A 57,671-nucleotide genomic window follows, 5' to 3' on the forward strand; every position below is an offset into this window, starting at 1 on the left:
AAGGATAAAGCCTATGAGTGGGGAAATACCCGTAAAGGGTACTGGCGAGTTGCAGGAAGTCCAATTCTGCAACGTGCATTGAATAACCAATACTGGGAATCCATTGGATTAAAGAGCTTGTCGGACATTTACATCTCTTTACGGAATATTTCATGAACCGCCGTATACCGAACGGTACGTACGGTGGTGTGAGAGGTCGGGGGCTCGCCGCCCCCTCCTACTCGATTTCACCATTGTTAGATAAAGCTGCGCAGCGACGGCGACTTGCGGGCTTTGGAGTGTCTCTCGAACGCGTAAGCCAGCCGGATCAGCGTCGGCTCGGCGTAAGCCATGCCCGCAAACGTCACGCCGAAGGGCTCGCCGTCCGGAGTGTAACCGGCGGGCACGACAATCGACGGGTATCCCGCCCGGGCCATAATTCTTGAGCCGAAATCGGCGGGGAACAGCAGGGCGTCCAAGCGGTGCTCCCGCATGACGGCGTCGATGCCCTCTTCCTTGCACAGCTTGAGATCGGCCGCCCTGTCGCGGAGATACTGCGGCTCCGTCAAAGCGCCGGAGGTTCTGTACTCGGCGTCGAGCAGCGTCGATTGGCCGTAGCGCAGCGTTTCCATCGGATGGTCGTGGTTGAAAGCGATGATGTCTTTCAGCGTGCGCATGGGCGCGCCCGGACCGAGCTTCGCCAGGTAGGCGTTCAGCGAATTTTTGAACTCGTTAAGCAGAACCGTGGAATAGCGGACCTCACGCGCTGTCGGCACATTTGCGGGATCGACGATCACCGCCCCGTGGTCCTTCATCAGCTGGACGGCCGCCTCATACAGCGCAATCCGGTCTTCGCCCACTTCCTCGAAATAGTAATCGCGCGGAATACCGATTCTTGCGCCCTGAAGGCCGTTCCCGTCCAAAAATCCGGTGTAATCCCCGTGCGTTCTTCCGAGCGATGCGCCCATGGCGGCATCCGTTTCGTCCTCGCCAAGCATGGCACTCAGCAGCAGCACCGCGTCGCGAACTGTTCTTGCCATCGGTCCGGCCGTATCCTGCGAGTTCGACAGCGGCAGGATGCCGGAGCGGCTGAGCAGCCCGACCGTAGGCTTGATGCCGACTATGGAGCCGAGGCTGGCGGGGTTGAGGATCGAGCCGGCGGTTTCCGTTCCGACGGAGACCGTGCAGAAATTGCAGGCGACGGCCACGGCGGAGCCGGAGCTTGAGCCTCCCGTCGGCTTCGAAATATTGTACGGGTTCAACGTCTGCCCGCCGCGTGAGCTGTATCCGGACGGCATGCCCATGGTCATGAAGTTGGCGAACTCGGTCATGTTCGTCTTGCCAAGGATCACCGCTCCCGCTTTCCGCAGCCGGGACACAATAAAGGCGTCTTCCCCGGCAAAAGAGTCCGCAAGCGCAAGCGACCCGGCGCTCGTATGCATTTTATCCCCCGTGTTGATGTTATCCTTGAGCATGACGGGCACGCCATGCAGCGGCCCCCGCGCGCCGAGCATCGAGCGCTCTGTATCCATAGCGTCGGCGATAAACAGAGCGTCCGGACTAATCTCAATGACCGAGTTTACCGTCAGCCCGTTCTTGTCGTGATCCGCGATGCGTTCAAGGTACATCAGAACGAGCTGTCTGGATGTAATTTCGCCGGAGTCCAGCGCTGCCTGAATCTTCGTAATCGTCGTCTCCACAATTTCAAATGCCATCCTTCGCACGCTTCTTCCTGTCATGTAATCGCCTTCAAATTTAATATAAGCCAGTTTGGATTTGCTTCATAGTCTGACTTCGATTTTATTGCTAAGGAAGCAGCGCTCGGCAAAAAAATAAAGCGGAAGCGGCCTGGCTATATTCGAGACCAAGCTCGTTTCCGCTTTTTCAAAACGTAAAGCCCCGGACAAGAGAAGCTAATCTTGTATCTGCGAAAAGCCTTCTTCCGCCAAATATTCTCTCGCTTCTTCCGGCGTTTCAAAAGCCATTTCTAAACTCATGCCCGAATAGAGATACCACAGGTCGTCCTCGGCTTTAAGCGTAAGCTTCTCGCCTTTCCCGTTCACCCAGTTCGTCTCGGCCGCAAGCCGCTTGCGCTTCTTGGCTGACGGCGCCGCTTCGGGCAAAGGCTCGGAAAGCGAAGCGATGGAGGCGTCCAGCAGGCGCCGCAGTTCGTCCTCCGTGAAATCGCGGATGTTGACGAAGCCCTTGGGGTCGGTCTGGTAGCCTTTCAGCAGGCCTGCGAATACGTAGCCGTTGCCGTTCGGATGCAGATGAAACGCAACGGTCTTTTTGTCGTGCAGGCTTTCTTCATAATGGTAGTTGACCCTTCCTAAAGAAACGTCTTTGCGCTGAAGCTGCGGATAGGAGTCAAGAATCTCGATTTTTTGTTGAAAAGTAAGCATGTGGTTAGCCTCCGTTGATCGTATCGGTCCGGCCGGGACGCAGGAGTGTCGTTTTATCCCCGGCTTTCGCTATCTGATTATATCATGACGCCCGGCTCCACGCCGCTTTCGGACGGTTTATCCCCATATCCGTAGAGTAAAATGTGGATAGTGTGGAAAAATAGATCTAAATTATATTTTTGTGGATAAAAGATATATATCTAATGAAATAATCCACTGGATAATCACAGTATGCCGCGTTATATTCCATTTATAACATGTACGGAGGTGGCTTCATTGATTCAAGTGGCGGCGGCCATCATTTATAATGCGGAAGGGAAAGTGCTGATTGCGCGCCGCAGGGAAGGCAAGTCCCAGGCGGGACTGTGGGAATTTCCCGGCGGCAAAATCGAAGACGGCGAAGACGCCTGCGCCTGCCTGCGGCGGGAATTGATCGAGGAGATGGGTATCGACATCGTTCCTTATGAATATTTTGGCGTTAACGAGCACCGCTACGGCGGCGGCTTGCATATCCGGCTGATCGCCTGGAAAGCGGAATACCGGGGAGGAGATATCGTTCTGACGGATCATGACGACTGCCGCTGGGAGCGTCCGGGGGAGCTGGAACGTTTTCTTTTTGCGCCCGCCGATATTCCGTTTGTGCAGAAGCTGGACTCGGAAGCGGGCAGTCGATGAAAGCAAATCGCGAAAGAAGGGGCGGCGCTTCATACCGCTCTTTTTATCATATAATTTGCGGTTTGCAGACGTTATGATAGAGGAAAGAACGCTAATGAGGAGTGGGAACTTGCTGAAATTGGACTATAGACGAATGCTGCTCCACATCGCCATATATGCCGTTTTGTTTTTTGCGCTGCCTCTGTATTTGCGGAGCCACCCGGGCACAATGAGTGATCTGGGCGCGCTGGTCATGCTGCTGTTGATGATCTGCCCGGCAGCCATCTTTATTTTGTCGGGAGAGCTTGGTTTTCGGGCAGGCTTTCGTCCGCTGGCGGCGCTTCTGCCCATGCTTTTATTTGCGCTTTCGGTGCTTACGGTGTTTGAAGGCAGTGTAACCGGTTTTGTGTATTCGGCGGTTTACGGTTTGATTTCGCTGACGGGGAACGCGGCCGGTGCGCTTTTTCGGAAGAGGACAAGGAGATAATGGAGAAGAAGATTTGCAGGCGCCGGAGGTTCGATCATGTGATCTGTGCAATGCAGTGCTGCCGATCCGGACGAAGGCAAGGTAAAATCGGTTTGGGAGGGGAACTCAAGATGAATACGGACGAAAACAGCTTTAAACTCTTAGTCTTGTCGGAAGCGGGGCAGGAGCTCATCTTGAATGAAGACCCGAAGAAACTCCTGGATAATGTATTCAGTAAACTGTCCGCCCATTTGGATTTGGATGTTTATTTAAATTATATTTTTGACGAGGAGACTCAGCGGCTGCATTTGATGAATTACCACGGAATCAGCCTGCAAGAATATTGTGCTGTCGAGTGGCTCGGCTTTGATGATGCGATTTGCGGAGAAGCTGCAAGAAGGCGTTCCAGAATAATCGTCGAAGACGTTGAGAGTTCATGTGACCCGAGAGTCGGGCTTATTAAAGGCTTCGGTTTACAATCATATGTAAGCCATCCGCTGATCTCTTACGGGAAGTTTGTGGGTACGCTGTCATTCGGCTCACGAAAACGCTCATCTTTTTCCAGCTTGGAATTGGATATTATGCAGACGATTTGCAGTCAAGTGTCCATCGTGCTGGACCGCATTCTGCTTATTTCGGCGCTGAAAAGAAAGAACCGGGAGCTGGCCCAAAAAAATAAAGAGCTCAGACATTCGGAGAAGCAATTGGCCGCCATTTTCTCCGTCATTCCCAGTCCCGTGCTTGTCGTTTCCCTTGAGACTCAGCAAATTATTGAATGCAATGACGCTCTGTTATCTATGCTCGAAATCAGCCGGGAGGAGCTGTTCAACCAGTATTGGCCCGAGCGGCACAATGCGGATTCGTTGTTAAAGCCGATTTTGGAAGCTTCCTTGCAAGCTTTGTATAAAAGCAATATTGAAGTGTCTTTTCCCAACGCTTCCGGCCAACCGAAGATTTGTTTATGCCATGCCGTCTATGTAGACATCAATCAAACTCCAGGTATGCTGGCTGTCTTCAGCGACCTTACGGAGCATAAAGAGTACGAGAAGGAACTGATAAGGCTCGACCAGCTTCATCTTATCGGCGAGATGGCTGCGGGAATCGGTCATGAGGTGAGAAATCCGTTGACCACGGTACGGGGGTTTCTGCAGCTTATGAGCAAAACGGAAGACGGGAAACAGCGCTATCTGGAGGTGATGATCGAGGAACTGGACCGCGCGAACTCCATTATCTCCGAATTTCTCGGGCTGGCCAAGAATCAAAGAATCGACATGGAATATGATGTGCTGAATGTCCTCATAGAAAAAATCCTTCCTTTGATTCAAGCGGATGCGACGGTTTCGGGCAAAACGGTAACGACCGAGCTTGGCCCTATTCCGCCCATGCTTATGGACGAAAGGCTCATTCGCCAGCTCATATTGAATATGGTCCGAAACGGGCTGGAAGCCATGCCGTCGGAAGGTCATTTAATCATCAGAACCTATATGGAAGAGGACAGCATCGTATTGTCCGTCGAAGATAACGGCAAAGGAATCCCTTCCGACCAGATTGAGCATATATGGAAACCGTTCTATACGACCAAAGAAAGCGGCTCCGGCCTGGGATTGGCCGTATGCTTCAACGTTGCCGACAAGCATGGAGCCAAAATCGACGTCGTTACGGGTCCGGCCGGAACTACCTTTTCAGTCAAGTTTAAGAGATTGCCCGCTTAAATTCTCCTCTGCAAGACCCAAATTCCGAACTTTTCTTCAAAAATTCATAAATTTCCGCAGGTATCACAGAATTTCGATCGTCAAATAAAGTAGCTGCTTTTGTCCCTGCGCCTCTAATGCTCAATCTGACCGAAATCGGGGTCCCAGCGGTACTTGGCAGCTCGGATTTCCTCTGCACGGACATCGAGACCGTTCCAGGACTCGTGCGGATAGGCGGAGATTAATTGATGCAGCCGAAGGAAGCGGTCGCGGGGCAGCAAATCGGCGTAACGGCCGATAAAGCCGGAATAGAGCAGGGCGTAGCGCTTCATGCGCACCGCCGATCCGGCTACTGCGGCGAGCAGCGAGGAGCCGTCGTTCATTTCGAGAATTTGCGCTTCATACCGCTGTACATAACGCAGGGTACGGTCCTTGATCAGATCCCGCCGCAGTTTCGCAACCTCGCCGATATATTCCGCGAGCAGCGGCTCGAAATCTTTCAGCAGCAGCTGTTCCATCTCCAGATCCATGTCCTTGCGCAGCCGGAAGCCGTGCAGCAGGGCGACGCGCTGCCTCGCGATGCGGTCGCCTCGAAGCAGCACGGCGATTTCGCGCAGCTTCTCATAAGCGAGCGTATCGTTCTCCCGCAGCACGGACACGGCCTCCTGCCGGTTGATCTCAAGGCCCTGCTTAATCGCGCCGATATTCCGGCCAAGCAGCTCGTCGAGGGCGCGCAGGTTCTCAGCCGGCTGCGCCTTTCGCTGGGCGGCGAAGAGTGCCAGCAGCAGGGCAAGCCCGCCCGCTGCGCACAGCGCAAGCTGCGGGAAGTTCGCGGCAAAATAGGCCGCGGTCAACGTCAGGAGGACGACGGCAAGCAGGGCGGTCTTCATGCGGCGCCCGGCAAGCGAAGCCGCCCGGTGTTCCACGGATACCAGGGCGGCCCTTCCGCAGTGCTTGCAGCGTTCCCCGGGCAAAGCGGTGTACGTGCCGCAGCGTTTGCAGACGCGCAGCTTGTCGAAGGAATAACGCGGGGCTTTGAAGGGACGGAGGACGACCGGTTTTTTGTTAGCCACGGGTGCGGTCGCCTCCGTTCAGCGCGGCCAGGAGCCGCTCGTCGATCTCTTCCCGTTTAACAGGCCTGCGCCCCCGAAGGAAGTACCCGAGAATTCGGATAACGGTATAAAGAAACGAAATTCCAAGTATAACGTATGAAATCATGGAGCTGTCCTTTCCTGGAGAACGGCGTGCTCGAACAGTGTCCGAAAAGGCTTACGGACGCCGCCCGCTCCCGCCTGCTCAGCGTTCCTTAAGTTGAAGTTTACAGGGTTTAATTATATCATAATGGCAAGCTATTTACAGAATTTAGCTGCCCTTACCGTGTTTGCCGTTGTCTATCAAATCATAAGAGGAGTTATAGTCATGCTTCGTAAAGATGTTCGAAATAGAAGGGTTTTGTCGTTTTATGCTCGGTTTCTTCCCGCGCTGCTGCTGGCGCTCTGCCTTGCGGCCGGACCGTTTGCGGCGTTTCCGGTACTCGCGGCTCCGTCTTCTTCCTCTGGAGCCTCTTCGCAAATCGATGCCGTTCTGGTGCTCGATGTCAGCAATTCCATGAAGACAAGCGATAAAAACAACATCGCCGGCGAGGCGATGAAGATGTTCATAGATATGCTGTCCGCGAAGGGAGACAAGGTCGGCGTCGTCGCCTACACCGATGAGGTGCAGCGGGAGAAGGCGCTGCTGACGATTAACTCGGCCTCGGACAAGCAGGATTTGAAGGATTTTATCGGTGGCCTGGATAAAGGCGCCTACACGGATATCGCCGTCGGCGTCGATGAAGCGGTCAAGGTGCTGCAGAATGGCAGCGACCCTTCCCATGAGCCTATGATCGTGCTGCTTGCCGACGGCAACAACGATCTGAACGAAGCTTCCGGCCGGACGCAGAGCGAGTCGGACAAAATGCTCGGCGCGGCGGTAGAAACCGCCAAGAAGAAAGGATATCCGATTTACACGATCGGTCTGAATGCGGACGGCAAGCTGAACAAAGAAAGTCTTGCCAAGTTGTCCGACCAGACGGGCGGCAAGGCGTTCGCAACCGATACCGCAGACGATTTGCCCGAGATTTTGAGTGAGATTTTTGCCGACCATTTGAAGCTTAAGGTTGTTCCTGTGCAGTCGATTACGGCGAGCGGAAGCTATCAGGAGGTTACGGTGAACGTTCCGAACGCCAGCGTGCTGGAAGCCAACATTTCCATCATTTCCTCGAAGCCGGTAACAGCGAAGCTGACTGACCCGTCGGGGGCGAGCGTGGTGATTCCTTCGAATAATGTGCTGCTGTCCAAGTCATCGACTTACAGTCTGTTGAAGCTCCTGTCCCCGAAGGAAGGAGACTGGAAGCTTCAAATCAAGGGCGTTCCGAAGGATAAAATCGACATCAATCTGATTTTCAACTATGACCTTGAGCTTAAAATGGAAGCTCCGGCGTCCAAGACTTACAAGAAGGGCGACAAGATCAGCATCTCCGCCCGCCTGTTCACGGGCGGTACGCAGGTAAACGAAGCGGAGCTGTACAGGAACATGAAGGCCGTGCTGCTGGCGACGGATCTTGATACCGGAAAGACCGCGGAGCTCCCGCTGGATAATTCTAGCGGCGAGTTCAAGGGCAGCTTCGAGGTAAAGGACAGCCATAACTACGAATTGAAAGTCCGGGCCGAAGAGAGCAGCTTCTACCGCGAGAGCAACACCGTACAGATAAACGCGGGCGGTTCCGCTACTCAGGCCCCCGCAGCGGCCGGAAACGGGAATGAGACTCAGGACGGAGGCATGTCATGGACGCTTATTCTGGTTATTGCCGGAATCCTGCTGGTTCTGGCCGCGGCCTTCGTCATCTGGATGCTGTGGAAGAAAGCGAGCCAAGGTTTTGTTGGCCAGCTCGTGATCGAGGTGATTGACGGAAATACCGGCGAGAAGACGTATCCGCAGTACAAGAAGCTGACGGGCTTCAGAGGTAAATTCAACCTGCACCAGCTGCTGCAGCTTGCCCCGGAGCTTAAGGAAAGCGAGAAGCTGGTCTTCACGCCGGGAAGCAATGACCGGCTGCAGCTTCGCGGCGGCGACGGGATCGCGGTCGAGAAATCGGGCCGTGCGGTCGACGCCTCCCGGGGTCTGGAGCTGAAGAGCGGAGAACGGGTCTCGGTTCCGCTCCGAAGCGTGGACAAGACGATTATGCTGGAGTATTTGGTATAAAATCCGTAAAACTTAGCGTATGCTTTCGAAGCGAGTTTTGCGAAGCGCATTCCAAAGTTTAATCATGCAAAACTAAGCGTATGCTTTCGAAGCGAGTTTTACTGAAGTATATGCGAGGAAGTATATCATCGTAAAACTTTTAGGGGGATAAATATGAAACCGGTCGTAAGAGAACATATTCAGCAGCTTGACGTATCGCTTGGCGGAGGCATCGTCAGCGATAAGATCAGAGTCGACACGATCGACAATCCGATTCTTATAATCGGTCTCGGCGGTACGGGCATCGACGCTCTGCTCCGCCTGAAATACCAGATCAACCGCCGCTTTAAGCTGCCGGAGGACCCGATTTCCAAGAAAAAGCGGGATAAGCCGGACAACGTGGAGTTCCTCGCTTTCGAGACGAACGAACAGGACCGCGGCAAAAAGTACAAAGGCATTGGCCTCGACCCGCAGAACGAGTTTGTGCTGCTGGCCAACGCCGAAATCGGCGGGCTACTGCAGAACCGGAGCATTCTTGATCCCTACATTACGGAATGGCTGTCGCCCGAGCTCAGCATTACGGACGGTATGAACGGCGCCGCCGGGGTGCGCCAAGCGGGACGGCTGCTGCTGTTCACGAAGATTAATCAGGTCGTAGGAGCGATCGACAAGAAGATCAAGACTTTGTCGGTCGGCACGAACAAAAAGCTGATGGTCTTCCTGCTAACGGGTCTGTCCGGTGGAACGGGCAGCGGCGCTTTTCTGGACATCGCCTACATCGTCCGCGGCATCATCGAGCGCGATTACGGCTCCGCCGGAATCGACCGCGTCAATACACTCGGGTATCTGTTCACGCCGGACGTGAACCTGTCGAACAAGAGCCTCAGCGAGCATACCCGCGAATACATCCGCAAGAACGGATACGCGGCGCTCAAGGAGCTGGACTACTGGATGAACGTGGACAGCCGGGGCGAGCGGTTCCGCCAGCAGTACGGCAATATTTTGACCGTCAATTCGCCGCTTCCTCCGTTCAATCTGTGCCATCTCATTTCGGCGACGAACACAGAGGGCAAGCTGCTGGAGAATGCCTACGACTACTGCATGAACGTGACCGCGGAGAACATTACGAACTTCATGGCCAGCGAGGAGAAGCAGTCAGGTGAGGAATTCGCCATCCACGACTATATCAGCAACATCCGCACGAATATCGCGCAGATGCACAAGAGCTATCCGGCCAACTACGAATACAACATTATCGGGGCTTCGTCCGCCGTACTGCCGATTGAAGAAATGACGACCTACCTTGCTTACCGCCTGTTTGACAAAATGGATAAAATGTTCCACCAGGCTCCGGGCCAAGAGGACATCGAGAAGCTTGCCCGTAAGCTCGGAATCGATCTGGAAAGCATGATCAAGTCGTTCGAAGCCCGTGTACCGGAGCCCCTGCCCGGCTATGAGAACAGCGAGCGCCTGAGCCATTCCAACGTCATCAAGCATCAGGTCGTCGACATGGATACCGAGCTTGAGCAGAACTTCCTGTCCCGGGCAAGAGAAGAGTATATCAAGGTGAGAAAGCAGCTTCCCGGCGAAATCGTCGGACGGTTCGGCGAGGAAATGGAGCGGACGTTCCTGCATCCCGAGCAGGGGCCATTCTATGTGTCGCGGCTGATCTTTACGGAAAAAGGCTTTTGCATCCTCAAGCTGATCCAATCCTACATTGAAGCGCTGCGCGAGAATCTGCTGCGTCTGCCGCGCGATATCGAGACGGCCCGGGAATCGGCGGAGGACAAACTGGGCGATGCGCGGAGCGCTTTTGTCTCGAAGGAAAAGAAGAAGAATGCCTATATCGACGCGAAGATCAACGAATATTGGCTGCATGCTGATACGGAGCGCACCGAACGCATGATCGAGTTCTATGAAGACCTGTTCGAGCTGCTGAACGAGGAGAACAGCCGGATTTACGGCGTGTTTACGGAGATTTTGAACGCGCTGAGTTCGATCTTCTCCAAGAACGGGGATATTCTAACAAGCGGCGAAGAACAGACGGACCATAAAGGCAACAAGACGTATTACTGGAATATCGTAAGCGTGCCGGACATTTCGCAGACGATCTCGAAGATTATGGATCAAAAAGACGGCGACGATCTGATCCGCGACTTTTCCCGGGAAATGCTGCGGAATTCCAGCCGCTGGGTCAGAGAGCAGGAGATTGACATCGTCCGCTCCATTTCCGAGTTCCTCAGCGACAAGTTCGGTGATCTCATTACCCGGTCGATGGAGGATTTCCTCGTGATGAAATACGGCAGCGAGGAGCCGCTCGACAAGCTCGTGGAACGTACGATCGCCGGGAAGCTTGATGAGGAAGCTGTGCCGGTCTTCCACCTCAGCAACAGCTCGGGAAGCCTGCACTTCCCTTCGTGGGGCTTTGTGTCGGTGCCGGTGAAGGCGCCGGGCATCCTGAAGGGCATCCGCAATTACCAGGATAACGCGCTCGGCAAATCGCAGTTCACGGTCAAGGAGAGTGAAGTCAAGAACCGGATTTTCTGGCTGAATACGCGCAACGGGGTGCCGCTGTTCGTCTATACGCCGCTGCGGGTGTATGAAGAAAACTATGAGCGGACCATTCTCGATAAGGAAGGCATCGGACGCCATCTGGTGCAGACCGACAAGAACAACTGGACCTATCTGCCGTCGCCGATTCCGGAGCAGTCCTGGGGCGACACCTACAGCAACGCGCGGGTGCGCGAGTATAACGCAAGAGTTCGCGGAGATTTCGCCAAAGCGCTGGAAGCCGGAGTCATTGCCGAAAAAGGCCTGGACGAAAACACGAGCAGCCGCTATTCGGTCGTGTTCTCGAAACCGTTCGACATTGACGCGTTCCTGCGCGGATACGATCTTCAATTGGAATCGCCGCGACCGAATCTGGGCGAAGTGAAGAAAGCCGCCGACGAGCTGGGAAGGCTGCGGGAGAACGGACTGGAGCGCGAAGGCGTGAAGGATATCTTCGGAAGCATCAACCGGGAGCTGGCCCAGGAGAATCTGATCCGTTCGCCGCAGCTTACCGCAAGGGTGCGCGAGGAGCTGGCGAAGTACGAAGCGCTCGCGGCCAAATCGGAGGAACTGAACGCGGTGCTCCGCCGGTACCTGGACGAGGAAAAATGGTTGGACCAGTTCTTGGAGTCCCTGTACACCGATACCATCGTGAAGAAGGGCGCGCTGTTCGTGTACGACAAAGACGAGGAAGAGGATGGTTGGGAGCCGTTCGCCAACCTGATGAAGGAACGCAGCTATGTGGAATTCGCGGTCTACCGCCATTTCCGGGCGCTGGACGAGAAGAGCCGCAGCGTTCTGCTGCGCAAGGCGGCGCGGCGCGCTGCGGAAATGACCGCGGCCGAGGATGTAACCGCGCTGCTCTACAAGCTGGAGAACCTGTATGTAACCTTCCTGGAATCGCGGGACAGCCTTGAATACGAGCGGGTGGAGCATGCCGACGGCGACGAGATGTACGCTTTCTACAAAGGCATGACCGGAAAGCTTGGCGGCATCCGCAGAAAGTTGAAATAAGCCTATGATCAAATCGCTGGCAATGCGTTATGCGGCGGAATACGCCGCCCGGGAGGACCGGCTGCAGGATCAAGGGGACGGGCGCAGCAGCATCCATTACCCTGCCCTGTTTCTGTTCGTAGGTGAGAAGACGGCGCCTGCCATCGGGCCCGTGCTGGATAGCTGCCGCCGCAAATGGGACAATGCCGGCGGCGTCATGGCGATGCACGCCGTTCCCGAAGGCTGGAAGGCGGAGCAATCCGCCGTCCCGCAGAAGGAATCGTCGTCCGGGGGCTTTGCATCTGTGAGCCCCGCTTCCGGCATTTCCGCCCGGAGCGGGGCTTCGGCGCCCGTCTTGTCCGACTGGCCGTCCGACCATTTGAGAACGTTGATTCTTCCCCGGCCTACAGGCCGCGATCCCCGCACCGTCCGCCGGGACCTGTTCCGTGAATTTCAGGGGGAACAACGCTATCTTGCAGAGATGAACACCGCGCTGCGGCGCATGACGGGGTGCATAGCGGATTACGGCAGGCTGTACTCATCCTTCGACGTTATCCATCTCTCGATCATTACGCGGGTCGACGACCCGCTCAATGTGCTGCTGCCGGAAATCACGCTGCTGACCCGCGCCGTGCTCGGCCAGTCGTTCAAATCGGTGCAGACCGACCTGTTCGCGCTGATCAGCGAGCGGGACCAGGCCGAGAGCTTCGGCCTTTCCAGCTCGGCGGGAATGGCCTTCCTGCGCGAACTGGAAGGGATGCAGTCGCCGGATTACGAATTCACCGCTCCGCTGCTCGTTACGGAGGACGGACTGTCCATTCCGGTCAGCCACGGCCCGTCGCCGCTGTTCGACTTAGTCTACGTCCTGTCGGACAAGAATGAGCGCGGCAAGTCTCCGGCGGGCGGAATGGACGACAATTACGAAATTATTTCCCACATCAGCCTGCTGAAGAATGTGATGCGGCCCTCCGGCGGCATCGACCAGGAGCAGGTCAGCTACAACAATATGGCGTTCAAAAGCGGGATAAGGGGCAGCACGGGCCGGCAGGGGTACGCTTCCGCCGGCTTCTCCGGCGTCAAACGGCCGAACCGGCAGATCGCGCTGGCGGTGCTGTATCATACGTTCCGGCGGATCAGGGAGGAGATGTCCGGCGAGAGCCGTCTCAGCCCGCGCGAACGGCTGGAACTGCTGGGCTTAAGCCCTGACAGCCTGCGGGAGCGGGCCCGGCGGCTGCTTCCAGACAAGGAGGGCATTCTCGAAATGACAGGCCTGATGAGCCTTGGGCGTCCCTCCTACCATGAGCTCAAACGGCTGTCTCTCCGCGAAGCGGAGGATCTACTGTTTGGCGGCGGGGGCGAGGCTTACTTCCGCAGCAACTTCGCCTCGCCCGCGGCGAAGCGGCTGGAAGCCGCCGATCCTCTGCGGGAATGGACGCCGCTGCTCGCCGCTCAGGACGGGGCTAGTCCGGAAATCACGTTCTTCCAGTTGGCGGAATGGACCGCCGACCGGGACGATGCCGGCAGTGTGCTTCATGGGCTCCGCCAGCACATGGCCGGCCTCAGAGCCGCGATTGCCTTATCGCGGGAAGAGCTGGAGCTGTTGTACGGGGATAGTGTGGACCGACTGCCCTTCTCAAGGGTGCCGCTTATGGATAAGCGGACGGTGCGGAACTTCATCCATTATTTGTTCGCCGAAGGCTACGGCGCAAAGTATGAATTGCTGCTGCTGGAGAGCGAGCTTGCGCTGTGCGCCCGCCTTGAAGCCGGGCTGGAGTCGCTTCATTCGGCAAGCGTCAAGCGGGTGAAGGCGATGGAGCGGCTGGAGGAGGAGCTTAAAGCGGCGGCGCTGGACAGCATCGGCCGGGCCGGAAGTGACATTGGCCGGAACATTATGGAATACTATCGCGTCGTAACGGATGAAGTACTTGGCGAGATTAAGGCCCGTCGCGGGCCCGGCGCCCTGCTGGGCGAGCGGTATATGGGAAGTCTGCCGGGTCTTCTGGACCGGGGCATCGAGGCGCTGCTGGAACGGCTGATCGAGGTGTGCGGGCGGGAGATTCTGACGGCGGAGCCTTTTGCCCTTTCTTTCGAAGAGGAGCTTCTGCGGCGGGCAAATGTCGCGGCGGCGTACGACAACCGGGAGGTATTATCGAAAGAAGAGCTGTTCCGGCGGCTGTACCGCACACTGGAAGAGGAAGCGGCCATCAACGTCCGTCTCTTCGAATACACGCAGGAACACCGGCATGAGGAAAAATATTTCTTCGGCGATAGCGGCTCGGAATTTTTACGCTACGCGCTTTCCGCCGACGAGACGACGCGCATCTACCGGCTGGGCTTTGTGCATGAGCGGCGTCGAAGCGGCGTGGAGAAGCTGAATCTGATGGGCGGCTTCCATTTGGAGGACCTGCTCTACTACCGCAACGGCAGGATCTATTACGAGACGTATTTGAAGAACGGTTACGAGCTGCACGGCGTGGATGAAGAGTCGCTTCCCGCTCTGCGCTAGACGCTTTCCGAAAGGATGATGAATCAATGCAGCGCAAATTGAATCTGCTTCTTCTCTTGTTCAGTCTGATCGGCGGAGCGGTCGCTTTTGTTATCGGCGAGCTGCTGTTGGGCCGCCTGCTTGGAGACTGGCCGTCCATTTTGGTCGTCGGCCTTTATTTTGCCATTGTGGCGCTTGGCGTGGGACTCGGCTGCCTGCTGGCTGAGATGATTTCACCCCGGCTGAATGGCTGGTCGTGGCGCCGGCGGTACCTTGGCTTGTCGTGGAAGCTGCTCCCGTTGACCGTCGTCATGCTGCTGGGTGTTGGAGTATTGATGGAGTTCGTATATGAACTCAATTTCGGCGGCATGAAGCCGGTCAAGGATATCGTGATGGTCATCGACGACTCCGGTAGCATGCAGCAGAGCGACCCCGGCAACAGCCGCTATTCTGCAGCACGGGATCTTGTGATGCTGATGGACGGCGATAACAAGGTCGCCGTGCTGACGTTCAGTGACGAGGCGGCGGTCGTCCAGCCTTTGACTTCGCTTTCGAAGGCGGAGAACCGGGAGCAGGTAACGGCGGCGATTCAAACTCTGCAGACGACGCAGGGAGGAACGAATCTCAGAGAAGCGCTGACGGAGGCGATGAATGTCATTAACGGCGACAATGCCGCCGGCCGTGGAGCGATGGTTATTCTGCTGTCGGACGGGGTAAGCCAGCTTGATACCAGGGCGGAACTCCAAGAGTACGTGGACCGGGGCATCGCGGTCAACACGATCGGACTCAGCATCAGCGATCCTTCAGGCCCGGATCTGCTTAGGGACATCGCCGGGACAACCGGCGGGCAATATTACGATGTGGCCGATGCGAATCGTCTGGCCGACATCTTCCGCCAGATTTACGACCGTCTCGGCGACCGGACGCTGCTTACGGAGCGGACGGATAACACGCAGCACAGTCCTTATTACGCGACCCTGCGCATTCTGTCGCTCGTATTGATCGGGGCCGCGCTCGGACTCGGACTCGGCATTGTCTTCGACAACCGCCACCTGGCCAAAAGCTTCGGCCTGGGCGGCATCGTGTCCGGCCTTCTGGCCGGCTTGACGCTGGAATTCGGCCTCGGCGGACACGCCTTCCTGAATGCGATGGTGCGGCTGCTTGCCGTGCTGCTGCTGGCGGGCGTGCTCGCGCTGTTCACCGCGGTCGTTCCGGTGGGGGAAGGACGGCTGACCCGCCGCGGACGCGGAGCGGAGCAGCCGTCCGCACGTCCATCGCAGGGCTACTCGCCCCGCAGGAACCGGAGCAGCAAAGGCTTCTAGCAGCAAGGTAAAGATACTAGGAAAGGGGCTGTGCGGCGATGAGGTACATCGAGCTTTCACCGGACTTGCCGGTTATCACGGATATGACCTCACGCGTGGAAGACCGGCTATGCACACTCCGTTGGCGCTGGCCGGACGGCCTGCAGGCCGTCTATGTCCACAAGGGCCCCGAGGTCGGGACTTATCCGGAGGATGACAGCCATCTGCCCGGCGGTTTGAAGCTGTACACGCGTGAAGAATACAAGGCGAACGGCGGTTATCATGACCGGCTGGAAGACATCGGTCCGGTGGTCTACACCGTGTTCGCCCGTCTGACGGAGAATGGGGAGGCACTGCTGGTCCGGCAGAGGGACGGCTTCAACCGGGCTTCCGTCAGCGCGGGCAAGGCGCTGATCTATTACGCGATTAACACCAAGCGGGGCTTGTTCCGCAAGGAACAAACCGTACATATGACGATTACGGCAGAAGTTCCCGTTGGCAGAGATGTGCTGTGCTATGTCAAAAAGCACGGCGGTTATCCGGCAGCGAAAGAGGATGGCATCCTCTTTCCGTTTGTGCAGGATTTCGCGCCCGGACGCAACGCCCTTCCGCCGATCGAGATCGGCAAGGACGATCGCATTCGCATCTTTTTTACCGACGGGCCGAAGTACGGCCGCTACTACGAACTGGTGCCGGAATGAAACAGGGTGCCTGCGGCGGCGGTTCGTCCATGACGGCTCTGTGATGAACACAGGCGAAAGGTTGGCATGAAATCGCATGGCTGTGGGAATGCCGGATGTTTTAATGCAGACTTCAAAGCTGCCGCCGGATGTTTGAGGGTTGCTGTTAATAATAGGAATTCCTCCGTCTAATATTCAGTAAAAGGCATCTTGTCGTATCGTTAAAGGGAAAATTCCGGCTAAATAGAAGGTGCGCCGCATTCATGCCTCCGCGATCCTGCCGTTTTTGCCATATAAAACGACCGGTATTTTCCAATACACAAGCTGCGCCCTATTAAGTGTTCTGCTATTTTTATGAGAAACGTTTCCGTCCTTAAAAGGACGGCGCAGCCGTTTCTTCCTGAAATATAAGAAAGTATAAGTTGGGCGCTTATCGTTGGGTCTTATATTTTTACGAGAAACGCACCTGCGTCTTGACAAGACGCTGTCAGGCGTTTCTTCTTAGGAGGGTGAACCTATGTCTTTTTTCAGCCGCTTTTTGAAGAAAAACCAGCCGCAGCCGCGGCCGCTTTTTTACGATATCGTATGCCCGTACTGCTTCAGCAAATTCGCCCCTTCGGAAGTGGCCTTTCGGGCCATGCACAGCCGGGAGGACGACGAAGATTACGCGCTCGGCGAAGATGACGAGCTCAATAAATACCGCGAGCGGTTCGGGCTCGACTCGGTGGACGATCTTGAAGCGATTATTCGGCCGTCCGACATTCCGGAGGAGCATCATCATTACACGGATCATGTGCTGACTGGCCTTACCGACCGCTACGGGGTGCTTACGCGCAGACGGCTGTGCCCTTACTGCCACAATGAGCTGCCGGTAACGGCGGGCAAGGTGCCGAGTAATATCATCTCCATAATCGGCGCTTCCCAGGTCGGCAAATCGGTCTACATGACCTCGCTCATCCACACGCTCCAGCATACGACCGCCGGCCATTTCGACGCCGCCTGCATGCCGCTGAACGCTGAAATCAGCCGGAAATTCCGCACGCTGTACGAGGACCCGCTGTTCGAGCGCGGCGATCTGCTGTCTTCGACCCAGAAGGAGAAGATGCAGGAGCCGTTTATTTTTCAATTCGTATTCAAAAATGAGGAGAAGCCGCCGCTGACACTCGTCTTCTTCGATGTTGCGGGCGAGGGCATGGTCGATCAGGACTACCTCGGGCTGCACGGCCAGCATATCAAAAATTCGGCGGGTATCCTGTTCATGGTCGATCCGCTGCAAATCCGCTCCATCCGCGAAAAAATCCGCATCAATATCGGCGACCGCCCCGGCGAATGGGTGTCGCAGTACGATGAGCCGCGTGACGTGGTGCTGACACTGTTCGGCGATTTCATCGCCTATCAGGAGAAGAGCCGAACGGAGATTCCGACCGCCGTCGTGCTGGCCAAGAGCGACATGCTGCACTCGCTCAAGGACGAGGACGGAGATTACATCAAGGCGAACAGCAATGTGTTCAACAATTACGTTCACCGCGGGAAGCTGAATCTGGACGAAGTCGGCAATATCGACGGCGAAATCAGCCGTTTAATCGAGAAGGTGGACCGTCCGTTCAAGGATACGATGGATGTGTATTTCTCCAATACCGCCTACTTCGCGGTTTCGGCGCTTGGCAGCAATCCCGTCGATCAGAAAATCGAGGGCGTCGTCAGTCCCGTTCGGGTGGACGAGCCGTTCCTGTGGCTGCTGCACACGCTGAAGTTCATCGAGGGGAGCGATTAAACGGTGAGTATTCATTCGGAAGCCGGCGTCGCCCAGCAGATGTATACGCGTCAGCGGCGCGGCGTCTACCGCTCCACGGAGGGCTTTGACACGGTGGCGAAGTCGGAGAGCCTGGACAACAATTTCGTCAAAAAAATCCTGCACCCTTTCTGCCTGTACGACGCTCCGGCGGAGCTGGCGGCAAAAGGCGAGAAGAACGAGTCGCAGTATCCGCCCGCGCTGCATTTGTTCCATCTGGAAAGCGGGGAGACCGTGCTCGGACAAAGCGTCTTCCAGGCTGCGGATTTCACGGGTCTGCGCAGCGCTTTTTTCACCCATAACTATGTTCTTCCCGCCCTTCGCGCTGAAGAAATCGTTCGGGATTACGGCGGTTACCTGCATGCGGATTTTGCAAAAGGCTTCAGCGGAGAACCGGGCGAAGCCCTGCCGGAGCTGAGCGGCATCCCGGCTTCGCGCCGAAACCGTCCCCGCGCGGCGGACGTTCTGAAATCGCTCGGCATTGACAGGGAAATGTTCAAAAGCCTGCTTCAGGCGATCATGCAGTCGATGTCCGGCAAAAAGAAAATTTATATATCCCTGAATGTCCCCGTGAGTGAGCTGTCGGCGAGGGCAGCCGACCTGACCGAGGTGCTGCTCGGCTGCCTCCCCTTCGAATTCCGGCGCAGACTCGGCGTTATCACCTATGCGAAAGAGCCCCAAAGCCGCAAGTACATCCACCTGACATTCGTGGAAACTGGTTCGCTGCGTCCCGGAGACCGGGCAACCGAGAAGGACTTTATTTTTGATCTGGCAGCGGGACGGACGCTGGGCGCCGATTTCTCGGCCTCGCCCCAGCCGTTCCTTGAGCTCGCTTGGAAACTGCTGCTGCGCGGACTGGAGACTGCGGATGATTTTGCCGTGTTTGCCGACATGATGCTGGGAGGCGAGCCTGCGGAACGGAAGCTGTCGCTGGCGGCCTATAATGAGCTGGCCGTGTTTTACCGGATCGAGCAGGGGGACGAGGCTTTATACCGGGAGAACAAAAGCGCCGTGCTGAACGGGCTGCTGAGCTATCTTGGCGGAGAAGGGGCGCTGGAATCAAAAATCCGGCTGAACGACCTGTTTCTGGAGCGCTTCGACCGCGAATTCGACGCCGTCCGTCAGAAAGCCATACCGGAGCCGGCTGTTCTGGAAAGCTTCCGGGATTATTTTTCGCTGAAGGGCCATAATTACCGGGCGCGGATTGTCGATTACTTTATCAACGGGATGCTGAACGCGCAGAATGCGGGCCGGGGGGATTCTCTGGAGGAGGCTTTCGGAGTGGTCGAGAGCGGCGGGGAGCTGGCTGCCGCCTTTTTCCGCAAGCTGCTGACGACCCCGGTCTTTGGACGCCTTCTGTTCCAGCCTTATGTGGAATCCCGGCTGGCATCCGCCGCGAACGCTGCGGACCTGCTGGAATTCGTGGCGGACTGGGATCGTTTTATGCCCGAAGCGCTCCGTCAACCGGCCGTCCATGACGCGCTGCTGGATTATTTGCCGGAGAAGCTGGAGCGCGAGCGTGATCCGGTGGGTGCTGTGGCTGCGATCCATGATCGCATTGAGCAAGCCGAGAAAGACCGCCGCCGAAGATCCGGCATTCGCCCCGAAGCGCTGGCGCTCCAGAAGGAACTGGCAGCGGCGGCGGACCGGTATTTGCTGGAGCGGCTTTCGCTTGACGATATTACGCAGGAGCAGCTGCTGGAGCTGTCGTTCGTTCGGTATTCCCTTGAAATGGGCGCATGGGACCCGCCGCTCGACCTGCACAGCAGACGGAAGGCGAATGTGCTGCGCACGGCGTACCGCTGGTTCGGCGAAGAGGACCCGGACGAGCATATTTTCTACGGCCTGTCCCCGCAGGAGATGGACGATGTGCAGCTGCTGGGACGACGCTGGCTCAAGGAGAACCGGGGAGCGGAGCCGTTTGCCCGCCTGCCGCTTGCCTTCTACCACAGCCCTGCCCGCGATGGAGGGCCGCTGGAGTACGACGCACTGCTGGAGCATCTCCGCCGGAAGGCGGATGGCGATAAGGAAGAGGTGTACCGCTTTCTGGCCTGGTCGCAGGACAATCCGCTGTTCGCCATTTCCTCCAAGAAGCTCCAGCCGGGCTACCGGCGGGCGATTCTGAAATATTTTGCAGGCCATGACCGTGAAGCGTTCAAGAGCCGCGATTTCCGTAAAAATCATATGGCCGCCGCCGGACCCGCGTTGCAAAACGTATATGGCGAGGCCCGGTCGCAGCTCGCCTCGCCGCTGGCGCAGTGGGTGCGCCGCCGCCGGTTTCAGCTGATGATCTTCGGCGCGGCCGTCATCGTTCTGCTGATCGCGGGAGTCCTTGCCGCCCGCCTGCTGAAGGGCGGCGGAGACGAAGCGGCTCCGGCAGCCTCGCCGCAGCCTTCGCCTTCGCAGCCTGCGTCAGGCGTGAGTTATCTCGAAGCTGCGGCGTATCTTGTGCATGGCGACGGTAAGGGCGGAAGCTCGCTGCTGTTCGCCTTCGCCTCCGCAGACGCCTGCCGCGAATTTAACCCGGCGGAGATTCAAGTGGATTCCGGGACCGGACAGGCTGAAATATATAAAGTAGACAGCCTGACCCATAACTGCGAACTTCCGGCATCCGCAAGCCCTTCGGATGCCGGAGACGCGGCGGGTGCCGGAGAAGCAGCCGATTCGGGAACGGTGGATGGAAGCGGAGGAACGGCCGGGAACGTAAGCGGCAGCCAAGGCCAGGCGGAAGCAGCGTCCGCCGGCGAGAGCGAAGCCGCCGCGGAATCTTCGGCGGCGTCGGCCGTTCCGGAGGCCTCTCCCGGCGGGGACGTTAACGCCGATTCGCCTTCGCCGTCAGAAGAGCCAGCCGCCGGGTCAAGCGATTCGGGTTCCCCGGCTCCGGCCTCACCAGGCGCAGGAACTTCCGGCCTTGCGCCTTACCAGGTGAAGGTGACGCTCGTTTCCTCTCCGGAGCTGACCGCCGGAAGCGCGGTCAAAGCCGAAGACTACACGCTGGTACTGATGGAAGATCCGCAGGCGGCCCCGTCTCCTTCCGCAAGCACGAGTCCTCCGGCGGAATAACGGGTGATTTTCCCGTTTTAATTAATGGCCGAATGGCCTGCCATGTATGGACAACCCCTGCGATAACCGATATGATAAAGATTGTCAAAATTTAATATAGTCTTAAAAAAGGTGCGGGCCGATTACAAGCCTGCTTAAAAGGGAAGCCGGTTGGAATCCGGCGCGGTCCCGCCACTGTACATGCGGAGCAACCCTCTGAAATCATGCCACTGTTCACGTAAAGCGGGAAGGCGAGAGGGAAGCGATGAGGCATAAGCCAGGAGACCTGCCTTTTTTAGTCAAAGTTCGGTGTCCTTCGGGGGGTGAGGGCATCTGACATTTGCGAGCGTTCGATGCCGGGAAAGGCTTTACAGCATGGATTCCCGGCTCATTTTTCCGAAAGACCGTCCCTCCGGGGGCGGTCTTTTCTTATTCGGAAGACTCCCACATTATTCAGGAGAGAAAGAGGTTGAAGAATGAAGAACAGGATTTCTTCCAGAATGTTTGCGCTGGGAATGGCATTATTGATGATTTTTTCATTATTGGGCGTGCCGTTTGCTCCTGCGGGACAAGCGCTTGCCGAAGCGGCGGATTCCCAAACGACGGGTGCTGCCGATGCCGGGTACGCTGCGGATGCAGCTGCGGCTACCCCGTCTTCGCAGTCGATCGGCGTAACCGATGCCGTTTATTCCGCGGCCGAGTATATTTTAAAGCAGGGCGTAGCCTCGGAATGGCAGGCAATCGGCTTGGCCCAAGCCGGGTACAAAGTGCCGAGTTCCTACTCTGCCGCGCTTAACCAAAAGGTAGAGAAGGCGAAAGGGATCTTTTCGGCCGTTACGGAATATGCAAGGTACGCTTTAGCGGCTAAAGCGATCGGAGAAGACCCGACCCATATTGAAGGATATAATCTGATCGAATCTATCTACAACAGCGGCGGAATTACCGGGCAAAGCCTGAACAACGCCGTCTACGGATTGATCGCACTGGATTCCGGCAGCTATACGGTGCCGTCCGATGCGAAATGGACCCGTGACAAGCTGGTTCAGCACATTCTTTCCAGACAAAATGGCGACGGGGGATTTGCCCTCAATAGCGGAGGCTCCAGCGAGCCCGACCTTACGGCAATGACTTTGGCCGCTCTGTCTCCTTACAAGAGCGATCCGGCTGTCGCCACCGCCGGGCAAAAAGCGGTACAATGGCTGTCCGCTCAGCAGAATACGACCCACGGAGGCTATGGAGAGAGCAGCGAAAGCGTCTCGCAGGCCATTATCGGCCTGACCGCATACGGCGTCGATCCGGCCGGTTCCGATTTCACCAAGAGCGGCAGCAATCTGATCAGCCGTCTGATGAGCTTCCGTACGGCAGATGGAGGCTTTGCCCACCTGCTGTCCGGCGGCAACGACGCTTTTGCCACGGAACAGGCGCTGCAGGCGCTTGCCGCATACAGCCTGTTAACGGGCGGCGGCGACAGTAATCTGTATGATTTTATTGCGAATCCGCCGGCCGTGCACCCGCTTGTCCAAGTGTCCGTAGCCATTGAAGGACCGACGGCTTCTTTGGGCGAGGGCAATGTGTACGGCAGCAGCGCTTTGGACGCGCTGAACAAGCTGGCGGAGACCAAGGGAATCTCGGTGGTCAATCCGACCGGCAATTACGTGACGGATATCGGCGGCATTCCGGCGGGACTTTTCGGCAGCTTGTCCGGGTGGTCGTATGCAGTCAAGAGAGACGGTGAATGGGTTGCCATCGATGTCGGCATGAAAGATTTCGTGCTTAAGGATGGCGACAAGCTGGACATTTATTATGGGAACTATGGTTTCACTCAACTGATTGATTCCGTATCCTTCTCACCGCAGCAACCAAAGCAAGGAAAGGCGCTTGAGGTTAACGTTATTCAAAAAACGTGGGTGTGGGACAATGAGACTTTCACCTCGCATCCAGTGACCTCTCCGGCGGCAGGCGTCTCCGTCTCCATCGGAGGCAAAACGGCCGCTACGAACGACCAGGGCGTCGCTTCCTTTGGAACCGATCTGACGCCGGGACCACAGACGCTCCAAATAACCGGCTACCAGGACAATGCCGCGCCGACTATCGTGCGCTACACCGGGTCTGTTACGGTTCTGCCGAAGGAAGTGCCGGTGTCTTTGGCGGTGGAAGGTCCACAGGGAACCATTATGGAAGGCTCCATTAGCGGGTCCGTTGCGCTTGAGGCTCTTCAAAGATTGGCCGATGCCAATCATACGGCGCTGGATATTACACAATCCTCATACGGAAGCTTTATCAGCGGCATTGGCGGAATCAGCGGCGATATGAATAACTGGTGGTCGTTTGTCGTTCAGCGCGGGGGCAAGTGGATTTATCCAAGCGTCGGAATTGGCGACTTCGAACTTCAGGCGTCGGACAAGGTGCTTGTTTATTACGGCGGCTACTCAACCCAGGTCGTCGATTCATTGGAGCTTTCGCCTTTGCAGCCACAGCCGGGGCAGGCTTTTACGATTAAAGTCACTCAAGTTCAATGGGTGTGGAATAACACAACCTACAGCTCCGACCCTGTCACTTCACCAGCTTCCGGCGTGAAGGTAAGTATCGGAGGTCAGACGGAGGTAACGAATGACCAGGGCATCGCTTCGTTCAGCGGCCTATCGGCCGGCAGCTATGCAATCGAAGTGACCGGTTATCAGGCTGGCGGTGCGCCAAGCGTGGTGCGATATACGCAGCAGACAGCCGTTTCCGCACCGCCGGCGGTTTCCACGGCAACCCTTTCCGTTGTCGGCGACAGCGTGAAAGGAACGATTCTTCCAAGCACCTCCGTCGCTCTCAGCGCGGGGGACAGTCCTTACAGTCTTCTTCACCGCACGCTGGGCGGCAAAGTAGAATCGCGGACAACTTCAGGAGGCGTGTACGTCTATTCGATCGACGGTCTGGCCGAATTTGACAGGGGCGCCGAGAGCGGCTGGAAATATTTTGTCAATGGAAGCGAACCGTCTGTCAGTGCCGATAAGTATGTGCTTAAAGACGGGGACGAGGTGCTGTGGAAATATGTGTCCTCTTCGTCGGAAACATCGACCGGCGCGGCTTCAGGCACAGGAAATCCGGCAGCTTCCGGCGTGTCGATTACTTCCGCAAATACGCTGCCGCTGAATCAGGTTGGCGCGACAACAGCGGTCAGCGGCACTCCGATGACGGCTGAGAAATCCGCCGAACTGGCCAAGACGCTGGCAGCGAACAGCGTATCCTTTGCCCAGCTCGCTACATCGGCGGGGACTGCCTTGAAGGATGCGGCCGGCGAGGTGCAGCTGCAAATTCCAGCGGGCGCGGTAGAAGGCATCGCCTTTACCATCGGTGTGCAGGAGCAGCCTTCATCCCGGCCTGAGCTGGTATCCGGCTTGTACGAGTTCACGCCAAACGGAACGAAATTTGCCAAACCTACGGATCTCTCCATCCAATTTCCAGTAGGGGCGCGCAATCCGCAAAATCTGGCGCTGGCCTGGCTGGATGAAAAGAATGATCAATGGATTCCGGTTCCGGCCGTGCTGGATCTGTCGACGGGAACCATTACCGGCAAGGTGAGCCATTTTACCAAATACGCTGTAGTCGACCGCAGTAAATGGGAGGCTGCCGGAAGTGGAGTGAAAGCAGATATTTCTGCAGCGGCAAAATGGATCCTGTCGGCGGGCGAGCTTAGCGATTGGCAGGCCTTCGGCTTGGTCCGTTCCGGCAATGCGCTGCCGGCGGGCTATCTGGAAAGCGTGCTGAAGCAAATATCGGAGAGCAAGGGCGAATTCCGCAAGGTGACCGATTACGAGCGGCTGGCGCTGTCTGTGGCCGCAGCCGGGGGGAATCCGCGAAATGCGGCGGGATATGACCTGATCGCCAAGATCTACAATAACGAGAGCCTGACGAAGCAGGGCAGCAATGGACCGATTTTTGCGCTCCTGACGCTGGACAGCGGGAACTATTCCGTACCGGTAAATGCGCCATGGACCAAAGCCAAGCTGGTGAAGTGGATATTGGATATCCAGAACACGGACGGAGGCTTCCCGCTGGCAGATGACGGAGAGAACAATGTGGACCTTACCGCGATGGCTGTCGCCGCGCTGTCCGCGCACAAGGAGGAAACCGGTGTACAGGCAGCCCTTGATAAAGCGGTGGCCTGGCTGTCGGCGCAGCAGCTTGAAGACGGCGGCTATAAGCTGTCCGGTGAAGAGAACAGCGAAAGCGTGTCGCAGGTTATCATCGCTCTTTCCTCCGCAGGTATCGGACCGGGGGATGCCCGGTTTGTAAAAGCGAAGGGAAGCCTGCTGGGCAATCTGGCAACGTTCAAGCGCAGCGACGGCGGCTATGCGCATACCATAAACGGCGAGAGCAGCGGGCTGGCGACTGAACAGGCGCTGCTTGCCCTGACGGCATACGATCTTTATCTGAACGGAAAAGGCAAGCTGTACAGCTTGGCAGAAGCCCCGGCGGCAGCCGCTTTCGTATTCGCCGACGAGAAACAAATCTCGGCATGGGCGCTGTCTTCGGTGCATGAAGCCTATGACCAGAAGCTAATGGAAGGCGTAGGGGGAGCGGCTCCGTCGTTCGCGCCGAAATCGGCGATCACCCGGGCGCAGTTCGCGGCTCTGCTTGTAAGGCTAACCGGCAATACGCCTGCCGATGCTTCGGCCGTTTCCGGCTTTAACGACGTCAAGTCCGATTCATGGTATTATGGATATGTTATGAAAGCGAAAGAGCTTGGCGTAATCGGCGGGGTAACGGCAGCCTCGTTCAAGCCGAACCAACCTGTCAGCCGTCAGGATATGGCGGTAATGATCGCTAGAGCTTACAAACTGTCGCTTTCGTCCAAAACATCCTTCGAGGATGGCGCCGCAATCGGCAGCTACGCGATTGACGCCGTAAACGCGGTAACGGAGAAGGGGTATATGACCGGCTTTGGCGGGTCGTTTGATCCGGCTGCCGCCGTAACGCGGGAGATGGCGGCTGTTGTGGCAGTCAGACTGCCTTAGCATTCTGGCTGGAGGTGTACTTGAGCGGCAGCACGCAGCTATTGCCCGGGGAGATGGCTGCTCTGCCGCGGAAGCTTTGACGTTCTTTTCCGGGCCGATAACGGAGAAGTTTAAGACTTACAGGGAAAACCACCCTCTAATTTTCGTATTTTTCTTCTTTCTCTTTGACTTAGATGGAATTTCTCCTTCTAATTCCTGGGGAGAAGGCTGAAGTAGAGGTTTTCACCCAAAATAAAGGGAGGATTTCCCGGTAAACGCCAAAAGGAGGAAGCTTTCCTGAAATTAGCGGGACTTTTTCCTTCTATTTGGAATAGGAGAACAACAAGCAATGGATAGAGGAACGAGCAACGGGAGAGCAACAAGCGGCAAATAATGAGTTCAAAATCTCTCGCCCTTTGCAACGATTCTTGGCGCATCTTCTCCGGGCGTTGGCCATCGCTTGGCAGCGGTGCTGGGGCGCTGTGCACGGATTCGTTGCGTACCTTGCCTGGCAATGGCGTTCCGCCCTGCATGTTGCAAAGAAAGATAAGCGGGAGAAATTCCGTCTCGCAATTTCTGAATGTAATCATACAAGCTTTAATACAATGAACGGGGGCGCTCTGCTGCCCTCGTTCTTTCCCTTTACACGGAGGTGTTCCCATCTTGATGTCAATCCGAAAAGCGGGCGCCGGTTCCCTAGCGCCCCTTCTGCTTGCAGCCGCGCTGCTGCTGTCCGGCTGCGCGCCGGACCGTAACGAGGCGGCGGTAACGAGCCCGCCGCCAAGCGCCGCCGGCACGGACACCGGCGGCGCCACAGCCCCGGCTTCGGCTCCGCCCGAAGCCGCCACGGGCAAGCCCGGCGTCAGTCCGGCGCCGGGCGGTACGGCAGCGGCTGATGCGTCCGCCGCTGCGCCAAACCCGGCCGGGCCTGCCGCCGAAGCGGCCCGGCCAGCGTCTCCCGGCGCTTCGCAGCCGCCGGGAGACGGCGCAGCCGCCGCGCCATCGGCGGCGCCAAGCGCCGGGGCCGCTTCGCCCGGCCCGGCGTCCACAGGCGCGCAGCCGCCGGCCAAAGCGGCTGCCCCGCCAGCTTCGGCTGCGCCGAAGCCGTCCGCGGCCGCGAAACCGGCCGCCCCGGCGCAGCCGAAGCCTACGGCGGCGGAGGCGACGCCGCCGTCATCCGGCGGCGACCGGCCCGCTGCCGAGCAAGTCGCCGTCACAATGTCCATTGTCGGCGACAAAGAGCTTGGAACCGTTCTGCCGCCGACCTCGGTAGAGGTGGAGGAGGGCGACAGCGCACTGGATGTGCTGAAGCGGGTCACCCGCCAGCATAAAATCCAGATGGAGTACCGCGGCGCAAAAGCCGTCGGTTACGTGGAAGGCATCGCCAACCTGTACGAAATGGACCGGGGCGCCGAGAGCGGCTGGATGTACCGGGTGAACGGCAAGTTCCCGAGCGCAAGCGCAGGGGCTTACGGGCTGAAGCCTGGAGATAGGGTCGAATGGCTGTATACGCTTGATATGGGCAAGGACCTGGGAGCCTCAAGGTGAGCGGCTTCCGGTCCATGCATCCGTCGGTGGCCGTAGTCTATTACGCCGGGCTGCTGCTGTTCACGCTGCTGCTGTTCCATCCGGTGTTCCTGCTGACCGAAATCGCGGCCCTTCTCGGCCTGATGCTGCTGCAGGGACAGGGGCGACGGATAGCGGGGAGCCTGGCTTTTTGCCTGATCGTCGCCGTTCCAGCGGCACTGCTGAACCCGCTTTTTTCGCACAGGGGAGCCGTTATCCTGTTTTATTTCATGGATCAGCCGATCACGCTGGAAGCCGTGCTGTACGGGCTGATGATGATGGTTGTGCTGATTTCGGTTTTTGTTATCTTTCTTTCGTACAACTATACGGTAACACCGGATAAATTCATGTACCTGTTCGCGTCGACGGCTCCTAAAAGCGCCCTGATTACGCTCATGACGCTCCGTTTCGTTCCGTTGTTTCAGCGGCGGCTGCGCCGGATAGCGCTGATTCAGGGCGCGCGCGGAGTGTCGGTCCGCGAAGGAAGCCTACGCTCCCGCATGTCGGACGGCATGACACTGCTGAAGACGCTGCTGACCTGGTCGCTGGAGGAAGCGCTGCAGACCGCCGACTCCATGAAAGCGCGCGGATACGGCATACGCCGCCGAACCTCTTATGCGGTGTACAGGCTGGATCGGCGTGATATCCGCGTCCTGGCCGGGCTTGGAGCCGGGGCGCTGGGTACCCTGTGGGGCTGGTTTCAGGGATACGGCATGCTGATGCTGTATCCCCGGTTGAAGCCGCCGGTATTTACTTGGCAGGAAGCGGCGATGTACGCCGCCTTTTGTCTGTTCGCAGCTCTTCCCCTCTGGGTGGAAGGAAAGGAGAAATGGTTATGGAGATCGTCCGCACGCAAGAGCTTACCTTCCGCTATCCAGGGGAAGAAAGGCCTTCACTGGACGGGCTATCGTTCACAATAAAAGAGGGCGAATTCGTCGTCCTCTGCGGTCCCTCGGGAAGCGGCAAAACGACGCTTCTGCGGCATTTGAAGCGGGAGCTGACCCCGGTGGGGGACGGAAGCGGCGCGATTTATTACAGAGGCGCAGAACTGCCGCTTCTGCCGCCGGAGACCGCCGCCGGGGAAATCGGTATGGTTTTCCAGAATCCGGAGGCGCAGATCGTGATGGAGACGGTATGGCAGGAGCTTGCTTTTTCCATGGAAAATTTGGGTCTTTCCCCGTCCGTCATGCGCGGAAGGCTTGCGGAGATGGCCGGACTGTTCGGGTTGGAGCCGCTGCTGTACAAACCGGTGCATGAACTGTCCGGCGGGCAGAAGCAGCTCGTCAATCTGGCTTCCGTCCTGCTGCTGCATCCCCGGCTGCTGCTGCTGGACGAGCCGACCTCGCAGCTTGACCCGGTAGCGGCCCGCGAGTTCATTTATCTGCTCCGCCGCCTGAATGAGGAGCTGTCGATGACGGTCATTATAAGCGAGCACCGACTGGAAGAAGCGCTGCCGCTGGCGGACCGCGTGCTGGTGATGGAGAACGGCAGAATGGCGGCGGACGGAAGCCCCCGCGAAATCGTGCGCGCCGCGGGGAGCAGGCTTGGAGAAGGGCATTATGCCTATTTGCCTGCAGCTTCGCGTTTGTTTCTGGCCCTGTCAGCCTCCCCGGCCGCCGCGCCGACGGATACAATTCCCCTGACCGTGCGGGAAGGTAAACGCTGGCTGGAGTCGGCTGTCGAAGAAGCGCAATCGGCGTCCCCGGTCTCTGCGGAGAGGTCCATTCCGAGCGCTGGCCCTCTGGAGAAGAATGCGGCCGGTCCAGCTCGGATAGACCTGACCCGGCTGGGCGGGAGCGGTAAAGGCAACACGCTTGAGGGAGCACGGCTCTGGGAGAACGGGGGCGTCGGATCTTCATTTTCACGATCCGGCTCCGGCGCTTTCGCGGGTGAGGCGCAGTCATCCGGCACCGGGGAGACGCTGCTGGAATGCCGGGAGGTAACCTTCCGTTACGAGAAGGACGGGCCGGAGATATTGAAGAAGCTCGATTTCTCGCTGTACCGGGGGGAGCTTACCGCTATCCTTGGCGGAAACGGTGCAGGCAAGTCCACGCTGCTGCAGCTGATGGCCGGACTGCTGAAGCCGCAGCGGGGCCGTGTGGCGCTGCCAAAAGGCGTTACAGCCGGTTACTTGGCGCAAAATCCGCTGCTGTATTTCAGTCATGACACGGTGTCTGAAGAACTCCGGCATATGGCGAAGTACGCCGGACTGTCCGATTCGGAAGGTAAACGGGAAATTGCCTCGCTGGCGGACGCTTTCGGCCTCGAAGGCGTGCTCGGCAGTCATCCGCATGACATCAGCGGCGGCGAGCAGCAGAAGACGGCGCTGGCGATGGTGCTGCTGCTGCGGCCGGATATTCTGCTGCTGGATGAGCCGACCAAAGGGCTGGACCCTGCCGCCAAGGAGCATTTGGCAGAATTGTTGACAGCGCTGGCGGTGGCCGGGAAAAGCGTAACGTTCGTTACGCATGACGTCGAGTTTGCGGCGCGCTACGCTTCCCGCTGCGCTATGTTATTTGACGGAAGCATGGCGGCGGAAGGGACGCCGGAGGCTTTTTTCGGAGCGAATTATTTCTATACGACAGCCGTTAACCGGATGGTCCGCGACCGGCTGCCGCAAGCATTGACCGTAGAGGATGTGATGGCCGATTGGCAAAGATTCGTTTCCCGGTCCTGATCGCGCTTGGCCTGTTTATCGGGGCGCTCGCCCTGTCCTCGGCGCTCAAGGACCGACACTACCTGCTGCTGAGCCTGGTGCTGCTCTGCGCCGCGCTGCTTCCGCTGTTTCTAAGGCTCGAACGCCGCAAGCTGGAGCCAAGGGAGCTGGTCCTGCTAGCCGTTCTTGCCGCGCTTGCCGCCGTAAGCCGGATTCCATTCGCCGCGCTGCCCAGCGTCAAGCCGGTGTCGGCCATTGTTATTTTGTCGGCGTATGTATTCGGGGCGGAAGCGGGCTTTCTGATCGGAGCGGTTGCGGCTCTCGTCTCCAATCTGTATTTCGGCCAGGGGCCGTGGACGCCGTGGCAAATGTTCGCCTGGGGGATGGTCGGGTTAACCGCCGGCTGGCTGCGCAACACGCGCTGGATGAGAACAAGACCCGGGCTGCTGCTGTTTGGTTTCATATGGGGCTTTTTGTTCGGATGGATTATGAATATTTGGCATCTGATCGGCCTGCCCGACGCTTTTAGCTGGGGACTCATAGCGACCGTATACGCCGCCAGTTTTTATTTCGATCTGGCGCATGCGCTGTCCAACGTCGTTTTTCTGTCCATTTTGGCGGGAGGCTGGATCAAGGTGCTTGAACGTTTTCGCAAAAAATACGGGCTGCTTCGTTAGAGAACGGCTAACTTGTCATGACAAGCCGGCGGATTGTTAATCTGCCCGGCTTTTTTTGTTGTAATTTGTCGTTTTTTAATTCAAATCATTCAATTTAAAAAGGAGTTCTGCCGATAAACAATTGTATATGTAAAAAGTCACCCGGAGAGTGAGGATCACAATGAAAAATTTGAAATTGATGTATAAAATGGGACTTATTATGGTTATCGTCCTGTTTGCGCTGATTAGTGTGGGAGTAGTAGGGATAGTTACCGGGCAGCAACTGGCGGATCGTTCCAAAGTGATGTATAAGGAGAACCTGCTGCCTGTTCTGTGGTCCGCCCAAATCCGAATCAACAACGGTTTGATCGAATCGGATTTATTGGAGCTTATGATGACGAACGACGCGGCAAGCAATGCGAAGCTTACCGAGGATGTCGAAGCGAAGAAGGCGAATAACGATGCCCTGGCTAAGAAGCTGCTTCAAGTTTCTTTCGGTACGGCCGAAGCCATAAATAAGCTGAAAGAATATGAATCGCTGCTTCCGGAATACCGGAGCCAAAGAGAGCAGATCATTACGCTTGCCAAGGCTAACCGCAAAGCGGAGGCCTATGCTCTTTTTTCGGGGGATTTCAGCACGCTGCGCGGCAAAATGGTAAATCTGCTCGACAATGCAGGCAGTCTTCTTCAACAGGATGCGGAGAAGCAGTACGCGGACGCAATGGCACAAGCAAAGAGCACACGGAACCTGAATATTGTCCTGATTATTGTTTTTACCCTTCTTACCCTGCTGATCGCCTTCTTTATCGTCCGCATGATTACTGAGCCTTTGGCCATACTGCGGGAGAGCATGGGAAAAGCGGAGCAGGGAGACTTGACGGCTGCGGCGGCGTACAGCTCCAAGGACGAAATCGGTCAAATCAGCGTTTCGTTTAACGGCATGCTGGCGAGCCTGCGCCGTATGATGCAGAGCGTGTCGGAGAGTGCGGAGACCCTGTCCGCTTCTTCCGAGGAAATGAGCGCCAGCGCCGATCAGACCTCGCTGGCTTCCAATTTGATTGCTTCCACCGCTTCGGAATTGGCCGCAGGGTTTGAAACGCAGATGTACAGTTTAGCCGAGACGAACGCTTCCATCCAGGCGATGGCGGAGGATATCTCGTCGGTGGAGAGCGGGGGCCGGCAGATGTCGTCCCTGATGGCGAAGGCGGCGGATTCTGCCGACCACGGGGCGGACAAGGTCACCCAAATTGCGGAGCAAATGACGCAGATCAACGCCAACATGACCGAAACGCAGAGAATTATTGCTTCATTGGCCGGATTGTCCGGGGAAATCAGCGACATTATTACGACGATTAACGGAATTGCGGGGCAGACGAATCTGCTGTCTCTCAATGCCTCCATTGAGGCCGCCAGAGCCGGAGAGGTTGGACGAGGCTTTGCCGTCGTAGCGGGAGAGATCAGGAAGCTGTCCGAAGAGACGGCCAAGAGCTCGCTTCACATAACCGGCATTATTACGCAAATTCAGCAGCAGACCGGAGAAGCCGTGGAATCCATGTCCCATGGGGCCAAGCTTGCGACAGAGGGCGTGGCCGGAAGCGGCGAAATTTCCGAGGCATTCTCCGATATCGTCGCCTCTATCCAGGATGCCATCCGGCAGACCGAAACGATCAGTAAATCGGTGAAGCATGTTTCCGAAGAATCCGGAGATCTGGTCGCCGTTATGGAAATGGTGAACGAAATTTCGCAAAAGGGCGGAGCGGGCGTCGAGGATGTCAGCGCGTCAAGCCAGGAGCAAATGTCGGCGATGGAAGAGATGTCGAGTTCAGCCCGTTATCTGGCTTCGCTTGCGGAGGAGCTGCAGAAGAATCTTGCCGGGTTCAAGCTGTAAGGCCGCAGGGGCATCCAGCTTACAAATAAAAATGGGGATGTTCCCAAAAGTCATCCTGGATGACTTAGGGATCGCCCCATTTGACGTCCCAGTCGGGAGCCAGCCCTTACGGGCTGCCTTAAGGAACGACTAAGCGGAATTCCTCCGTTAAATTAGCAGGATAACAGGCTGATATCCGAATTATAAGGAAAACATCCAGCTAATTGGGGCGTTTAATCGACCGAACGGGGGAATCCGTGAATTAGATGGAGTTTTTCCCTCTCCATCCGTCAGTTGGCCAACGGGGCTTCTCATCCCCGTACGCAAAAAGGGGCTCTCCCAAAAGTCATCCTGGATGACTTAGGGATGGCCCCTTTTTGCGATGCTTCGCGCAGCTTTGATTTGCCGCAGGGCATCAAATTACGCGAAGCGAACAAAAAAAGCGTCCGGCCGCCGCAGCAGCCAAAGACGCTTTTTCAATAAACCGATACTTAACTGTACCAGCCCCAGACGAAGATGTAGAGCGTACCGAAGATGGTGACAAGACCAACGAACAGCGCGTAGGCGAGGTTGATGTACAGCTCTTTTTTCGTGTCGGCCGATTCCCCGATGTGCATGAACAGAAACAACTGCAGGGAAGCCTGAATCAGAGCGGTGACGCTCAGAATAACGATGTTCGCGGCATGCGAGAAATCTCCGTAAATGACAGCCAGCGCTGCGGCGGAAAGGACCAGAGAGGCAATATAGCCGATTACATGGCGAATGGGAAACAATTGCTTCATCATGTCACATCAGTCCTTTCAGGTAGACGAAGCTGAAGATGAAAATCCAGACAACGTCCAGGAAGTGCCAGTACAGCGAGAAGATAAATGATTTGTTGGCCGTGGCCGGGTTAATCCCTTCCCGCATGAGCTGGATCATAATCGCCGCGCCCCACAGGAAACCGAAGGTAACGTGGGCGCCGTGAGTGCCTAACAGTACGAACAGACTGGAGAGGAATCCGCTCGTCTGAAGCGTCGCGCCTTCATGTACGTAGGTCACGAATTCTGAAATCTCGATGCCGAGGAAGCCGAGGCCCATCAGCAGCGTAATGCCGAAAAAGACGAGCATAGCTCTCTTGTATTGATGGCGCATGGCGTGAACCGCCAGACCGATCGTAAAGGAACTGGTGAGCAGCAGGAACGTCTCGGCCAGCAGCGGGCCGACTTCGAACAGCTCGCTTCCGCTCGGACCTTCCGCGAAACGGTTCACCAGAACGAAGAATACGGTAAACAGTGTAGCGAACAGCGCGATCTCCGCTCCCAGAAAGACCCAGAAGCCGAAGATGCGGTTGCTGTTCTCTTGCGTGCTATATTCAAGCGGTTTGGAGGTATCTACTTTCATACCGTTCCACCCCCCAGTTTCTTTTCTGTCTTGATCACTTTGTCAGCCGGAATGTAAAAGCCGTGATCCCGGTCGAAGGACATCGCCGCCAGCACAATCAGGACGCCGACGCCGGCAACAATCGCCGGAATCCACATGCTGAATACCAGGAAGAATCCGAGGAAGAAGAAGACAACCCCAAGGATAAACGGCTTGCCGGTATTGCTCGGCATATGAATCTTCGTAATCTTGTCTTCGAACAGCGGCTGCTTGTCATACTTCATGGCCCATAAAGGATCGCGCGATTTAACATTCGGAACAACCGCGAAGTTGTATTCCGGGATCGGGCTCTTAGTCGCCCATTCGAGCGTGCGGGCATCCCACGGATCGCCGCTCTCGTCGCGCGGCATATAGCGTGTGCTCCAGTAAATGTTATAAACGAGAATGACGAAGCCGATCGCGAGGCCGAGCGCGCCGGCGAACGAGATCATGTTAAGCGGGCCGAAGCCCGTTTCGGCGGAATACGTGTACATCCGGCGCGTCATGCCCATGAGTCCGAGAATGAACAGCGGGAAGAACGCCACATTAAAGGAAATGATAATCCACCAGAAAGCATGCTTGCCCAGACGTTCGTTCAGGCGGAAGCCGAATACTTTAGGGAACCAGTAGTGGAAGCCCGCGATAACGGCGAATACGGCGCCCGGAATCAGAACATAGTGGAAATGCGCCACAAGGAACATGGTGTTATGGTACTGATAGTCGGCACTGGCCATGGCTAGCATAACGCCGGTAACGCCGCCGATCGTGAAGATCGGAATGAAAGCCAGGGAATACAGCATCGGCGTTGTGAAGCTGATCCGCCCTTTTCGGAGGGTGAACAGCCAGTTAAAGATTTTGACGCCTGTCGGCACGGCAATGGCCATCGTCGAAATCGAGAAGAAGCTGTTGACCATGACGCCTTGACCCATCGTATAGAAGTGATGCGCCCATACAACGAAGGACAATAAGGAGATGATCAGCATACTGGCGACCATCGAGGTGTAGCCGTACAGATTTTTTCTGGAAAAGGTCGCGATGATTTCACTGTAAATACCGAAGGCCGGCAAAATAACGATATATACCTCCGGATGGCCCCATACCCAGAACAGGTTGGCCCAGAGCATATCCATGCCGCCGTTCGCCATCGTAAAGAACTGGGAGCCGAACAGACGGTCGAACATCATCAGCGCCAGCGCCACGGTCAGCACCGGAAACGCAAAGACGATAATTACGTTCGTAATCAGCACGGACCAGGTGAACATTGGCATGCGCATCAGCTTCATGCCCGGAGCGCGCATCTTCAGAATCGTCACGATAAAGTTGACGCCTGTCATCAGTGTGCCGATACCAGAAATCTGCAGTGCCAGCGAATAGTAGTTGTTGCCTACGGTCGGGCTGAATTCCAGACTCGCCAGCGGGAAATACGCGGACCAGCCGGCGTCGGGAGACCCGCCGATGACAAACGAGATATTAAGCAGCATGGCTCCGAAGAAGAAGAGCCAGAAGCTGACCGCGTTCAGGCGCGGGAAGGCGACGTCCCGGGCGCCGATCTGCAGCGGGACGACGACGTTCATAAGGCCGATAATAAACGGCATAGCCATGAACAGAATCATAATCAGTCCGTGGGTCGTAAAGACCTCGTTGTAATGCTGCGCGTCGAGAAATTTCATTTCCGGGGCGGCGGTCTGCAGACGCATCATCAAAGCGTCGATGCCTCCGCGGAACAGCATGAGCAGGGCAGCCAGAATGTACATGACGCCGATCCGCTTGTGATCAACGGTCGTCAGCCATTCGCGCCACAGCCAGCCCCATTTTTTAAAAACGGTTAACCCGACTACAATCCCGATCGAGGCGAGAGCGATGCTGATCATCGCTCCGTAGATCAGGGGTTCGCCGTGAACCTTGAATTTTTCTATATCAAAATTCATTGGGAGGACTCCTTTCAGTTGTTTAAGTACGTCTGGAATTAGTTGCTCTGGTGCGTATGTTCATCCGCCGGCGAGCTGGGCAGAGGAGATTTGAGTTCAGAATCCGGCTTGCTGTCGAATTCCGTCTGTTTCTCCGGAGCGGGAGAAGGGTGCACGTCCTTGTTATCCTGGTGCTCCACATTGCCGTTGTCCATTTCCATGTTGCTGTGATCCATATCCATATGCTCGCTGTGTTCTCCCGGAGGAGGGCTAAAGGCCAGATGCGTGGACGAGAACGTTTCTTGCCCGACATGGGCCGTTGCCAGCAGCGATTTGAATTTGTCTTCGGTCAGCTGCGGAGCGGTTTCCTTGACGTCCTTTATCCACTTGTCATAGTCTTCGGCGCTCATTGATCTCGCTGTGAACTCCATCTGGGCATAGCCTTTGCCGCTGAAGTTCGTGTTTCTTCCGAGAAAATCGCCTTGGGATTCCGCGGCAAGATTCAGATAGGTCGTCATATCGCTCATCGCGTATTTTTGTCCGGCGAGCTGCGGAATCCAGAAGCTTGTAATCGGTCCGAAGGAATACAATCTGAACTCTACCGGGCGATTAACGGGGAAGTTCACATAGTTCACCGTTTCAATGCCTTCCTCCGGATAGCTGAAATGCCATTTCCAGTTGGAGGACGAAGCGTAAATGACCATCGGTTTTTGATCCTTGTAATCTGCGGGAACATTCTCCACCGCATTCGTCGTCTTCACGGTTACGACCGAAAGGAAGGCGACGATGATGATCGGAATTGTGATCCAAGTGACTTCCAGCCATTTATTTCCTTCTTCATGCGGCGGAATATACCCTTCGTTGCTTTTTTTTGCGCGGTACTTCACCAGCATGATAATGTAGAGAATGTAGACCACGGCCAAGACGCCGAGCATCGTCAGAATGGACAGGATGATCGTGTCGGACAGCGTTTTTGCCGCAGGCCCCTTCGGATTCAGAACGGTGAGCGAACTGCATCCGGGCAGCAGCAGGAAAAGGCTGAAAAACAATGCGTATAAAGGCCCTTTTTTGTTCATGATGAACTCCTTTCCTTTAATACTGGTTTTTAACCGGAAAACATTAACCTCTATCTATATTAGAAATTCCTTAAGGGGATTGCAAAATGCACAATATAGTTTATATTCCATATAAATCCTATAAAATGGCGATTTGTTTAATTTTCTGTGTAAAAACTGTTACAAAAATCAAGATAATATGATATAGATCACTGTCGTTACGCTGTTTTGTGCTGGATTTTAATTGTTCGAAATTTGTTCATGAATTAAAGATTGTTGCTAAGTTTGTCACAAATATTTTGCTCTTGCGCACAGCTTTTAGTGCCGGTGGTAACAAGTTTTTTGTCTGATGGTTACATTCTCTCAAATTCGTTTGATTCTATTTATGTTAAGGTTTAGAGAGAACTGAACTACATAGGATAGGAGACTTGCCGCCTTGCCGATCAAAAAGCTGTTGTTATGCGCTATTATATGTATCATCGCATTGGGAACGGAGCCGGGAGCGCTTGCCGCAGGAAGCGGCGAAATAAAGCTTGGAGTCAATGACAGCGTTACGGATATCCGCGCCGTGTCCGTGGAATATACCTTTTATGTGCCGGTGCGCGAGCTTGCGGAGGAGCTGAAGCTAAGCCTTTCGGGCACACCGGAGGATTTGAGTCTTGCCGGCGGCGCCGGAAGTCTCAAAATCTTGAAAGAGGGCAAGGGAATCTTGGAAGACGGGACGGAAATAAGCCTGGGCACCTTTACAAGCGGCGGTAAGCTGATGGTGCCCCTGAAAATCGTTCCGCTGTTCGGCTATTCCGTATCCTATAAGCCCGATCAGCATTTGCTGCGGATTACGGACGGGAGTCAGACGCTGGATGACGATGCGTTTGCGGCGAAGTTCAAAAACGAGCTTGCGCCGGAAGAGCCGGCCCAGCCTGCTCCAAGCCCATCCCCGGCCGTGCCGGATTCTTCCGTGCCAGCCCCGAATCCTCCCAAGCCGGGAACGCAGGGAAAGATCGTTTATTTGACCTTCGACGACGGACCGTCGGCGACGACCGGGCAGCTGCTCGATATTTTGGAGAAGCACGGCGCAAAGGCTACCTTTTTCATGCTGGGACCGAACATCGGGCGTTATCCCAGCCAGGTGAAGCGCATGGTTAAATCGGAGCAGGGCCTCGGCCTGCATGGCATAACCCATATGAAGAGTGAATTTTACGCATCCCCGTCGGCTGCGCTTAAAGAAATGAACCAGGACAATGTAGATCTGCGGGCGGTCTCCGGACGGTCCACCAAGCTGATTCGCACGCCTTACGGCAGCAAGCCGTATTTTACGAAAGCCTTCAGAGATAAGGTGCTGGGCAGCGGCTATCGCCTCTGGGACTGGAACGTCGATTCCCTGGACTGGAAATATGGGAGCTCCGGCGATTCGATCTATAACAACGTGGTCAGTCAGGTGAATAAGCTGAACAAATGCGGTTTTGCTCCTGTCATTCTGATGCATGATCAGAAGGCAACGCTCAAGGTGCTGCCCCGTATTTTGGATTATCTCCAAATGAAAGGCTATCGATACGAGATCATCACATCCGATCTTAAGCCGGTGAATTTCTGGCATGATGCTCGGTAGCCCGGATTCGCCGCCCGTTTGCTGGAGCATACGTGCAGGTAAACCAGTTACGCCGTTAAAAAGCGTCCCGAAGAACCGTTATCGGTTCTGGCCGGGCGCTATTTTTATGTGAAAAAAAGGCCGTAAGCGCGCCTGTTCAGGAATTCTCCTGGCGGGAACGGCTTCTTCAATTTGAATGGAGAGTATTGACAATCCCGCTTAACTGTATTATTAATAATAGTACAGTTGATACACCTGCTCTGCCAGGGAAGCTATAAACCCGGGAGTGGGGGAAGGGGGAGTCGCATGTGTTCGAACTGGACGTTCGCAGCCGCAGGCCGATTTACGAGCAATTAACGGATAAGATCAAGGAACTGATTTTGTACGGCATTTTACGGTCCGATGAGCAGCTTCCATCCGTACGGACGCTGTCGGCGCAGCTAACCGTGAATCCGAATACCATTCAGAAGGCTTACCGTGAACTGGAGCGGGAAGGCTATATTTATTCCCGGCCGGGCAAGGGCAGCTTCGTTTCGCCGGCGCAGCAGGGGACGAATGCAGCCAAAAGGGCGGAAGTTCGCGATGAACTGCTGCGCCTGATGGCGGAGGCCGTTTACCTCGGCTTTACGGAGTCGGAAATCAGCGTATTGTTCAAGCAGGCATCGGAGCAAAAAGGAGAGGAGGATCAGCCATGATCGAGATACGGGAGGTCAGCAAGGTTTTTCAGGACAGGAAGGCGGTTCAGGGAATTTCCTTGACCATACATAAAGGGAATATATTCGGGCTGCTCGGCTCGAACGGGGCGGGCAAAACGACGCTGCTCAAGACGATTGCGGGGATCTACCTGCCCGACGCGGGAAGCGTGCGGATTGACGGCAAGCCGGTGTTCGAGAACCCGGACAGCAAGGGAAGGATCGTATTTATGCCGGATTTTCCTTATTTCTTCCCGCAGGCTTCCATCCTGCAGATGGCCGATTTCTACAGGTCCGTCTACCCGCGCTGGAGCGGAGAACGCTTTAAGGAGCTGGGCGGGTTGTTTTCGCTGGACCCAAGGCGCAAGCTGAACCGGCTGTCCAAAGGAATGCGGCAGCAGGCCGCTTTTTGGCTGGCGCTCAGCTGTATGCCGGATGTGCTGATCATGGATGAGCCGCTCGACGGACTTGACCCGGTGATGCGGCGGCAGATTAAAAATGTCCTGTTCCAGGAGGTTGCCGAACGCGGCCTTACCGCCGTTATCTCCTCTCATAATTTGCGCGAGATTGAAGACCTGTGCGACCATGTCGGCATTATGCACGAAGGGGCTCTGCTGATCGACAAAGAGCTTGACGAGCTGAAATCCGACACGCATAAAGTGCAGGTCGCCTTCCGGGATGAACGTCATGAGGCGGCGCTGTCCGGCAAGCTGCAGATTCTGCACCGCGAACGGCGGGGGAGCGTCTGCCTCTATATTGTAAAAGGGGACCGCGAGCGGATCGCGGACGCGTTCCGTGTCTATAACCCGTACGTGCTGGATCTTCTGCCGCTGACCCTGGAAGAAATCTTTATTTACGAAATGGAGGGGGCGGGCTATGACATCGCGCCAATTCTACTTTAACCGGGGCATGATCCGGCAAAATCTCAGGCAGCACTCCTGGATCGCCGCCGTGTACCTGCTCGGTCTGCTGTTCGCGCTGCCGCTGCAAATGTTCCTTGGCGGAAATCCCGATACGCCGCCGCAGAAGGTGAAAGATCTGTTCTTCATCAGCGGATCGCTGCCGATGCTGTTCACGCTGTCGCTGCCGGTGGCCGCCGGTCTGCTGCTGTTTCGCTACCTTCAGCACAAAGGGGCGGCGGACATGGCGCACAGTCTACCGCTTCGCCGGCAGCATCTGCTGACGGTCCAGCTGTTCAGCGGCTTCATTCTGCTGCTCGTTCCGGTGTGGCTTACGGCGCTGGCCGCCGGCGTGGTGCAAAGCTGGGACGGCAACATGTTCCTGTACAGCGGTGCGGATGTCTGGTCCTGGGGAGCTATAGTCAGCGTGTTAACGCTGTTCCTGTTCACCCTGACCGCTTTCGTCGGCATATGCCTCGGTCTTACTGTGCTGCAGGGCATCGTCGTCTATATTTTGCTGATTTTGCCCGCCGTACTCTCGCAAATGGTTTTTTACCATTTATCCATCTACCTGTACGGGTTCCCGTACCAGAACAGCATGAGAGGCATAGATTATTGGTCGCCGTTTCTACACATGATGGAAATAACTTCCAAGCCTTATACCTGGGGCGAGCTGGGCATCTACGCGGCTTTGATCGTTCTGTTCGTCCTGCTGTCCTATCTGCTGTACCGCAAGCGGCATGTGGAAACGGCGGGCCAGGCGATGGCCTTTACGTACTTCAATCCGCTGTTTAAAGGCGGAGTCATGCTGTCTGCCATGCTGATTTCCGGCACTTACTTTGCCCAAATGCGCCCCGGACTCAGCGGCTGGTCGTTCACGGGCTTCGCTCTCGGGGCCGTTATCGGCTATGCCGGAGCGGAAATGGTCATCCGGAAATCGTGGCAAATCCTGAACCGGAAGCTGCCCTTGCGGTTTGCGGGTTACGCGGTTGTTCTCGGACTGCTGCTGTACCTTCCCGTATCGCCCCTGACCGGCTTTGAAACGAGAGTGCCCGCTGCCGACAAGGTCGCCAGGATATACGCCGGAAGCAATTACCAGGCTTATACGGATTCGCAATCGGCGCCTGTAAGCAATGTTGACTACTACACAATAGGCAGTCCTTACAAGGGGGTAGACCCGTTCTCTTCGGACTCCGCCTATATAACGAATGTCCGCAAGCTTCATGAAGCGCTTGTGCAGGTGCGGCCGGGTGACGGGGAGGACCGTTACAAGGTTTACACGGGACGAAAATTATTCGGCTATACCTTGGTCTATGAGCTGAAGGATGGACACAAGATTACCAGACAGTACAATGTGCCGCAGGCCGGTTTCGAGCCCGAACTTAAAGCGGTGATGGAATCTCCCGAATTCAAGCGGACCGAATATCTTCTGCCGCTGCTTGACAAGCCGATCTCGAACATCCAGGTAAGTTCCGGCGTCAGGAGTGTCACGATCTCGGACCCGGCGGATATCGCGGCGTTCAAGGAGCTTCTGAAGAAAGAGATTCTGAACATGTCCTTTGAAGACCAGACGGACGACGCGGTCCCGCTAGCCACAATCCGTGTTGCCACGGAAGAATCGATGAAGCATCCTTATTCGGGGTATTTGTTCGAAGGCTACAACTGGAAACCGTCTTTTCATGAACTGGGAGCGTGGCTTGAACAAAAAGGCTATGCGGAAAAGGTCAAAATCAAGGCGGATGACCTGCTGTCAGTTGAAGTGGCGAAGCAAAGCGGCGAAGACGTTCTTCCTAAGGGCGTCAATTACGACCCGGAGGCGCATCTCAGGTTTGCTAGGGAAAAGGGACGGTCCGTTATTGTCAAGGACAAGGCGCGGATTGACGATATTTTGAAAATACGGCGGAGTTATTCGGCCGAAAAGGGCTCGTATGTCGCGCTTCTGAAGTTCAAGAGCGGAAATAGCGACTTTTTCAGGCTGGATGCGTCGGAAATGACCCCTGAACTAAAAGGTTTGCTGCCCTAATTAGGCATTGGAAAAATCCGTCCGGTGCGTCGGCACGGCTCTGAACGCTTCGTCCAAAACGGCTTACCGTTTCGGGCGAAGCTTTTTTCAGGATATAGCCTTCCGGACTGCCGTCGTTCTATTCACATTCTCTTACACGAGTAATGCGAATCCAATCCGTTGAATTGCGGCTGGAGTTAAACCCGGGAGCCGGGTATTATATAATCTAACGGAGGTGAACGGCCATGAATCCGGTGGAGGATCATCTCGATTTCGGGCTGCAAATTGTATTCATCGGCTTTAACCCGAGTCTTCAGTCTGGAGAGGTCGGCCATCATTATGCGAATCCTCGAAACAATTTCTGGAGAATTCTTTGTCGCAGCGGACTTACGCCGCGGCTGTACGAACCTTCCGAGGACGGCGAGCTGTTGAAGCTGGGCTACGGCTTCACCAATATTGTCGCCCGCCCTACCAGGGGAGCGGAGGATATTACGCGCGAGGAATATAAGGAAGGACGCGAACTGCTTCGCGCCAAGCTTGCAAAGTACCGACCGCAAATCGCTTGTTTCGTCGGCAAGGGCGTATATACGGAATTCAGCCGGAGGACGAAGGCCGAGTGGGGCTTTCAGTCCGGCGCCGAGCCGGCGGTGGATGGCGTGCGCGAATTTGTCGCACCTTCCTCCAGCGGGCTGGTGCGGATGCCGATGAATGAAATTGTCGGGATTTACCGGAAGCTGAATGAGGCGATCCGGGATCATATCTCATAATCGGGAGGCTATCCAATTCATGAAGTACGAAGTCATTCTATTTGACGCGGACGATACGCTGTTCGACTACGGGCAGGCGGAGAGCTATGCGCTGCGGGAAGCTTTTAACCAGTTCGGTATGCCGTCGGTCTTTGAAGATTGTGCCTCCGCCTACAAAGAAATCAATAAGGCGCTGTGGAGAGATCTGGAGCTTGGGCTGATATCCTCCGCCGAGCTGCGCGTGGAACGGTTCACTCGTCTGTTTGCCGCGCATGGCCTTGATCTGGACCCCGAGTCCTTCAGCGCGGCATATCTGCTCCATCTGGGAGCGGGGATCTTTCTGATCGAGGGGGCTGCGAACCTGAGCGGCGAACTTGCCGGGTGCCGTCTAGCGGTTATTACCAACGGGATCAAGGAAGTTCAATACTCGCGCATTCAAGGCTCGGAACTGCGCGATACGTTCGCGCATATCATCATCTCCGAGGAGGTCGGAAGCCAGAAGCCGGAGCGGGGCATCTTCGACCACGCTTTCGCCAGGCTGGGACTCACCGCCGAGGACAAGCGCAAAGTGCTGATCGTCGGCGATACGCTAACCTCGGACATTCAGGGCGGCATTTCCTACGGCATCGACACCTGCTGGTTCAACCCCTTGGGAAAGCCCGGAGACCCGGAAATTGTTCCGACCTATGAAATACGGGCATTGTCCGAACTGCCGCCCATTGTGGAGGGCAAAGCTCAGGGGGGGCTCCCAAGCGGCGGCGGAGGTCCGGGCAGGGAAGAGCCGATTTCCTGAGCAGGGATTTCCGCAGAAAAAGAGGATGATCACGGACGTGTGCCCGGGGTCATCCTCTTTTTCTTGAAAATCGGGTTTAGCGGCGTGTATCCAGCGGCTTTAGCAATCCCTCGATTTGCCCGCGTTTCGGCTCAAGGAACGGAGGGAGCGCCAGCGATTCACCGAGCCGGTCGGCAGACTCGTCCGTATCGAAGCCCGGCCCGTCCGTAGCCAGCTCAAACAAAATGCCGTTCGGCTCGCGGAAGTACAGGGAACGGAAATAGAAGCGGTCAACAAATCCGGAATTAGGCAGGCTTGCGGAGCGGAGGAGCTCAATCCACAGCTTAAGCTCCTCTTCGTTGTCCACCCGGAAGGCGACATGATGCACCCCGCCCCGGCCCAAATGCTCAGCCGGCAGATCATTGCGCTCTTCGACATGCACCTCGGCGCCCGAGCCGCCTTCGCCGGTCTCGAACACGATGACGTCCGGCTGGCCCGGGACAGCCGAAGGGTAGGCGCCCCTGCGCCGGAATCCGAGGAGCTGCTCCAGCACGGCTGCAGTCGGTCCGGCGTTCTCCACCGTCAGATGCGCCGGCCCAAGTCCGGCGATGGCGTATTCGGCCGGAACGGGGCCTTTTGCCCACGGGCGGCCGCCTGCGACGCCTTGATTGTTCTCATCCGAGACGAGGATGAGCCGCTGCCCTTCGGGATCGCGGAAGAACAGCGTTAGCCGCCCGCCGCGGTCCGTAATCTCTCCGTGCTTGATCCCGTATTGTCCGAGCCGCTCCTGCCAATATTCCAAAGCGGCATCGGAGGGAACCCGCAGCGACAGAGCGGAGATGCTGTTATTGCCGTCCCGGTTACGGCCCGCCATCGGAATTTCAAAGAATGTAACCTCGGTGCCGGGACTTCCTTTTTCATCGCCGTAAAATAAGTGGTAGACGGAGGTATCGTCCTGGTTGACCGTTTTTTTGACCAGACGCAGGCCGAGAACCTCGGTGTAAAATTTGAAGTTCTCCGGCGCTTTGGCCGTAATGGCGGAAACATGGTGAAGTCCTTTGAGTTCCATGCGAAACACCTCCAGTTTTTATGTTGATAATTTTATATACTAAAAGTTGAGTTGCTTTAATTTTAATAGTTAACTAAGTATTTTTCAACTGCTTATTTTATGAAAGTGATGTCATCCAATCGTTCAGAGCAGAGAGAACGGAGTGAAGGTTCTAAGCCCGGCGCTTCGTTTAGGGACTGGCGCCTTTCGCTTCTGGCGGCTTCCTATCAATCTGTGGTATATTAAATGGAATAAAACCAAAGTAAGGAGCTTGGAAATGGAAAAAACATTGATCTTTGGACACAAAAATCCCGACACTGATACGATTTGCTCCGCCATCGCCTACGCCGCGCTCAAAAAAGAGCTGGGCTGGGACGCTGAAGCCGTCCGCCTCGGCGAAGTCGGCTCCGAAACGAAATATGCCCTGGACCATTTCGGCGTGGAAGCTCCGCGTCTGGTCGAGAATGTGGCCGGCGAAGCGAAACAGGTTATTCTTGTCGACCATAACGAGCGCCAGCAGAGCGCGAACGACATCGACCAGGTGCGCGTCGTTGAGGTTATCGACCATCACCGGATCGCCAACTTCGAAACGGCTCATCCGCTGTACTACCGCGCAGAGCCGGTAGGCTGCACCGCAACGATACTGAAGAAGCTCTACAAGGAGAACGGAGTGGAGATTTCGAAGCCGGTAGCGGGACTTATGCTGTCCGCCATCGTGTCCGACTCCCTGCTGTTCAAATCCCCGACCTGCACGGAAGAGGATGTAGCCGCCGCCAAGGAACTGGCGGAAATCGCCGGCGTGGACGCGGACAGCTACGGTCTGAGCATGCTGAAGGCCGGAGCGGACCTGAGCGACAAGAGCATCGATACGCTGCTTAACCTGGACGCGAAGGAATTTACAATGGGCGACAAGAAGGTGGTTATCGCCCAGGTCAACGCGATTGACACGAACGATGTGCTGTCCCGCCAGGCCGAGCTTGAGGGCGCCCTGCAGGGCATTATCGACGAGAAGGGGCTTGATCTGTTCCTGTTCGTTGTAACGGACATCCTGAACAGCGATTCCGTCGGCGTCGCGCTGGGCAGCGCGGCAGGGGCCGTCGAGCAAGCTTACAATGTGAAGCTGGACGGCAACAAGGCCGTGCTCAAAGGCGTCGTTTCCCGCAAATCGCAGATCGTGCCGGTGCTTACCGAAACGATTTCCAAGCTGTAGGTTTAAACAATAAAATTTTTCGCCCGCACAGCTATCGGACAGGCCTCAAAGCCGTGTCTCCGCTCCGCGGGAATGATGCGCGCAGGGAATCCCGGCAGCCGTTACCGGCCAGGGATTCCCTTTTCGCTATACAGGCTCTTGATTAAAGCTGCCCCAAACCGATTGCCTGTTGGATTTTCGATTGGTACAATTAAAGGGACTCAATGAAGGGAGGAGACTGGGATGACCAAACGCAATATAGGCTCCCTGCAATATAAATCGTTCGGTCTGGCCCTTCAGGCGCTGGTGGTGCTTGCCAAGGACGGGGGGACCTGTCCCAGCTGCGAGATCGCCAAGATGATGTCGTACGAGCCGACGCTGCTCCGCCGAATTCTGGCCAAGCTGGCGAAGGAGTCCATCCTGGTCACCCGGGAAGGGCGGGATGGGGGATATGCGCTGAACAAGGCGCCCGACCAGCTGACGCTGGCCGAAGTATACCGCGCGCTGGAAGTAGGAGAAGCCCGTCATGAGGCGGTCAGCGGCACGATGTGCGTGAGTGATTTCGGGACTCAGATGAAGACGGCATGCTGCGGCATTTTGGAAGAGGTCGACCGAAGCGTCACCGAGGTGCTGAAAAATTATACGGTTGCCGACGTCGTTCGAAAAGCGGGATATTGACAGTTCGCTTTTTATTGTTTTATACTGTGCATATTAAACAACAGTTAAATATGCGGCGGATCACTGGAAGGCGATATATTTTTTTGGCTTTAACTGTGCTGTTATACACACAGAATTAAAGGTGGGAGCAGCAGCCGCCCGGCCCGGCCGGCGGAATTATTTTTCATTCAGGAGGCAACCAACTATGGAAACGCAAGTAAAAAACAGCCTGTCTTTCAGCCAAGTGATTCAGGAACGCCATTCGGTGAGAAAATACGATTCTTCCCGGAAAATGTCCGATGAAGAGATCAATGATCTGCTAAGCGATGCCGTCCTGGCTCCGTCCTCTTCCAATCTTCAGCCTTGGCGTTTCATCGTCATTACAGATCAGGCGCTCAAGGAGCAGCTGCTGCCGATCGCGCATAACCAGCGGCAAGTTGTGGAAGCATCCGCCATTATTGCCGTGCTTGGCGACCTCGAAGCCTACCGAAACGTGGATAAGATTTGGGACTCGGCAGTAGAGGCCGGTCACGCGACGACGGAAGTGCGGAATATGATGGTGGAGAACAGCTGGAATGCATACTCCGCGCTCAGCCGGGAGAAGCAGAAGGAAATCGCGCTGGTGGACGGAGGTTTAATCTCCATGCAGCTGATGCTGGCCGCGAAGGCGAAAGGCTATGACACAGTGCCTATGGGCGGCTACAATGCCGATCAATTCCGCGAGATGTTCCAGATTCCGCAGCGCTATGCGACCGTTATGCTGATTGCAGTAGGCCATGCCGAGGCCGCAGGCCGCCAGACCACGCGCCTGCCGCTCGAAGATGTAGTCCAGTTCAACGGATTCAAGGGCTGAATCCCATCCGGCGCCAATCCCCGCCGCCTTCCGGAAGGCGGCGGTTAATACGAACCCCCGCCAAACCGGCGGGGGTTCGTTAGCGTCCGGCGCGATTTCGCTATTAGAGCCCTTTCTGCTACAATTTTGGTAAGGCGGCAAAGGCAGCTTTAGACGCGAAAAAACGACGGAAAGCTTTTGAACAGGAGGCTGAAGCGCAATGATTAAGGTGTATATTGCTGAATCGGTCCACCGCTTTGACCATGGTTGGCTGAAGGGAAGCCATATTTTTTCCTTCGGCGAATATTATGATCCGGCCAATACTGCTTTCGGCCCCATGCGTGTATGCAATGACGACACCATCGCACCGGGAAGAGGCTTCGGAGCCCATCCGCACAGCGATATGGAAATTGTCTCCATCGTTCTCTCCGGCGTGCTTCGCCATGAAGACAATCTGGGCAATGTCGCGGAGAGTTCCTTTGGCGGTATCCAGCGGATGTCGGCCGGCACCGGGGTCATCCATACCGAGCACAATCCGTCGGAGGATGAGCCGGTGCGGCTGCTCCAGCTCTGGTTCATGCCGGCCGTTCGCGGTTCCCGGCCTTCGTACCAGGCGGGAAAGTACCGGACGGAGAAGCTTGATGGCGCTTTGGTGCCGGTAGTTTCCGCCGAAGGATCTGGTGAGATCGTCGATATCGGGCAGGATATGACGATTTATTTGGGGCGTTTGCGCGGCGGTCAGAATCTTGCGTTTCATCAGGAGCCGGGGCGCCGCATTTTTGTATATGTAATCGAAGGAAGTCTTGTGGTCGGCGGCAGCGCGCTGAATTCCGGGGATTCGGCGCGGATCGAAGATGAAGATACAATCTCGCTCGCGGCATCGGAGTCCGCTTTTGTGATGCTGGTCGATCTGCCGTAGGCGGTGAGGCATTAAATGAGGAGGTCCTTATGATGAATCAGCGGGAAAGAGTATTGGTCAAACATGCCGTGACCGGACGCATGCTGCTGAGCAGCGCGGAAGGATTGACTTATGTCTTCAGCCGGGATGGCGAATTGACGCGAATTACGATCTGCGGTGTGCCGGCGGACAAGGGACAGGAGGTCCTGGCGCTGAAGGCGGAGCTGAACGTCCTTCGGTTCGAGGAGCCGGAGGGCGGGCCTGTCGTCAAGCATTGGTATTACGTTGGCGATAACCCGGTTGACTATGACGAAGCTTCGGGTTGTATTACCGTGACCGCCCAGTCGGAAATCGAATACCGGCCCGACCAATATTGGGAGTGAGCATCTGCTCACAGCACCGAAAATTACGCAAAACTTGTAACAGGGGAAGTTAGTATTCAGCCCTTTTGCTGCATGGATGAGCGGATTTATAGAGAAATTCGGTCAACAGGAATTGACAATTGGTCAATTGTATACTAGTTTTGTTATGAAAGCTAACATTGGCAACATACAAAGGGACAGGAGAAATGAAGATCATGGATTTATTCTCGGTATTGGAACGGGACGATTACGAACAGCTGCTGTTTTGTCAGGACAAAGCGTCCGGACTGAAGGCGATCATTGCGATTCACGACACGACGCTCGGGCCCGCTCTGGGCGGAACTCGGATGTGGACCTATGCTTCCGAGGAAGAGGCAATCGTCGACGCGCTTCGTCTGGCAAAAGGCATGACCTACAAAAATGCCGTCTCCGGACTTAATCTGGGCGGGGGCAAGACCGTAATCATCGGCGATCCGAAAAAAGATAAGAACGAAGCGATGTTCCGCGCCTTCGGAAGATATATACAAGGGCTGAACGGACGCTATATCACCGCCGAGGACGTCGGAACGACCGAGGATGATATGGACATTATCCATCAGGAGACCGATTATGTGACCGGGATTTCCCAATCCTACGGTTCTTCGGGCAATCCTTCGCCGGTTACGGCTTTTGGCGTATACCGGGGCATGAAGGCGGCGGCGAAGGCGGCATTCGGTACGGATTCGCTGGAGGGTAAGACGATCGCCGTTCAGGGCGTAGGCAACGTAGCCTTTGCCTTGTGCGGGCATCTTCATGAGGAGGGCGCCCGGCTTATCGTGACCGACATTAACAAGGAGGCCGTTCGCCGGGCCGTGGATGCATACGGCGCCAAAGCGGTCGATCCGAATGAGATTGTCGGCGTAGACTGTGATATTTACGCACCGTGCGCGCTCGGGGCGACCATCAACGACCAGACGCTGCCGCTGATCAAGGCCACAGTCATCGCGGGCGCGGCCAACAACCAGTTGAAGGAGCCACGCCACGGCGACGCGCTGCATGCGAGAGGCATTGTCTACGCCCCTGATTATGTGATCAACGCGGGAGGCGTTATCAATATTGCCGACGAGCTGAACGGCTATAACAAGGAGCGGGCTCTGAAGCAGGTGTCGAAGATTTATGACAGTATCACCCGTGTCCTTGAAATTTCACGCGAGAAGGGCATTCCAACCTACGCGGCGGCTGACCATCTGGCAGAGGAACGGATTGCTCTGCTCAAAAACAGCCGCAGCACCTTTCTTCGCGACGGCCATCACAACTTGAGCAGAAAACGGCATTAATCGGATTTCTACGGCCCGGTATACCCGCATTCAAGCGGGCCGGGCTTTTTTAAAATACAGATTGTATAATTAAGATCGAAGCGTCGGAAGAACGGTTTCCGGAAAAAAAAGCCTCTAAGCTCCCTACCGACTTACCGGTCGGTAACAGCCAAGAGGCTCTTTTTCTAAATATCAGAAAGTATAAGCTTCGCGCTTATCCTTAATCTGATATTTTTACGAGAAACGGATGCCTTCCTCTTCCAGAGGACGGCGAAGCCGTTTCTTCTTAGGCGGACATGCATGAACGTTACTGCATTTTGTCCGGTTCGGGATAAGCGACGCCCAAGGTATCTACCGTTATCTTCTTGATTACGGGCGGATTTTCGGGACGGTCGTTGGCGTCTCTCGGAAGATTGACGATGGCGTCGACGACATTGAGCCCTTCGGTGACTTTTCCGAAGGCCGCATACTTTCCGTCCAGACTCGTCGCGGCCGCCGTCATAATGAAGAATTGCGATCCCGCCGAATCGGGATCGTTCGTCCGGGCCATGGACAGCACGCCTCTCGTATGCAGGAGCTTGTTGGGGAAGCCGTTCTCGGAGAATTCTCCGGAAATGCCGTACCCGGGGCCTCCCATGCCCGTGCCTTCCGGATCACCGCCCTGAATCATGAACCCGGGGATGACACGGTGGAAGATCGTCCCGTTATAGAACCCTTTTTTAATGAGTGAAATGAAATTGTTCACCGTATTCGGGGCGACCTCGGGATACAGCTCGGCCTTGATGATCCCGCCGTCCCCCATCTCAATGGTAACCAGGGGGTGGCTCGCACTATCGGAGGGCGTTCCGTTAGCGGGCGCGCCGTCTGTCTGCGATCCCGGGCCTGTGGTCCCGGATGCGCTTGGGGTGGCGTTGCCCGCAGCGTCAGGCTTGCTGCCGCACCCGGATGCCAGAATCAGCATCATAAGGCCCAGAAGCGCCCATATGACGAAGGAATGTTTGCTTGCAGCTCTCACTAATCTTTCGCTCCTTTACTTCATTAATCCGTGCGTCATATGCATCATAACCCGGAGCCTTTCTATTTTGCAAAATTCACAGGGTTAATCGGGATTGGCACCGGCCGCAAACAGGTTTACAATAATAGGATGCTTCCAAGAAGCTTGAAAGGATGTACAGCATGATGAACTTTTCGTGGAAGCGGAACCTTGCCGTCCTTTGGGTGGGCGTATTTCTGTGCAGCACGTCGTATTCGATCTCGATTCCGTTTATGTCCATTTTTCTGAGCGATGATCTGGGGGTAACCAGCCATTTGGAGGCTTGGTCCGGCTTCGCTTTCGGAATCTCGTTTCTAGCCAGCGCGCTGATTTCTCCTTACTGGGGTTCCCTGGCCGACAAATACGGACGAAAGCCGATGCTGATCCGTTCGGGATTCAGCCTGGCCGCGCTGTATTTGATTAATTATTTTGTCCATGATCCTTATGTATTTCTTGTTATACGGGTGCTTCAGGGGCTGCTGGCCGGGTTCGTGCCGTCCTCCATCGCGCTGGTCGCGACGAATACCCCGGAAGAGAAGACCGGGTACGCGCTTAGCGTTATGTCGACCTCTGGCGCTGCCGGAAGCATTATCGGCCCGCTCATCGGCGGCGTGATCAGCTATTATTACGGGAACCGCAGCGCCTTTCTGTTCTCGTCGGCAATTGTGCTGCTCTCGGCGGTGATCGCCACCCTGTTCGTGAAAGAGCGGAAATTGGACCGGTCGGCTCCAAGATCGCGAGTGCGCGACGATATCAGGGAAGCCGGGAGCAATGGAGCCTTCGTTTCCCTGATGGTAATGACGGGAATCTGCAACTTTTCCGTAATGCTGCTGGAACCGCTAATTCCCATCTACATGCTGGATATGGGAATCTCGAAGGACAGCGCATCGCTTACTTCGGGAATCGTCTTCTCGGCAGTGGGCATCGCCACGGTGCTGATGGCTCCCCGGTGGGGAAGAATCGGGGGGCGCAAAGGCTATGGAGCCATCCTGTTTATCGGCCTTCTCGGCGGCGGAATCGGCAATATTCTGCAGTTCTTCGTGACCGGCTATGTCCAGTTCGCGATTCTGCGGTTTGTCTTTGGGCTGTTTTACGCCGGGGTGCTTCCTTCCATTAATGCGCTTATCGTAAGGGTAACAGAGCAGGACTTCCGGGGCCGCGCTTTCGGTCTGAATCAGTCGGCCTCCCAGCTTGCGACCATGGCCGGGCCTATTCTGGGCGGCCTGCTTGGAGCCTTCCTTCCGATCCGGTGGGTGTTCGTGATCAACGGGCTGATGCTTTTGGCCGCGGGACTGACGGTGAAGACGCGGGGGCTTGAGGCGCAGGTATCCGCCGTCAGTACGGAGTACCCTTCCCGGGTGGGCAAGAGTGGACCGGATCGGGCACGGCAAAACGCCGCCGGACGCCAAAAATGATCGGGCGGCGCTTAGCTGCTTTATTCATCTTCGCCCGTCGAGCCGTTCAGCACATCCGTGCCCGGCACGGCATCAAGCGAAGGGGAAGCCGGATCGACCGGGCTGCCGGCCTGGATATCGTCGGCGTCGGGAACATTCTCCAGCGGCTCGGTTTCGTCCTCCGCCGTATCATCGGCGTAATCGATGGAACCTTCATTCAGCCCGGCGATAAAGGAAGCCTTGGCCGCGTCGGAATACAGGAGCTCGTCCCGGCTGGGGGCGGGTCCTGAAAGGATGCTTTCCTCCAGATCGGGCGGGCCGCCCAGTCCCCGTTCGGGAGCGTTAAACCCGACATCCGCCGCGAGCTCCGGGTCCCTGGCCAAGGTTTCATTATCGGCGGTATATACGATTCCGTCGGAGGCCATTGAATCGGCGCCGACCCGCTTATGGCTGGTAAAAGGAGATTCGATGGGAACGCGCACGCTGCCGGAAGCTTCTTCGCTTACGCTTTGCACCGTTTCTGTTCCTACAAGCCGGATGTCATCGACCGGAATATCCTGCTCCGGAGAGACGCCACCCATTTTGGCATAGCGTTCGTATTCAAAATCGGCTTCCGTCTTATTGAAATCAGCCATTTTATTCAGCTCCTTTTAGGTGTAATATCATGGGTGTCCGCTTCCTTTGGAAGCGCATGCCGTACGGCTTCTATCTGATCCTTGTCAGGCAGGGCATCCGGAAAAGTTCCTTCCTGAAACAGGCCGAACTCTTCATCGATATCCCGCTCGGTTACTAAATCATCTTCTTCCGAGCCGCTGCGCTTCTTGTTCTTGTACTCTTCCAATGAGCAGCCCTCCTTCTTGGTTATCAGGCATTTGTCTAACAAAGGTATATATTAATGTTTACCCTTATAGAGGCAAGCGAATCCTTCCTTGGATTCTGTTCTTGATCTTCATATGTATTCTTTCGTGAAACGGTTATTTTTAATCAACTTAAAGGGAAGAATCGAAAGTTGGTCGAAAATTATAGCAAAATATCTATTTTGGATAGCCGAGGTGCCACTGTTATGAAATTGCCACTACACAAAATAGCGGCAGTAGTGTTTGTCATATTGCTGCTGGCCTCCATGATTGAAATCGGAATTTCCATGGAGCGGGGGAAACAGGAGGGTACCGAGCTTTCTCGGTGGAAGCTGAAATGGGTAAGCGAAGCGGAAGGAGACCATGGTCAGCATCCTCCCAGCGGGGATAAAGGATGGATTGACGTATTGTCTTCCGGCCCTCAGGTCGAGGCGCCCGGAGAGACGGCTGCTGTATGGATCCGCGCTTCTTTGCCTCCGATTAGCAGCAATTCGGCCGCACTTGTGAATAAAGTGTACGGAAAGAATATCAGAGCCTATCTTGACGATACGCTCGTCTATGGTTCAAGCGGCAGCGTAGGCCTGAGTGGAAGCAAGATTCTGATTCCGCTAAACGCGTCGCAAACCGGCAAAGAATTGTACATATACTGCGAAGGGCCTGACAGCCGCCTTGGCATAGACGGAGAGATCAAGATTGAGAGCTACGGAAAGCTGCTGAATCTTTACTTGAAGGAAGATTTGATGGACATTATCATCGGCGGAGCGCTCATTTTTGTGGCCGTCGTGCTGGGCGTCTGCTCGATCTTTTTAAAAAGAGAGCTGTTTTTCAGCGGATTTTTGCTGATGCTGATCATGCTGTCGTCCGGGGTGCTGATGATCTACTACTCCCCTTATTTTTCGCTCGTGCTGGGCAGCAGATCGAAATGGATGGAATTGTTCTTTGATATATCGCTGTTCACGCTGCTGCCGGCATTCACCTATTTTTTCGAGAAATTATTCGGCCCCGGCCTGTATGGCGGCGTTACCCGGCTGAGGAAGTTCCAACTGGTGTATTCTCTGTTCTGCCTGGGACTCAGCATCCTCAATATTGCCTTGTCTTACTGTATTGACGGCCTGTACAGAATGTTCACGGTGGAAATTGCAGGCGTTCTCATGATCATGCAGTTTCTGTTTCTGCTCGGACATGCGGTCCGTTACGCCCTTCGAGGCAATGTGGAAGCGATTATCTTCACCTCGGGTTTTGCTGTGTTCGCCCTGACGGCTCTAAGTGAGCTGTCCCTGTTCTACATGTCGGGCGAGGGATACCATCTGTACTGGTGGAAGTGGGGCATCGTCATTTTTCTTGTTTCCCTGATTGTTATCGTGGGGCGGAAGTTCGCCAAGAATCATGAGCAGGTGGTCGAATATTCGAAGGAGCTGGAGAAGTTCAACAACGATCTTCAGCGTTCGGAAAAAATGGAAATCATCAGCGAGCTGGCCGCTTCGGTGGCGCATGAGGTCCGCAACCCGCTCCAGGTCACGAGAGGCTTTTTGCAAATCATCGGTGAAGGGTCGGACAGCAAGGAGAAGGAATATTTGCAGCTGGCTATTTCGGAGCTGGACCGGGCCGCGCATATTATCAATGATTTTCTGACATTCGCCAAGCCGCAAATGGATGAGGTGGAATGCCTGGATGTCGGGGGAGAATTGAAGCATGTCGCAGGCATTCTGCTTCCTCTGGCCAAAATGCAGGAAAGCACCATCGAGATCCATCTGGAGGACGGACTGTATGTGAAGTTCAGTTCCTCCAAATTCAAGCAGGCCTTGATCAATCTTATCAAAAACGGCATCGAAGCCCTTCAGGAAAGTGGGCTGGTGATCATTACTGCCTGGAAATCCGGCGGTTACGTCGTAATCAGCATCCGGGATTCGGGGGAAGGCATGACGTCCGGGGAGATGGCCAGGCTGGGGGAGCCGTATTTCTCCAACAAAACGAAAGGTACCGGTCTCGGTTTGATGGTCACCTTCCGGATTATCGAGGCTATGAATGGCACAATCGAATTTAAGAGCATCAAGGGCAAAGGGACGGAAGTGATCGTCAAACTGCCGGCCGTCAAACCGTGAGAAACGAAGAAACGGAAAGGAGCGGGACAAATGGAAAGAATCGGGTTCGGATTAATCGGCGGAGGCTGGAGGGCTGAATTCTTTCTGCGGATCGCCGAAGCGATGCCGGAGCGTTTTGCCGTAAAGGCCATCTTTGTCAGAGACCAGGGGAAGGCGGACAAGCTGCAGGAGCAATGGGGCATTAAGACGTATACCTCATTTGAGGAGTTTACCGCCGCATGCCGGAATGAATGTTCCTTCGCGGTTGTCAGCGTAAAACGTGTGGTTAACGCCGAATTCATCGAAAAGCTGACGGAAGCCGGTATCCCGGCGCTGGCTGAAACGCCTCCCGCCGACGGCGTGGAAGGCCTGCTCCGTCTGTGGGAGCGGGTGGGAGCCTCGGCCAAAGTCCAGATCGCGGAGCAGTATGCGTTCCAGCCTGTGCACGCGGCCAGAATCCGGCTGGCGCGTTCCGGCAGGCTGGGCGAAGTCAGCCAGGCCCAGGTGTCCGCGGCGCATGATTATCACGGCATCAGCCTCATCCGCAGGCTGCTGGGAATTGGCTTCGAGAATGCCGTCATCCGCGCCCAGACTTTTACTTCGCCCATTGTCAAGAGTCCGGACCGCGGCGGTCCTCCGCTCTCGGAAGAGCTTGAGGAGTCGCAGCAGATCATCGCCACGCTGGATTTCGGGAACAAACTGGGCGTGCTGGATTTCACGGGCGACCAGTATTTTTCGTGGATTCGGGGAAAGCGAATTCTGGTTCGCGGAGAGCGCGGAGAGATCGTGAACGACGAAGTGTCCTGGCTGCAGTCCTTCGACAGTCCGGTTTACGACAAGCTGCGCCGGATCGATACCGGACATGGCGGTAATCTGGAGGGCTTCCACCATAAGGGGATTATGGGCTGCGGGGAATGGCTGTATGTGAATCCCCATGCCCCGGCCCGGCTGTCGGACGATGAGATCGCGGTCGCCGAAAGCCTGGCGAGAATGGAAGATTACGTCCGGGGCGGCCCTTCTTTTTACAGCCTGGCCGAAGGCTGCCAGGACCATTATCTGGCGCTTGAGATGCAGCGGGCCGCGGTGAGCGGCGTTCCCGTCACTACGCAGACCCAGCCCTGGGCTTCGGCTTCGGCGGGAGGAAACATTTAGGTTCATAACAGAACAAAAAGCGCTCTGTCCCTGCATAACCCTATGCGGCTATGCGGGACAGGGCGCTATTTATTAAGCGGAGGGCCCGGCGGCGAGCACGGATTCCAGGGCTTCGTACTGACCGCGAAGCCGAACCAGCCTGGAGACGCTCTGCTCAAGGCCGCCCATCCGGTTGCGTTCGCACCACAACAGACGGTATTGGAGCAGAAGCAGATCGAGATCTTGTTTCAGTTCCCCGATTTCGGCGGGCGATAAAGGGTCATTAGCCGCGAGGCGGCGCTTTAGGAAAGCGAGTCTGATCGAATGCTTGACGAAATGAACGCTGTTCCGCAGTTCTTCCAGAATCAGGCCGGCATCGTCGCAGTGCGGGGAGAGGCCGCCAAGCCGCTCTTCGATTTCCTCGATATAGGCTTTAAGGCGATGCAAATTCTCGTCCGGCAGTTTATCCGTCAGGCGCATATTGTCCAGGTCGCTACGCAGCAGCATGGACATCTCGGTATCGTTGTGATGCGGATTGCCGGATTCCAGCCTGTAGTAGTTCCCAAGGTCCAGCAGCAGTCTGCCGGTATGTCCCGAAGTATCGGCGAACAGGAAGCTGTCCATGTAGCCCGCGATATCGGCGTCAAGACTGGCATCGGCGCTCCAGGCAAGGGCTGCGCCGTACACGAATCCCGCATAGCTTACGGGAAGATGCTGCCAGTGTCCATTGTCACCCCAATCGGTGATCAGATAGCCGATGGCTCCGTTGTTCTTGCCGTGAACGGCTGCGCTGCGCAGATTGGCAAGCATATTTTCGGTGCGGCCGGTGATGGAATTCCATGAAC

Annotated in this window: 44 protein-coding genes, 1 pseudogene and 1 riboswitch (1 of these 46 running past the window's edge); of the genes and pseudogenes, 32 read left to right on the forward strand and 13 right to left on the reverse strand. The window is 56.0% G+C overall.

Going from position 1 to position 57,671, the window contains the following annotated elements:
* Positions 1 to 156: pseudogene (locus EH198_RS25190) on the forward strand (group II intron reverse transcriptase/maturase); the annotation flags it as partial.
* 80 nt (positions 157 to 236) lie between these two features.
* Here EH198_RS25190 and EH198_RS17100 read toward each other — a convergent pair.
* Together EH198_RS17100 and EH198_RS17105 are read right to left on the reverse strand one after the other, a co-directional pair.
* Positions 237 to 1,694, reverse strand: a complete 1,458-nt coding sequence (locus EH198_RS17100) for an amidase family protein (RefSeq protein ID WP_124696739.1) — start codon at positions 1,692 to 1,694, stop codon at positions 237 to 239.
* Positions 1,695 to 1,892: 198 nt separating this feature from the next.
* Entirely contained in the window at positions 1,893 to 2,381 is a 489-nt protein-coding gene (locus tag EH198_RS17105; RefSeq protein WP_124696740.1) for a hypothetical protein, read from the reverse strand.
* A gap of 285 nt (positions 2,382 to 2,666) precedes the next feature.
* Here EH198_RS17105 and EH198_RS17110 point away from each other — a divergent pair, with 285 nt between their 5' ends.
* The 3 genes from EH198_RS17110 (at position 2,667) to EH198_RS17120 (ending at position 5,213) form a co-directional block, all read left to right on the forward strand.
* Complete coding sequence (locus tag EH198_RS17110) at positions 2,667 to 3,056, forward strand: (deoxy)nucleoside triphosphate pyrophosphohydrolase (protein ID WP_342772043.1); 390 nt, start codon at positions 2,667 to 2,669, stop codon at positions 3,054 to 3,056.
* Positions 3,057 to 3,165: 109 nt separating this feature from the next.
* Positions 3,166 to 3,522 carry a hypothetical protein gene (locus EH198_RS17115; RefSeq protein WP_124696742.1) on the forward strand — a complete coding sequence of 119 codons (357 nt, stop codon included), beginning with the start codon at positions 3,166 to 3,168 and terminating at the stop codon, positions 3,520 to 3,522.
* 110 nt (positions 3,523 to 3,632) lie between these two features.
* Positions 3,633 to 5,213, forward strand: a complete 1,581-nt coding sequence (locus tag EH198_RS17120; RefSeq protein ID WP_185702937.1) for an ATP-binding protein — start codon at positions 3,633 to 3,635, stop codon at positions 5,211 to 5,213.
* Positions 5,214 to 5,326: 113 nt separating this feature from the next.
* Here EH198_RS17120 and EH198_RS17125 read toward each other — a convergent pair whose 3' ends face one another.
* Positions 5,327 to 6,265, reverse strand: coding sequence for a hypothetical protein (locus EH198_RS17125; RefSeq protein ID WP_124696744.1), 939 nt, complete (start codon positions 6,263 to 6,265; stop codon positions 5,327 to 5,329).
* Positions 6,258 to 6,410, reverse strand: coding sequence for a hypothetical protein (locus tag EH198_RS24755; RefSeq protein ID WP_185702938.1), 153 nt, complete (start codon positions 6,408 to 6,410; stop codon positions 6,258 to 6,260). Before EH198_RS24755 ends, EH198_RS17125 begins: the two co-directional genes overlap by 8 nt.
* Positions 6,411 to 6,611: 201 nt before the next feature.
* On the opposite strand from EH198_RS24755, the gene EH198_RS17130 reads away from it, so the two are divergent.
* The 13 genes from EH198_RS17130 (at position 6,612) to EH198_RS17190 (ending at position 33,008) form a co-directional block, all read left to right on the forward strand.
* Positions 6,612 to 8,435, forward strand: a complete 1,824-nt coding sequence (locus EH198_RS17130) for a vWA domain-containing protein (protein ID WP_124696745.1) — start codon at positions 6,612 to 6,614, stop codon at positions 8,433 to 8,435.
* 153 nt (positions 8,436 to 8,588) lie between these two features.
* Positions 8,589 to 11,978 (forward strand): tubulin-like doman-containing protein, encoded by a 3,390-nt coding sequence (locus EH198_RS17135; RefSeq protein WP_124696746.1) that lies wholly within the window; start codon positions 8,589 to 8,591, stop codon positions 11,976 to 11,978.
* 4 nt (positions 11,979 to 11,982) lie between these two features.
* On the forward strand, positions 11,983 to 14,463 hold the full coding sequence (locus EH198_RS17140) for a transcription initiation factor TFIID (protein WP_185702939.1): 2,481 nt from the start codon (positions 11,983 to 11,985) through the stop codon (positions 14,461 to 14,463).
* A gap of 26 nt (positions 14,464 to 14,489) precedes the next feature.
* Positions 14,490 to 15,764, forward strand: a complete 1,275-nt coding sequence (locus EH198_RS17145; protein WP_124696747.1) for a vWA domain-containing protein — start codon at positions 14,490 to 14,492, stop codon at positions 15,762 to 15,764.
* Positions 15,765 to 15,802: 38 nt separating this feature from the next.
* On the forward strand, positions 15,803 to 16,444 hold the full coding sequence (locus EH198_RS17150; RefSeq protein ID WP_124696748.1) for a beta-mannanase: 642 nt from the start codon (positions 15,803 to 15,805) through the stop codon (positions 16,442 to 16,444).
* A gap of 496 nt (positions 16,445 to 16,940) precedes the next feature.
* Entirely contained in the window at positions 16,941 to 18,197 is a 1,257-nt protein-coding gene (locus EH198_RS17155) for a TRAFAC clade GTPase domain-containing protein (RefSeq protein ID WP_124696749.1), read from the forward strand.
* Positions 18,198 to 18,200: 3 nt separating this feature from the next.
* Positions 18,201 to 21,278 (forward strand): GAP1-N2 domain-containing protein, encoded by a 3,078-nt coding sequence (locus tag EH198_RS17160; RefSeq protein ID WP_124696750.1) that lies wholly within the window; start codon positions 18,201 to 18,203, stop codon positions 21,276 to 21,278.
* Positions 21,279 to 21,370: 92 nt separating this feature from the next.
* Positions 21,371 to 21,565: riboswitch (cobalamin riboswitch) on the forward strand.
* 168 nt (positions 21,566 to 21,733) lie between these two features.
* Positions 21,734 to 26,263, forward strand: coding sequence for an S-layer homology domain-containing protein (locus EH198_RS17165; protein ID WP_124696751.1), 4,530 nt, complete (start codon positions 21,734 to 21,736; stop codon positions 26,261 to 26,263).
* A gap of 645 nt (positions 26,264 to 26,908) precedes the next feature.
* The gene (locus EH198_RS17170) at positions 26,909 to 27,790 is read left to right on the forward strand and encodes a DUF4430 domain-containing protein (RefSeq protein WP_124696752.1); all 882 of its coding nucleotides are present in this window, start codon (positions 26,909 to 26,911) and stop codon (positions 27,788 to 27,790) included.
* On the forward strand, positions 27,787 to 28,728 hold the full coding sequence (locus EH198_RS17175; protein WP_124696753.1) for an energy-coupling factor transporter transmembrane component T: 942 nt from the start codon (positions 27,787 to 27,789) through the stop codon (positions 28,726 to 28,728). Before EH198_RS17170 ends, EH198_RS17175 begins: the two co-directional genes overlap by 4 nt.
* Complete coding sequence (locus EH198_RS17180) at positions 28,644 to 30,485, forward strand: ABC transporter ATP-binding protein (protein ID WP_185702940.1); 1,842 nt, start codon at positions 28,644 to 28,646, stop codon at positions 30,483 to 30,485. Before EH198_RS17175 ends, EH198_RS17180 begins: the two co-directional genes overlap by 85 nt.
* The gene (locus EH198_RS17185) at positions 30,458 to 31,141 is read left to right on the forward strand and encodes an ECF transporter S component (RefSeq protein ID WP_124696755.1); all 684 of its coding nucleotides are present in this window, start codon (positions 30,458 to 30,460) and stop codon (positions 31,139 to 31,141) included. The genes EH198_RS17180 and EH198_RS17185 overlap by 28 nt, the downstream gene beginning before the upstream one ends.
* A gap of 160 nt (positions 31,142 to 31,301) precedes the next feature.
* Entirely contained in the window at positions 31,302 to 33,008 is a 1,707-nt protein-coding gene (locus tag EH198_RS17190; protein WP_124696756.1) for a methyl-accepting chemotaxis protein, read from the forward strand.
* 470 nt (positions 33,009 to 33,478) lie between these two features.
* On the opposite strand, the gene qoxD is transcribed toward EH198_RS17190, so the two are convergent.
* From qoxD to qoxA, 4 genes are read right to left on the reverse strand one after another with little or no spacing between them, the layout of a single operon-like run.
* Entirely contained in the window at positions 33,479 to 33,772 is a 294-nt protein-coding gene (qoxD, locus tag EH198_RS17195) for a cytochrome aa3 quinol oxidase subunit IV (RefSeq protein WP_246014388.1), read from the reverse strand.
* A 1-nt stretch (position 33,773) separates the two neighbouring features.
* Positions 33,774 to 34,370 (reverse strand): cytochrome (ubi)quinol oxidase subunit III, encoded by a 597-nt coding sequence (locus EH198_RS17200; protein WP_124696757.1) that lies wholly within the window; start codon positions 34,368 to 34,370, stop codon positions 33,774 to 33,776.
* Positions 34,367 to 36,316: a cytochrome aa3 quinol oxidase subunit I gene (gene qoxB / locus EH198_RS17205; protein WP_124696758.1), complete on the reverse strand. Its 1,950-nt coding sequence runs from the start codon at positions 36,314 to 36,316 to the stop codon at positions 34,367 to 34,369. The genes EH198_RS17200 and qoxB overlap by 4 nt, the downstream gene beginning before the upstream one ends.
* A gap of 38 nt (positions 36,317 to 36,354) precedes the next feature.
* Positions 36,355 to 37,371 (reverse strand): cytochrome aa3 quinol oxidase subunit II, encoded by a 1,017-nt coding sequence (gene qoxA / locus EH198_RS17210; protein WP_124696759.1) that lies wholly within the window; start codon positions 37,369 to 37,371, stop codon positions 36,355 to 36,357.
* Between the two features lie 415 nt (positions 37,372 to 37,786).
* On the opposite strand from qoxA, the gene EH198_RS17215 reads away from it, so the two are divergent.
* From EH198_RS17215 to EH198_RS17240, 6 genes are all read left to right on the forward strand, one after another.
* The gene (locus EH198_RS17215; RefSeq protein WP_124696760.1) at positions 37,787 to 38,959 is read left to right on the forward strand and encodes a polysaccharide deacetylase family protein; all 1,173 of its coding nucleotides are present in this window, start codon (positions 37,787 to 37,789) and stop codon (positions 38,957 to 38,959) included.
* 287 nt (positions 38,960 to 39,246) lie between these two features.
* Positions 39,247 to 39,633: a GntR family transcriptional regulator gene (locus EH198_RS17220; protein WP_124696761.1), complete on the forward strand. Its 387-nt coding sequence runs from the start codon at positions 39,247 to 39,249 to the stop codon at positions 39,631 to 39,633.
* Entirely contained in the window at positions 39,630 to 40,532 is a 903-nt protein-coding gene (locus tag EH198_RS17225; protein WP_124696762.1) for an ABC transporter ATP-binding protein, read from the forward strand. The genes EH198_RS17220 and EH198_RS17225 overlap by 4 nt, the downstream gene beginning before the upstream one ends.
* Positions 40,507 to 42,552, forward strand: coding sequence for a DUF6449 domain-containing protein (locus tag EH198_RS17230; protein WP_124696763.1), 2,046 nt, complete (start codon positions 40,507 to 40,509; stop codon positions 42,550 to 42,552). Before EH198_RS17225 ends, EH198_RS17230 begins: the two co-directional genes overlap by 26 nt.
* A gap of 224 nt (positions 42,553 to 42,776) precedes the next feature.
* Entirely contained in the window at positions 42,777 to 43,298 is a 522-nt protein-coding gene (locus EH198_RS17235) for a mismatch-specific DNA-glycosylase (RefSeq protein WP_124696764.1), read from the forward strand.
* Positions 43,299 to 43,317: 19 nt separating this feature from the next.
* A complete protein-coding gene (locus tag EH198_RS17240; RefSeq protein ID WP_124696765.1) occupies positions 43,318 to 44,070 on the forward strand; it encodes a YjjG family noncanonical pyrimidine nucleotidase in 753 nt (250 codons plus the stop codon).
* Between the two features lie 76 nt (positions 44,071 to 44,146).
* On the opposite strand, the gene EH198_RS17245 is transcribed toward EH198_RS17240, so the two are convergent.
* The gene (locus tag EH198_RS17245; protein ID WP_124696766.1) at positions 44,147 to 45,118 is read right to left on the reverse strand and encodes a ring-cleaving dioxygenase; all 972 of its coding nucleotides are present in this window, start codon (positions 45,116 to 45,118) and stop codon (positions 44,147 to 44,149) included.
* A gap of 256 nt (positions 45,119 to 45,374) precedes the next feature.
* Between EH198_RS17245 and EH198_RS17250 the strand changes: the two genes are divergently transcribed.
* From EH198_RS17250 to EH198_RS17275, 6 genes are all read left to right on the forward strand, one after another.
* Positions 45,375 to 46,307, forward strand: coding sequence for a manganese-dependent inorganic pyrophosphatase (locus tag EH198_RS17250; RefSeq protein WP_124696767.1), 933 nt, complete (start codon positions 45,375 to 45,377; stop codon positions 46,305 to 46,307).
* Between the two features lie 222 nt (positions 46,308 to 46,529).
* Positions 46,530 to 46,964 carry an RrF2 family transcriptional regulator gene (locus tag EH198_RS17255; protein WP_124696768.1) on the forward strand — a complete coding sequence of 145 codons (435 nt, stop codon included), beginning with the start codon at positions 46,530 to 46,532 and terminating at the stop codon, positions 46,962 to 46,964.
* Positions 46,965 to 47,148: 184 nt separating this feature from the next.
* Positions 47,149 to 47,796 carry a nitroreductase family protein gene (locus EH198_RS17260; RefSeq protein WP_124696769.1) on the forward strand — a complete coding sequence of 216 codons (648 nt, stop codon included), beginning with the start codon at positions 47,149 to 47,151 and terminating at the stop codon, positions 47,794 to 47,796.
* Positions 47,797 to 47,995: 199 nt separating this feature from the next.
* On the forward strand, positions 47,996 to 48,694 hold the full coding sequence (locus EH198_RS17265; RefSeq protein WP_124696770.1) for a pirin family protein: 699 nt from the start codon (positions 47,996 to 47,998) through the stop codon (positions 48,692 to 48,694).
* A 32-nt stretch (positions 48,695 to 48,726) separates the two neighbouring features.
* A complete protein-coding gene (locus EH198_RS17270; RefSeq protein ID WP_124696771.1) occupies positions 48,727 to 49,056 on the forward strand; it encodes a hypothetical protein in 330 nt (109 codons plus the stop codon).
* 194 nt (positions 49,057 to 49,250) lie between these two features.
* Positions 49,251 to 50,351, forward strand: a complete 1,101-nt coding sequence (locus tag EH198_RS17275; protein ID WP_124696772.1) for a Glu/Leu/Phe/Val family dehydrogenase — start codon at positions 49,251 to 49,253, stop codon at positions 50,349 to 50,351.
* A 286-nt stretch (positions 50,352 to 50,637) separates the two neighbouring features.
* Here EH198_RS17275 and EH198_RS17280 read toward each other — a convergent pair whose 3' ends face one another.
* On the reverse strand, positions 50,638 to 51,294 hold the full coding sequence (locus EH198_RS17280) for a peptidylprolyl isomerase (protein ID WP_124696874.1): 657 nt from the start codon (positions 51,292 to 51,294) through the stop codon (positions 50,638 to 50,640).
* A 215-nt stretch (positions 51,295 to 51,509) separates the two neighbouring features.
* On the opposite strand from EH198_RS17280, the gene EH198_RS17285 reads away from it, so the two are divergent.
* Positions 51,510 to 52,778 (forward strand): MFS transporter, encoded by a 1,269-nt coding sequence (locus tag EH198_RS17285; RefSeq protein WP_124696773.1) that lies wholly within the window; start codon positions 51,510 to 51,512, stop codon positions 52,776 to 52,778.
* A 20-nt stretch (positions 52,779 to 52,798) separates the two neighbouring features.
* Here EH198_RS17285 and EH198_RS17290 read toward each other — a convergent pair whose 3' ends face one another.
* Both EH198_RS17290 and EH198_RS17295 read right to left on the reverse strand, forming a co-directional pair.
* Positions 52,799 to 53,392 (reverse strand): hypothetical protein, encoded by a 594-nt coding sequence (locus tag EH198_RS17290; protein ID WP_124696774.1) that lies wholly within the window; start codon positions 53,390 to 53,392, stop codon positions 52,799 to 52,801.
* A gap of 5 nt (positions 53,393 to 53,397) precedes the next feature.
* The gene (locus EH198_RS17295; RefSeq protein ID WP_124696775.1) at positions 53,398 to 53,598 is read right to left on the reverse strand and encodes a hypothetical protein; all 201 of its coding nucleotides are present in this window, start codon (positions 53,596 to 53,598) and stop codon (positions 53,398 to 53,400) included.
* A gap of 222 nt (positions 53,599 to 53,820) precedes the next feature.
* Here EH198_RS17295 and EH198_RS17300 point away from each other — a divergent pair, with 222 nt between their 5' ends.
* Both EH198_RS17300 and EH198_RS17305 read left to right on the forward strand, forming a co-directional pair.
* Complete coding sequence (locus EH198_RS17300; RefSeq protein ID WP_124696776.1) at positions 53,821 to 55,716, forward strand: sensor histidine kinase; 1,896 nt, start codon at positions 53,821 to 53,823, stop codon at positions 55,714 to 55,716.
* Between the two features lie 30 nt (positions 55,717 to 55,746).
* Positions 55,747 to 56,847, forward strand: a complete 1,101-nt coding sequence (locus EH198_RS17305) for a Gfo/Idh/MocA family protein (protein ID WP_124696777.1) — start codon at positions 55,747 to 55,749, stop codon at positions 56,845 to 56,847.
* 72 nt (positions 56,848 to 56,919) lie between these two features.
* Here EH198_RS17305 and EH198_RS17310 read toward each other — a convergent pair whose 3' ends face one another.
* Positions 56,920 to 57,671 carry the 3' portion of a beta-N-acetylhexosaminidase gene (locus tag EH198_RS17310; protein WP_124696778.1) on the reverse strand. The gene runs 1,186 nt beyond the window's last position, so 752 of the gene's 1,938 nt are visible here — the last part of the coding sequence; its start codon lies beyond the right edge, outside the window — the gene reads right to left on this strand; its stop codon occupies positions 56,920 to 56,922.

It is taken from the genome of Paenibacillus rhizophilus, assembly GCF_003854965.1.
In the GTDB taxonomy this organism is placed as follows: Bacteria; Bacillota; Bacilli; order Paenibacillales; family Paenibacillaceae; genus Paenibacillus_AQ; species Paenibacillus_AQ rhizophilus.

Bases quoted from the DNA above. Each gene is read 5' to 3' on its own strand.
- qoxA (WP_124696759.1), bottom strand. From the start codon at position 37,371: ATGAACAAAAAAGGGCCTTTATACGCATTGTTTTTCAGCCTTTTCCTG.
- EH198_RS17130 (WP_124696745.1), top strand. From the start codon at position 6,612: ATGCTTCGTAAAGATGTTCGAAATAGAAGGGTTTTGTCGTTTTATGCT.
- EH198_RS17135 (WP_124696746.1), top strand. From the start codon at position 8,589: ATGAAACCGGTCGTAAGAGAACATATTCAGCAGCTTGACGTATCGCTT.
- EH198_RS17170 (WP_124696752.1), top strand. From the start codon at position 26,909: ATGTCAATCCGAAAAGCGGGCGCCGGTTCCCTAGCGCCCCTTCTGCTT.
- EH198_RS17235 (WP_124696764.1), top strand. From the start codon at position 42,777: ATGAATCCGGTGGAGGATCATCTCGATTTCGGGCTGCAAATTGTATTC.
- EH198_RS17245 (WP_124696766.1), bottom strand. From the start codon at position 45,118: ATGGAACTCAAAGGACTTCACCATGTTTCCGCCATTACGGCCAAAGCG.
- EH198_RS17165 (WP_124696751.1), top strand. From the start codon at position 21,734: ATGAAGAACAGGATTTCTTCCAGAATGTTTGCGCTGGGAATGGCATTA.
- EH198_RS17145 (WP_124696747.1), top strand. From the start codon at position 14,490: ATGCAGCGCAAATTGAATCTGCTTCTTCTCTTGTTCAGTCTGATCGGC.
- EH198_RS17150 (WP_124696748.1), top strand. From the start codon at position 15,803: ATGAGGTACATCGAGCTTTCACCGGACTTGCCGGTTATCACGGATATG.
- EH198_RS17265 (WP_124696770.1), top strand. From the start codon at position 47,996: ATGATTAAGGTGTATATTGCTGAATCGGTCCACCGCTTTGACCATGGT.
- EH198_RS17100 (WP_124696739.1), bottom strand. From the start codon at position 1,694: ATGGCATTTGAAATTGTGGAGACGACGATTACGAAGATTCAGGCAGCG.
- EH198_RS17225 (WP_124696762.1), top strand. From the start codon at position 39,630: ATGATCGAGATACGGGAGGTCAGCAAGGTTTTTCAGGACAGGAAGGCG.
- EH198_RS17280 (WP_124696874.1), bottom strand. From the start codon at position 51,294: ATGATGCTGATTCTGGCATCCGGGTGCGGCAGCAAGCCTGACGCTGCG.
- EH198_RS17285 (WP_124696773.1), top strand. From the start codon at position 51,510: ATGAACTTTTCGTGGAAGCGGAACCTTGCCGTCCTTTGGGTGGGCGTA.
- EH198_RS17190 (WP_124696756.1), top strand. From the start codon at position 31,302: ATGAAAAATTTGAAATTGATGTATAAAATGGGACTTATTATGGTTATC.
- EH198_RS17230 (WP_124696763.1), top strand. From the start codon at position 40,507: ATGACATCGCGCCAATTCTACTTTAACCGGGGCATGATCCGGCAAAAT.
- qoxD (WP_246014388.1), bottom strand. From the start codon at position 33,772: ATGATGAAGCAATTGTTTCCCATTCGCCATGTAATCGGCTATATTGCC.
- EH198_RS17300 (WP_124696776.1), top strand. From the start codon at position 53,821: ATGAAATTGCCACTACACAAAATAGCGGCAGTAGTGTTTGTCATATTG.
- EH198_RS17200 (WP_124696757.1), bottom strand. From the start codon at position 34,370: ATGAAAGTAGATACCTCCAAACCGCTTGAATATAGCACGCAAGAGAAC.
- EH198_RS17255 (WP_124696768.1), top strand. From the start codon at position 46,530: ATGACCAAACGCAATATAGGCTCCCTGCAATATAAATCGTTCGGTCTG.
- EH198_RS17250 (WP_124696767.1), top strand. From the start codon at position 45,375: ATGGAAAAAACATTGATCTTTGGACACAAAAATCCCGACACTGATACG.
- EH198_RS17275 (WP_124696772.1), top strand. From the start codon at position 49,251: ATGGATTTATTCTCGGTATTGGAACGGGACGATTACGAACAGCTGCTG.
- EH198_RS17270 (WP_124696771.1), top strand. From the start codon at position 48,727: ATGAATCAGCGGGAAAGAGTATTGGTCAAACATGCCGTGACCGGACGC.
- EH198_RS17105 (WP_124696740.1), bottom strand. From the start codon at position 2,381: ATGCTTACTTTTCAACAAAAAATCGAGATTCTTGACTCCTATCCGCAG.
- EH198_RS17240 (WP_124696765.1), top strand. From the start codon at position 43,318: ATGAAGTACGAAGTCATTCTATTTGACGCGGACGATACGCTGTTCGAC.
- EH198_RS17260 (WP_124696769.1), top strand. From the start codon at position 47,149: ATGGAAACGCAAGTAAAAAACAGCCTGTCTTTCAGCCAAGTGATTCAG.
- EH198_RS24755 (WP_185702938.1), bottom strand. From the start codon at position 6,410: ATGATTTCATACGTTATACTTGGAATTTCGTTTCTTTATACCGTTATC.
- qoxB (WP_124696758.1), bottom strand. From the start codon at position 36,316: ATGAATTTTGATATAGAAAAATTCAAGGTTCACGGCGAACCCCTGATC.
- EH198_RS17120 (WP_185702937.1), top strand. From the start codon at position 3,633: ATGAATACGGACGAAAACAGCTTTAAACTCTTAGTCTTGTCGGAAGCG.
- EH198_RS17140 (WP_185702939.1), top strand. From the start codon at position 11,983: ATGATCAAATCGCTGGCAATGCGTTATGCGGCGGAATACGCCGCCCGG.
- EH198_RS17155 (WP_124696749.1), top strand. From the start codon at position 16,941: ATGTCTTTTTTCAGCCGCTTTTTGAAGAAAAACCAGCCGCAGCCGCGG.
- EH198_RS17180 (WP_185702940.1), top strand. From the start codon at position 28,644: ATGGAGATCGTCCGCACGCAAGAGCTTACCTTCCGCTATCCAGGGGAA.
- EH198_RS17290 (WP_124696774.1), bottom strand. From the start codon at position 53,392: ATGGCTGATTTCAATAAGACGGAAGCCGATTTTGAATACGAACGCTAT.
- EH198_RS17305 (WP_124696777.1), top strand. From the start codon at position 55,747: ATGGAAAGAATCGGGTTCGGATTAATCGGCGGAGGCTGGAGGGCTGAA.